The 57,671-nt window shown below is 63.3% G+C and carries 48 protein-coding genes, 3 tRNA genes and 2 pseudogenes (1 of these 53 only partly in view); 28 read left to right on the forward strand and 25 right to left on the reverse strand.

The window, feature by feature from the left end; translation table 11 throughout:
- Positions 1-1,081, forward strand: partial view of an efflux RND transporter permease subunit gene (locus tag ACH5N8_RS08640; RefSeq protein ID WP_483281011.1) — the 3' portion only. The gene continues 2,054 nt to the left of window position 1, outside the view; only the last 1,081 of its 3,135 coding nucleotides appear in the window; the start codon falls outside the window, past its left edge; the stop codon is at positions 1,079-1,081.
- 13 nt (positions 1,082-1,094) lie between these two features.
- Positions 1,095-2,549, forward strand: coding sequence for an efflux transporter outer membrane subunit (locus tag ACH5N8_RS08645; protein WP_483281012.1), 1,455 nt, complete (start codon positions 1,095-1,097; stop codon positions 2,547-2,549).
- A gap of 125 nt (positions 2,550-2,674) precedes the next feature.
- On the opposite strand, the gene ACH5N8_RS08650 is transcribed toward ACH5N8_RS08645, so the two are convergent.
- From ACH5N8_RS08650 to ACH5N8_RS08675, 6 genes are all read right to left on the reverse strand, one after another.
- On the reverse strand, positions 2,675-4,330 hold the full coding sequence (locus tag ACH5N8_RS08650; RefSeq protein WP_483281013.1) for an alginate export family protein: 1,656 nt from the start codon (positions 4,328-4,330) through the stop codon (positions 2,675-2,677).
- 196 nt (positions 4,331-4,526) lie between these two features.
- Complete coding sequence (locus ACH5N8_RS08655; RefSeq protein ID WP_483281014.1) at positions 4,527-5,501, reverse strand: AI-2E family transporter; 975 nt, start codon at positions 5,499-5,501, stop codon at positions 4,527-4,529.
- Between the two features lie 162 nt (positions 5,502-5,663).
- On the reverse strand, positions 5,664-7,013 hold the full coding sequence (locus ACH5N8_RS08660; protein WP_483281015.1) for a carbohydrate porin: 1,350 nt from the start codon (positions 7,011-7,013) through the stop codon (positions 5,664-5,666).
- Positions 7,014-7,126: 113 nt separating this feature from the next.
- Positions 7,127-7,957 (reverse strand): porin family protein, encoded by an 831-nt coding sequence (locus ACH5N8_RS08665; protein ID WP_483281016.1) that lies wholly within the window; start codon positions 7,955-7,957, stop codon positions 7,127-7,129.
- Positions 7,958-8,032: 75 nt separating this feature from the next.
- Complete coding sequence (locus tag ACH5N8_RS08670; RefSeq protein ID WP_483281017.1) at positions 8,033-9,580, reverse strand: coniferyl aldehyde dehydrogenase; 1,548 nt, start codon at positions 9,578-9,580, stop codon at positions 8,033-8,035.
- A complete protein-coding gene (locus ACH5N8_RS08675; protein ID WP_483281018.1) occupies positions 9,541-10,698 on the reverse strand; it encodes an iron-containing alcohol dehydrogenase in 1,158 nt (385 codons plus the stop codon). The genes ACH5N8_RS08670 and ACH5N8_RS08675 overlap by 40 nt, the downstream gene beginning before the upstream one ends.
- Positions 10,699-11,746: 1,048 nt before the next feature.
- On the opposite strand from ACH5N8_RS08675, the gene ACH5N8_RS08680 reads away from it, so the two are divergent.
- The 9 genes from ACH5N8_RS08680 to ACH5N8_RS08720 all read left to right on the forward strand — a co-directional run bounded on the left by ACH5N8_RS08680 (position 11,747) and on the right by ACH5N8_RS08720 (position 20,493).
- Positions 11,747-13,345, forward strand: coding sequence for an arylsulfatase (locus ACH5N8_RS08680; protein WP_483281019.1), 1,599 nt, complete (start codon positions 11,747-11,749; stop codon positions 13,343-13,345).
- A 78-nt stretch (positions 13,346-13,423) separates the two neighbouring features.
- Positions 13,424-13,903, forward strand: a complete 480-nt coding sequence (locus ACH5N8_RS08685) for a YqhA family protein (protein WP_483281020.1) — start codon at positions 13,424-13,426, stop codon at positions 13,901-13,903.
- Positions 13,904-14,003: 100 nt separating this feature from the next.
- Complete coding sequence (locus ACH5N8_RS08690) at positions 14,004-14,966, forward strand: AAA family ATPase (protein ID WP_483281021.1); 963 nt, start codon at positions 14,004-14,006, stop codon at positions 14,964-14,966.
- 17 nt (positions 14,967-14,983) lie between these two features.
- Positions 14,984-15,901 carry a DUF58 domain-containing protein gene (locus tag ACH5N8_RS08695; protein ID WP_483281022.1) on the forward strand — a complete coding sequence of 306 codons (918 nt, stop codon included), beginning with the start codon at positions 14,984-14,986 and terminating at the stop codon, positions 15,899-15,901.
- A gap of 63 nt (positions 15,902-15,964) precedes the next feature.
- Positions 15,965-16,438 carry a DUF4381 domain-containing protein gene (locus tag ACH5N8_RS08700; RefSeq protein WP_483281023.1) on the forward strand — a complete coding sequence of 158 codons (474 nt, stop codon included), beginning with the start codon at positions 15,965-15,967 and terminating at the stop codon, positions 16,436-16,438.
- Between the two features lie 15 nt (positions 16,439-16,453).
- Positions 16,454-17,488, forward strand: a complete 1,035-nt coding sequence (locus tag ACH5N8_RS08705) for a VWA domain-containing protein (RefSeq protein ID WP_483281024.1) — start codon at positions 16,454-16,456, stop codon at positions 17,486-17,488.
- On the forward strand, positions 17,485-18,492 hold the full coding sequence (locus ACH5N8_RS08710; protein ID WP_483281025.1) for a vWA domain-containing protein: 1,008 nt from the start codon (positions 17,485-17,487) through the stop codon (positions 18,490-18,492). The genes ACH5N8_RS08705 and ACH5N8_RS08710 overlap by 4 nt, the downstream gene beginning before the upstream one ends.
- Positions 18,493-18,502: 10 nt before the next feature.
- Positions 18,503-19,096 (forward strand): tetratricopeptide repeat protein, encoded by a 594-nt coding sequence (locus tag ACH5N8_RS08715; RefSeq protein WP_483281026.1) that lies wholly within the window; start codon positions 18,503-18,505, stop codon positions 19,094-19,096.
- A 104-nt stretch (positions 19,097-19,200) separates the two neighbouring features.
- On the forward strand, positions 19,201-20,493 hold the full coding sequence (locus ACH5N8_RS08720) for a BatD family protein (RefSeq protein WP_483281027.1): 1,293 nt from the start codon (positions 19,201-19,203) through the stop codon (positions 20,491-20,493).
- A 274-nt stretch (positions 20,494-20,767) separates the two neighbouring features.
- On the opposite strand, the gene ACH5N8_RS08725 is transcribed toward ACH5N8_RS08720, so the two are convergent.
- Together ACH5N8_RS08725 and ACH5N8_RS08730 are read right to left on the reverse strand one after the other, a co-directional pair.
- On the reverse strand, positions 20,768-21,454 hold the full coding sequence (locus ACH5N8_RS08725; RefSeq protein WP_483281028.1) for a DUF1214 domain-containing protein: 687 nt from the start codon (positions 21,452-21,454) through the stop codon (positions 20,768-20,770).
- Between the two features lie 42 nt (positions 21,455-21,496).
- Positions 21,497-21,826, reverse strand: coding sequence for a hypothetical protein (locus ACH5N8_RS08730; protein ID WP_483281029.1), 330 nt, complete (start codon positions 21,824-21,826; stop codon positions 21,497-21,499).
- A gap of 358 nt (positions 21,827-22,184) precedes the next feature.
- Here ACH5N8_RS08730 and ACH5N8_RS08735 point away from each other — a divergent pair, with 358 nt between their 5' ends.
- The 8 genes from ACH5N8_RS08735 (at position 22,185) to ACH5N8_RS08770 (ending at position 33,535) form a co-directional block, all read left to right on the forward strand.
- Complete coding sequence (locus tag ACH5N8_RS08735; RefSeq protein ID WP_460027844.1) at positions 22,185-22,913, forward strand: DUF3313 domain-containing protein; 729 nt, start codon at positions 22,185-22,187, stop codon at positions 22,911-22,913.
- Between the two features lie 263 nt (positions 22,914-23,176).
- The gene (locus tag ACH5N8_RS08740; protein ID WP_483281030.1) at positions 23,177-23,605 is read left to right on the forward strand and encodes a hypothetical protein; all 429 of its coding nucleotides are present in this window, start codon (positions 23,177-23,179) and stop codon (positions 23,603-23,605) included.
- 180 nt (positions 23,606-23,785) lie between these two features.
- The gene (locus tag ACH5N8_RS08745) at positions 23,786-24,286 is read left to right on the forward strand and encodes a hypothetical protein (protein ID WP_483281031.1); all 501 of its coding nucleotides are present in this window, start codon (positions 23,786-23,788) and stop codon (positions 24,284-24,286) included.
- A gap of 132 nt (positions 24,287-24,418) precedes the next feature.
- On the forward strand, positions 24,419-24,805 hold the full coding sequence (locus ACH5N8_RS08750; RefSeq protein ID WP_483281032.1) for a hypothetical protein: 387 nt from the start codon (positions 24,419-24,421) through the stop codon (positions 24,803-24,805).
- A gap of 45 nt (positions 24,806-24,850) precedes the next feature.
- Positions 24,851-25,345: a hypothetical protein gene (locus tag ACH5N8_RS08755; RefSeq protein WP_483281033.1), complete on the forward strand. Its 495-nt coding sequence runs from the start codon at positions 24,851-24,853 to the stop codon at positions 25,343-25,345.
- 207 nt (positions 25,346-25,552) lie between these two features.
- Positions 25,553-27,790, forward strand: a complete 2,238-nt coding sequence (locus ACH5N8_RS08760) for a tetratricopeptide repeat protein (protein WP_483281034.1) — start codon at positions 25,553-25,555, stop codon at positions 27,788-27,790.
- Positions 27,791-28,082: 292 nt separating this feature from the next.
- Complete coding sequence (locus tag ACH5N8_RS08765; protein ID WP_483281035.1) at positions 28,083-30,971, forward strand: discoidin domain-containing protein; 2,889 nt, start codon at positions 28,083-28,085, stop codon at positions 30,969-30,971.
- A 128-nt stretch (positions 30,972-31,099) separates the two neighbouring features.
- Positions 31,100-33,535, forward strand: coding sequence for a phosphoketolase family protein (locus ACH5N8_RS08770; RefSeq protein ID WP_483281036.1), 2,436 nt, complete (start codon positions 31,100-31,102; stop codon positions 33,533-33,535).
- A gap of 936 nt (positions 33,536-34,471) precedes the next feature.
- On the opposite strand, the gene ACH5N8_RS08775 is transcribed toward ACH5N8_RS08770, so the two are convergent.
- A complete protein-coding gene (locus tag ACH5N8_RS08775) occupies positions 34,472-34,783 on the reverse strand; it encodes a delta-60 repeat domain-containing protein (RefSeq protein WP_483281037.1) in 312 nt (103 codons plus the stop codon).
- A gap of 137 nt (positions 34,784-34,920) precedes the next feature.
- On the opposite strand from ACH5N8_RS08775, the pseudogene ACH5N8_RS08780 reads away from it, so the two are divergent.
- Both ACH5N8_RS08780 and ACH5N8_RS08785 read left to right on the forward strand, forming a co-directional pair.
- A pseudogene (locus tag ACH5N8_RS08780) lies at positions 34,921-35,253 on the forward strand (histidine kinase); the annotation flags it as partial.
- 10 nt (positions 35,254-35,263) lie between these two features.
- Positions 35,264-35,446, forward strand: coding sequence for an ATP-binding protein (locus ACH5N8_RS08785; protein WP_483281038.1), 183 nt, complete (start codon positions 35,264-35,266; stop codon positions 35,444-35,446).
- On the opposite strand, the gene ACH5N8_RS08790 is transcribed toward ACH5N8_RS08785, so the two are convergent.
- The 4 genes from ACH5N8_RS08790 to ACH5N8_RS08805 all read right to left on the reverse strand — a co-directional run bounded on the left by ACH5N8_RS08790 (position 35,421) and on the right by ACH5N8_RS08805 (position 38,331).
- A complete protein-coding gene (locus tag ACH5N8_RS08790; RefSeq protein WP_483281039.1) occupies positions 35,421-35,588 on the reverse strand; it encodes a hypothetical protein in 168 nt (55 codons plus the stop codon). The genes ACH5N8_RS08785 and ACH5N8_RS08790 overlap by 26 nt on opposite strands.
- A gap of 1 nt (position 35,589) precedes the next feature.
- Positions 35,590-36,081, reverse strand: a complete 492-nt coding sequence (locus ACH5N8_RS08795; RefSeq protein ID WP_483281040.1) for a response regulator transcription factor — start codon at positions 36,079-36,081, stop codon at positions 35,590-35,592.
- Between the two features lie 100 nt (positions 36,082-36,181).
- Positions 36,182-37,552 carry an FAD-dependent oxidoreductase gene (locus ACH5N8_RS08800; RefSeq protein ID WP_483281041.1) on the reverse strand — a complete coding sequence of 457 codons (1,371 nt, stop codon included), beginning with the start codon at positions 37,550-37,552 and terminating at the stop codon, positions 36,182-36,184.
- 5 nt (positions 37,553-37,557) lie between these two features.
- A complete protein-coding gene (locus ACH5N8_RS08805; protein WP_460028652.1) occupies positions 37,558-38,331 on the reverse strand; it encodes a c-type cytochrome in 774 nt (257 codons plus the stop codon).
- Positions 38,332-38,572: 241 nt separating this feature from the next.
- Between ACH5N8_RS08805 and ACH5N8_RS08810 the strand changes: the two genes are divergently transcribed.
- On the forward strand, positions 38,573-39,637 hold the full coding sequence (locus ACH5N8_RS08810) for an AI-2E family transporter (RefSeq protein ID WP_483281042.1): 1,065 nt from the start codon (positions 38,573-38,575) through the stop codon (positions 39,635-39,637).
- Between the two features lie 54 nt (positions 39,638-39,691).
- Here ACH5N8_RS08810 and ACH5N8_RS08815 read toward each other — a convergent pair whose 3' ends face one another.
- The 9 genes from ACH5N8_RS08815 to ACH5N8_RS08855 all read right to left on the reverse strand — a co-directional run bounded on the left by ACH5N8_RS08815 (position 39,692) and on the right by ACH5N8_RS08855 (position 48,458).
- Entirely contained in the window at positions 39,692-41,566 is a 1,875-nt protein-coding gene (locus ACH5N8_RS08815) for a SurA N-terminal domain-containing protein (protein ID WP_483281043.1), read from the reverse strand.
- A 110-nt stretch (positions 41,567-41,676) separates the two neighbouring features.
- A tRNA-Asp gene (locus ACH5N8_RS08820) sits at positions 41,677-41,753 on the reverse strand.
- A gap of 4 nt (positions 41,754-41,757) precedes the next feature.
- Positions 41,758-41,833: transfer RNA gene (locus ACH5N8_RS08825), tRNA-Val, on the reverse strand.
- An 11-nt stretch (positions 41,834-41,844) separates the two neighbouring features.
- Positions 41,845-42,117 (reverse strand): HU family DNA-binding protein, encoded by a 273-nt coding sequence (locus ACH5N8_RS08830; RefSeq protein ID WP_460028655.1) that lies wholly within the window; start codon positions 42,115-42,117, stop codon positions 41,845-41,847.
- Between the two features lie 225 nt (positions 42,118-42,342).
- On the reverse strand, positions 42,343-44,763 hold the full coding sequence (lon, locus tag ACH5N8_RS08835) for an endopeptidase La (protein WP_483281044.1): 2,421 nt from the start codon (positions 44,761-44,763) through the stop codon (positions 42,343-42,345).
- Positions 44,764-44,903: 140 nt separating this feature from the next.
- Positions 44,904-46,184 (reverse strand): ATP-dependent Clp protease ATP-binding subunit ClpX, encoded by a 1,281-nt coding sequence (clpX, locus tag ACH5N8_RS08840; RefSeq protein ID WP_483281045.1) that lies wholly within the window; start codon positions 46,182-46,184, stop codon positions 44,904-44,906.
- A gap of 69 nt (positions 46,185-46,253) precedes the next feature.
- The gene (gene clpP / locus ACH5N8_RS08845) at positions 46,254-46,883 is read right to left on the reverse strand and encodes an ATP-dependent Clp endopeptidase proteolytic subunit ClpP (RefSeq protein ID WP_460028658.1); all 630 of its coding nucleotides are present in this window, start codon (positions 46,881-46,883) and stop codon (positions 46,254-46,256) included.
- 27 nt (positions 46,884-46,910) lie between these two features.
- The gene (tig, locus tag ACH5N8_RS08850; RefSeq protein ID WP_483281046.1) at positions 46,911-48,239 is read right to left on the reverse strand and encodes a trigger factor; all 1,329 of its coding nucleotides are present in this window, start codon (positions 48,237-48,239) and stop codon (positions 46,911-46,913) included.
- 134 nt (positions 48,240-48,373) lie between these two features.
- A tRNA-Leu gene (locus tag ACH5N8_RS08855) sits at positions 48,374-48,458 on the reverse strand.
- A gap of 218 nt (positions 48,459-48,676) precedes the next feature.
- Here ACH5N8_RS08855 and ACH5N8_RS08860 point away from each other — a divergent pair.
- From ACH5N8_RS08860 to ACH5N8_RS08870, 3 genes are all read left to right on the forward strand, one after another.
- Positions 48,677-49,291, forward strand: a complete 615-nt coding sequence (locus ACH5N8_RS08860) for a class II aldolase/adducin family protein (protein ID WP_483281047.1) — start codon at positions 48,677-48,679, stop codon at positions 49,289-49,291.
- A gap of 82 nt (positions 49,292-49,373) precedes the next feature.
- Entirely contained in the window at positions 49,374-49,571 is a 198-nt protein-coding gene (locus ACH5N8_RS08865; RefSeq protein WP_483281048.1) for a hypothetical protein, read from the forward strand.
- Between the two features lie 61 nt (positions 49,572-49,632).
- On the forward strand, positions 49,633-50,067 hold the full coding sequence (locus ACH5N8_RS08870) for an RDD family protein (protein ID WP_483281049.1): 435 nt from the start codon (positions 49,633-49,635) through the stop codon (positions 50,065-50,067).
- 32 nt (positions 50,068-50,099) lie between these two features.
- Here the strand turns inward: ACH5N8_RS08870 and ACH5N8_RS08875 are convergent, their stop codons facing one another.
- Positions 50,100-50,462, reverse strand: coding sequence for an HPF/RaiA family ribosome-associated protein (locus tag ACH5N8_RS08875; RefSeq protein ID WP_460028663.1), 363 nt, complete (start codon positions 50,460-50,462; stop codon positions 50,100-50,102).
- Positions 50,463-50,832: 370 nt separating this feature from the next.
- Between ACH5N8_RS08875 and ACH5N8_RS08880 the strand changes: the two genes are divergently transcribed.
- Positions 50,833-51,210, forward strand: a complete 378-nt coding sequence (locus ACH5N8_RS08880; RefSeq protein ID WP_483281050.1) for a 4a-hydroxytetrahydrobiopterin dehydratase — start codon at positions 50,833-50,835, stop codon at positions 51,208-51,210.
- Positions 51,211-51,367: 157 nt separating this feature from the next.
- Here ACH5N8_RS08880 and ACH5N8_RS08885 read toward each other — a convergent pair whose 3' ends face one another.
- Positions 51,368-53,293, reverse strand: coding sequence for a methyl-accepting chemotaxis protein (locus ACH5N8_RS08885; RefSeq protein ID WP_483281051.1), 1,926 nt, complete (start codon positions 53,291-53,293; stop codon positions 51,368-51,370).
- Between the two features lie 280 nt (positions 53,294-53,573).
- On the opposite strand from ACH5N8_RS08885, the gene ACH5N8_RS08890 reads away from it, so the two are divergent.
- Both ACH5N8_RS08890 and ACH5N8_RS08895 read left to right on the forward strand, forming a co-directional pair.
- Positions 53,574-54,428 (forward strand): phosphodiester glycosidase family protein, encoded by an 855-nt coding sequence (locus tag ACH5N8_RS08890; protein ID WP_483281052.1) that lies wholly within the window; start codon positions 53,574-53,576, stop codon positions 54,426-54,428.
- Positions 54,429-54,674: 246 nt separating this feature from the next.
- A pseudogene (locus tag ACH5N8_RS08895) lies at positions 54,675-55,694 on the forward strand (IS30 family transposase).
- Positions 55,695-55,979: 285 nt separating this feature from the next.
- On the opposite strand, the gene ACH5N8_RS08900 reads toward ACH5N8_RS08895, so the two are convergent.
- Positions 55,980-57,296 (reverse strand): multicopper oxidase family protein, encoded by a 1,317-nt coding sequence (locus ACH5N8_RS08900; protein ID WP_483281053.1) that lies wholly within the window; start codon positions 57,294-57,296, stop codon positions 55,980-55,982.
- Between the last annotated feature and the right edge of the window lie 375 nt (positions 57,297-57,671).

Raw genomic sequence — 57,671 nt, forward strand, 5'->3', positions numbered from 1 at the left:
CGGCCGCGATCTCGCCTTTCTGGCCGGGAACGTGCGCAAGTTCATCCAGGCGGCCCAGGCGCGCCCCGAGCTGGCCTCGGTCAGCACGACCTTCCTGCCGACCGTGCCGCAGGTCTATGTCGATGTCGACCGGGACAAGGTGCTCAAGCAGGGCATCAACCTTGCCGATGTCTACACCACCCTGCAAAGTTTCATGGGCTCGGGTTTCATAAACTATTTCAACCGCTTCGGCCGCCAGTGGCAGCTGTATGTCCAGGCCGAGGGGGAATACCGCAAGGACGACCGCCAGCTGAACCAGTTCTATGTGCGCAACAAGGACGGCCTGATGGTGCCGCTGGATGCCCTGACCCGCGTCGATACCACGCTGGGGCCCGAATTCACCCTGCGCTACAACCTCTACCGCAGCGCCCAGGTCAACGCCAGCGCCAGCCCGGGCTACAGTTCGGCGCAGGCCATGCGGGCCCTGGAAGAGGTTTTCGCCGACACCATGCCGCGCGAGATGGGCTTCGACTACATCGGCATGAGCTTCCAGGAACAGCAGGCGCAGCAGGGCGTGTCGGCCAGCCTCATCTTCGGCTTCGCGATCCTCTGCGTGTTCCTGATCCTGGCAGCGCAGTACGAAAGCTGGAGCCTGCCGTTCAGCGTGCTGCTGGGGACGCCCATCGCCATCTTTGGCGCCTTCGTCGGGCTCTGGATCGGCCACTACGAGAACAACCTCTACGCCCAGATCGGCCTGGTCATGCTGATCGGCCTGGCCGCCAAGAACGCGATCCTGATCGTCGAGTTCGCCAAAGCCGGCGTCGAGCAGGGCAAGACCACCCTCGATGCGGCCCTGGACGCGGCGCGGCTGCGGCTGCGGCCAATCCTGATGACGGCGCTCTCGTTCCTGCTCGGCTGCGTTCCGCTGGCCACCGCCAGCGGCGCCGGCGGCCTGTCCCGCCAGGTCATGGGCTACGCCGTGATTGGCGGCATGACGGCGGCGACGCTGATCGCCATCTTCCTGATTCCGGTGACCTTCTATGTCGTCGAACGGATCGCCGGGCGCCGGCAGACCGATGCCGGGGAGACGCCGAGTGGCTGAGCGCAGTGGCGGCATGCCTTCACGATTGGCCGGCAGCTTGCTGGCCGTCCTTGTCCTGGGGCTCGGCGGCTGCTGGAAGGTCGGGCCGGATTACCAGCGGCCCGAGTTCCCGACGCCCAAGCACTGGCGGTTCGCCGCCCAGGGCGCTCGCGACGTCACCAACCTGGAGTGGTGGCGGCTGCTGAACGATCCAGCGCTGAACCGCCTGATCGACGAGGCGGTGCGGAACAATCTCGACCTGAAGATCGCCGTCGCCAACGTCGAGCAGTTCATGGGTCGCTACGGATCCACCCGGGCCAACCTGTTCCCGCAGATTTTCGGCAACGCCCTGTACGAGCGACGGCTGATCAGCGGCGCCGAGTCGGGCACCATCAACGATCTGCCCTTCGTCGACCGCGACCACGCCATTCTCGGTGGCCAGCTGACCTGGGAGCTGGATGTCTGGGGCCAGCTGCGCCGGGCCAAGGAAGCCGCCAGCGCCGACCTGTTCGCCCAGGTGGCCGCGCGTGACGCGGTGGTGCTGACGGTGGCCGCGCTGCTGGCGCAGACCTACATCAACCTGCGCGCCGTCGATCTGACCCTGGAGGCGACACGCGGCATCATCGACACCCTGAACGAGGAGTCCCGCATCGCCAGGACCCGGCTGGAAATCGGCTACACATCCGAACTGGAATACACCCAGGTGCTCTCGGAACTGGAACGGCGCAAGGCGCTGGTGCCGGTCTTCGAGCAGCAGATCGCCGAGGCCGAGCACGCCATCAGCCTGCTGCTGGGCAGGAATCCCGGCCCGGTGGCGCGCGGCCGGTCGCTGGACGAGCTGGCGCTGCCGGCGGTGCCCGAGGGATTGCCTTCCGACCTGCTCCGCCGCCGGCCGGATATCCAGCTGGCGGAGCAGAACCTGGCCGCCGCCACGGCGCGCATCGGCGTGGCGCGGGGCGAATACTTCCCCAAGGTGCGGCTGACCAGCATGGGCGGGCAGGCGGCACAGGATCTCGACCAGATGTTCCTGCCGGGCGCGAGCTTCTGGTCCGTGGGCCTGCAGCTGGTCGGGCCGATCATCACGGCCGGCAAGATCGAAGGTCAGGTCCAGGCGGCCGAGGCGATCCAGCGGGCGGCCCTGGCCAGCTATCAGCGCGCCATCATCAGCGCCTTCCGCGATTTCGAGAACGCCCTGGTGGCGCGGAAAAAATCCCTGGAACGGCAGCAGGCGCAGCAGGCGCGCGTCGACGCGGTCAACAGCTACGCGCGACTGTCGCGACGGCAATTCGACGAGGGCTATACGCCCTACATCGTCGTGCTGGATTCGCTGCGGCAGCTCTACGATGCCGAGATCGACCGGATCCTGGCCCGCAACGACAGCTTCGTCGCGGCCATCCAGCTGTACCGCGCCATGGGCGGCGGCTGGGTCGTGAACGCGCAGCGCAGGGCCGAAACGCCGCAGCCACGCGAGGCGAGCATCTTCCCGTAGGACGGAGCGGCGCGCACCCCGCGCGACGGCCCCATGGCCGTCAACGGCAGCAATCGTCGCGCGCAGCCACGGGTGAGCCCGATCACTGCCGGCCATGGTGCCGGGAGGCGCGCGGGAACATCCGGCTAGAACCGGACTTCCGTCTGCACATAAAAGTAGTTGACATTGTCATGATCCGCCGGGGCCTCGGGTGCGTTCCGGGCGAAACCGCCCTTGATCAGGTAATTCCATCCCAGCTCCAGGCTGAGGTTGTAGCGCGGGTCCCAGCGCACGGAGAGTTCCACCGTATGCCCCATGAAATCTCCGGCGTGACCGGTGGGATCGATCAGACCGGCGGGTTGCCAGAGCGCCTTGGCATCCGCCATCCACCACGCCCGGTAGGCCACGAAGCTCGTCAAATTCCGATGCGGAATCAGCAGGAGCCGCATGCCGGGGGCGTTGATGTTGTTGCGATTGAAGGGTCCCCAAATACCGGTTGGACCGTACTCGAAGCGCCGCGCGCCATAGAGGGAATCGAATGAACGGGTCGTGGTGCCGTCGTCACCCAGGCCACCCGAGGCGTAGTCGTACTGGGCTATCAGGCGGGGCTGCCAGGGCAGGTTAAAGGTATAACCCACTTGGAGATGCTGCATGAAAGCCTCGTGGGAGAGCACGCTGGACCAGGGCGTTTCCCGCGAGGTGCCGGTCTGGGCCACGCTTTCAACCTCGAAATCCCACTCACCCTTTCTGGCGGGCCAGAACACCCGGAATCCGGGCGTGAAAAGACGGCGCCGGCCGAGCCTGGACTGATCGAAATCCTCGTACACATAACCGGGCACTTCGTTGAGATAGTAGAAGTACAACTCGCCGTTGAGATCCCAGGGCAGGGCACGCGTTTCGAGGAAGAGACCAGCGAACAGCATGTCCTGTTCCTCTTCGTTCCACGCCCAATCGTTGTGGAGCAGTTGCTCCTTCTGGTCCGGCAGGCGGAGCACCGGCTGGGCGGCGAAGGCATGCACCTGCCAGTCCCCCTGCCCCTCCCGCAAGCGCATCATCAGACCGGTGAACGAGTTGACGGTGTTGCGATAGGCATTCCGCGCGACGAGTCGCCGGCTGCCCAGTTCCAGGGTCTGCCGGCCGACCTTGGCCTCGAAACCCAGGCCCGAATCCAGCAGATTCCGGGTGCTCCAGGCCCCGTACAGCTGGGTGAAGTTGGCGACGTTGACCATCGTGTTGTTGAGCGTGTCGTCGGGTTTGGCGCCATACTGCCGCGCATCCCAGAGTTCGAAGCCGGCCCGATACCCGTCCTGATGCGCCTCGAGCCACAACACCGTCTGCAGCGGAACCTGGTCCTGGCCGCCGGTTTGCCCACGCCGCCAGGGCCCGTCAAAGCTTTCGTAGCGCGTCCGGTGTTCCAGCATGCCGTTGAGCCACCGGGGCATGCCGAATATCTTCCGCGCGTTGAAATGCTCGTTCAGATACCAGCGGTTCTTGCCCGTCAGCCAGTCCTTCCGCTGACTGCCGCCCGCTGTCAGGCTCCACCGGTCGGGGCGTTTGTATTCGGGCGTCATGGCGCCCTTCTGGTCCTTTTCCGGGGTGGGCCCGACCCCCGGGTCCACTTCGGTTTCATCCCCTTCCGCGCTGGCGGCGGCAGGCGTTGCCGGCGTCTGCGGATCGCGCGGGGCGGTCGCCTCGGGCCGGGCCGTCCCGTCGCCCCCGGCCCACGCCGTGGCCGAAAGCCAGCCCCAGCAGACCAGGCCGGTCAGGGAGCGCCAGCAGAGACCATGCCTCGGTTTCGTCACGGCCCAGGGTATCGTGATATTGATCTCGCTCCCTTTGCGATCGAAGCGGTTCGCGCGGGTTACGCGGCCGGATCATGCCGGGGACTCCAAGCCGACAGCGAGTGGCGCCATGTCGGGCCGACGCGCGGAACGCCCGGCGGAATCCCGCCGGGCGCGTCGGCGTCTTCCATCCCGTCATGCCCCTGACGAGTCGGGGTCAAGGCTCCCCTTCCGGATGGGAGCCGAGCAGGATGGCCAAGGGCCGCGTGTACGGGCTGGCCTCGAGCGCGATCAGCAGCGCGGTGGTCAGCGGCACCGCGAGGAACATGCCAATGATGCCGAACAGCCATCCCCAGAACAGCACGGCGATCAAGATCGTCAGCGCCGAGATTCCGAGGCCCTTGCCCATGATCCTGGGTTCCAGGATCTCGCCGATGACGATGTGCAACACCAGGTATCCGCCCGCCACCAGCAAGGTCGTCTGCGGGTCGGTCTGGACCAGCGCCATCAGGACCGGCGGAACCATCATGACGATGGCGCCGACGACGGGAATGAAGTTCAGCAGGAAGGTCAGGATCGCCCACAGGACGGCAAAGTCGATCCCGAGCACCCGCAGCAGCAGCCACGCGCCCGCCGCCATCAAGAGGCTCATGCCGCATTTGATCCGCATGTAGTGATTGACCGCGCCCAGAACCCGCTGCAACCGCGCCACGCCGTCGCCGCCCAGGGCAAACGCCGCCGCAAGCTTCGCCGGGAAGGCCGATGCTTCGAGCAGGATGAAGACGACGATGAGAATGACGAGGAACCCCTCGGCAAACAGGCTGCTTGCGCCCGACAGCAGCAGCCGCACCGCGGCCGACACCCTGGCGGGGTCGATGAGATCCGGAACGGCCTCGGTGGACCCGCCGATGCCGATGCCCTCGGCCCAACGCCCGAACTGCTCGCTCAAGGCCGCGAAGCGTTCCTGATAGCCCGGGAAGCTTTCGCGAAACCCTTCCACCGCACCGGTCGTCATCAGCGCGAACAAACTGCCGGCATCCAGCAGCACGAAGGTGATCAGCGCCAGCGCGCCCCATTTCGGCACGCCATGACGCCGCATCCATTGCAGCATCGGGGTCGCGACGATGGCGATGAAAGCGGCCAGCAGGATCGGTTCGAGCACCGGCGCGGCCACTTTCAGCAAACCGATCACCAGTGCGCAGGCACCCGCAACCATGGCCCCCCTGGCCGGGGGACTGAAATCACCGACTACGCTCATTGGACCTCCAGCCACGGCCATCGAGGACATCGCATTGCTGTTGACTCATCGAGGGATTGACCACGCCACCACCCAGCATCGCCAGTCGTCAGGGGCCTAAAGCCGGGTATTCAGACGCAGCCCGTAAACGAAGGAATCGGTGGCGATGGCGCCCGCGCCCGGTGAGATGTACTGGATATCCGGGGTGATATTGAGCCAGGGCGCCACCTGAAAATTGTAGAAAACCTCCAGACCGTTACCATTCTGCGGCCCAAACAAGGCGCGTGGCAAAGGACCAAACTCACGACTGGCGCCGGCAAAATACCAGCCGATGCCAAAGCGGTCGCCCTTGTTCCAGCCAAAGGGATTCTTGCCGCCTATCCCGAGTTGCAAGAAATACCGAATCGGCGTCGGATTGCCGTCGCTCAGGGAGGCGCGGCCGAAAATACCCCAGCCGTCCGCAGGATCCAGCGGACTTTGGATGAAAAACTGATCAAATCCATGGTAGACCGTCCATGAGCTCGGCAGGGTGGGAAATCCGGGAACAGTCGGTTCGGGATATTCGCCTGGGGGCGGTTCGGCGAACTTGAGATTGGTCAGCGGGTGATTTTTCCACAAACCGCCGACATGCTGCTCGCCGGACAGGCCAAAGAAACTCGTCTTGAGTTTGACCTCACTGCCCACGATGATGCCTTGCTCGAACAGATCATCGAAACGAAAAAATTCTGCGGTGCGATCCTTGGGATCATAGACGTAGGCTCTGACCGCACCCCAGGACTGCCGAAACAATGCACCGGCGGTGAAAGATGTATACGGCAAACCCAGTAGAAATGCCGGGTTGGCAATGAAGGCCTGATTGACGAATTGATCGGTGCCATCACCACCGGCGAAGGTGTCCTGATCGACCGCACCCAGTACATCCTTCTTGCCGGCAAACACGATCAGGGATTCCGACAGTGGCTGGGTATACATGAAGTTGGTCATGTACAACATCCCCGGGTCGTCGGGACGCGGCGGCAGGGCGGCCGGGAATACGGCAGGTGCGTATGATCCCGTGCGCGAACTAATGTTGCCATAGCTGCCGAACCATTGTTCTCCTCTCACCAGCAACTGGCCATAGGGCAGGCCAATCAGCTTATCCAGGTCGAACAACAGGTCGTATTCGCCGCGGCCGGTATATTTGAACGCATCCCCCCGCCCCAGTTCGGGGACTGTGGGTCGATAGATGCCTCCGGCCACGCCGAAGGCATAGTGCGTCATGCGGCCAGCGAAGGTGACGCCATGATCCTGAAGATACGGCCGTATGCCGCCCCAGTCGCCGGTCAAGGTCGAGCGATTCCAGAAATCGCAGCGGGGATCGGTGTTCCGGAAGGCGTTGCAAACCGGTGCGGGTGCGGGCGGACAATCGCTGCCGCAGCCGCTGTCAGCGTTGGTGAATGGGCTGATCGGCATACCGATGGCCAACACGAAGAGTCCGCTCAGAACGCATCTCGCCTCGCGTCGCCGTGCCTGTCGGCCACGCTCCATCTGATCAGAGCGCTCTTGGAGGAGGCTTGGTGGCGGTCGTCATGGCTGACCGCTCACCAGTATCCGGTCAAGCCCAGGAACGGCCCATTCAGCGTGGCACTGGTCTGGATGGGACCGCCCTTGTCGACGTCATAACGCACGACCTTGTAACCCGCCTGGAGGGACAACGGTATGTCGAGGTCCATCAGCCGGTACCCTACCAATCCCGCCACGCCACCGGTAAAGTCGACACTCCCCACGCCAAACCCGCCGCCATTGGCGTCGACGAGCATGAAGATTTCCGGTGTGAAATCCACCATGAAACGACCGCCAAGGATGGGACTGGTGAACGCATGGCTCACGGACACATTGGCCCGCCGCCCGGTGAACGGTGCGGTCAAGCTGGTGCTGTTGTCCAGCCAGAGGGTCCGTCCGGCGACATACACCTCCAGCATGTTGGGCCGTCTCTGGCCCTTGTAGGCAGGCGTATCCGCGGCGATGGCGCCGAAAATCCGATATTTCGCACCGTAATCCAGGATGCCGACGGCACTATCGATGCCGCTCCCGACATTGCCAAGAATGGGTTTCATGGCAATATCCATATAGTTACCGTCGAGGAAAATCCCGAAGCGGTCGTAGTGCCCCTCCAAGCGACCCATGAAGCCCAATGGGAAACGCCGCGACTTGTTATTGATATCAATGAAACTGGAATCGATCGAACGGTTGAAGGGCCCTGCCGTTAAATTGCCTTTGATACCAGATGTCCACAGATAAGCCGTCAAATTGAAACCCCAGGGACTATTGGTAGTGGGCGCAGATGGATCGGCTGTTTGGTCCACTGAGCGCGCGGGTTCCTCCGCATGGCTGACCGACGTCAGGACAAGCAGTGTCAACACGGCCGGCATGAGGCGTTTTATCAATAGGGCCCATGATTTCATTCGCTGACCTCCATATGGATTACTTATTGCCTTGCGCCAGCTTTACCGGAGGAGCCATCTTAACAGCCATTGGGGAATGGCGCGACTATAGGGAGGATAAATAAACCGCATGCCGTTCAATCGACTTTTTATCAGCACCGGCTTTGCCTTCGACATCGTCAGAAAACCTTCATGCGCGTGGTAATGCCCCATGCCCGAGGGACCAATGCCGCCAAAGGGGAGGTCATCGATACCCACCTGCAATACTGCCTCGTTGATGGCCATGGAACCGGCGTGGGTCCGGGTCATCACCCGTTCCTGCAAAGCCCGATCGTAAGTGAAGAGATAGAGAGCCAGCGGACGCGGGCGGTGGCTGACGAAGTCCAGCGCGTCGTCGAGGGCATCGTAAGGAATGACCGGCAGGATCGGGCCGAACAGTTCCTCCTGCATGATCGTCATGGTGTCCGTCACGTTCGTGACCAGATGCGGCGCCATGCGCCAGGTGCCATCGTCGATCACCTCGTCGCTGACCGGCTCGATGTGCGCACCCTGCTCTTCCGCATCCCGCAACCAGTCCTGCAGGCGCTGATAGTTGCGTTGATTGACGATGCTGGTGTAGTCGGGGTTTCCGCTCACCGTCGGATACAGCCGCCGGAAGGTCGTTTTGTAGGCTTCAAGAAAGGGACCGACCTTGGCGCGCGGCAGCAGGACATAGTCCGGCGCCACGCAGGTTTGCCCGGCGTTGAGCGACTTGGCGAAAACGATCCGGTCGATGATGTCGTCCAGCGGAATATCGTCGGCAATGATGGCGGGCGATTTCCCCCCCAGCTCCAAGGTGACGGGTGTGAGATTGTTCGCGGCGGCACGCATGACATGCCTGCCCACCGGAATGGATCCGGTAAACAGCAGATGGTCGAACGGCAATGCCGAAAACGCCTGCGCGATGTCCGCCTCGCCGGTCACGACCGCCACCCGGTCCTCGTCGAAGCCCTGCCGGAGCATCTCACCGAGCACGGCGGCGATGTGCGGGGTGAACTCCGACATCTTGATCATCACCCGGTTGCCCGCCGCCAGCGCCGCGATCAGTGGCTCGACCGCCAGATTCAGCGGGTAGTTGAACGGCACCATGATGCCGACCACCCCCAGTGGCTGATACACCACCCGGGCCCGCGCCGGCTGGAACTGGAGGCTGACATGGCGGCGGCTGGGCCGCATCCAGCGGCTCAGGCGCTTCAACACATAATCCACCTGCTCGATGCAGGGGATGATCTCGGCCAGCAGGGTTTCGGCAGTCGAACGAGCGGTAAAGTCGACGTTGATCGCCTGGGCGATGCGGTCCCGGTGCTCCAGCAGCAAGGCCTTGAGGGTCCGCAAATGCTGGCGACGCGACGCCAGCGGGGGCATCGGCTCCCCCGCGAAAGCCTGCTGTTGAGCCTTGAAGAGACGATGGAGTCGGGCAAGCGCTGCGTCGGTATCCGGGTTCTGGCAGGGCTCGGTCGATGAGACGGTCATCAGGGCTCCTTGAGTGGATATGGCGGAAGAGCGGTTGCAATGGATCAGCAGCGGAACTGTCACGCGCTCGGCAGAACCTCGCGGATCAGGTCCTCGCATTGCCGCTGCGTCATGTAGCGCGGTACCGGGTAGCCAGTGTGGGCCTCGCGCAGCGCGGCAGCGGCCAGGTCGGGAATATCCGCTTCCCGCAGCGCATCCAGTGTGATGGGGATATCGAGGTCGGCGATGAGCCGCTCGACCGCGCCGATGAACCTGCCAGCCAGTTCCTGCGGGTCTTCATTTGCGCTGCCGACGTTGGCGCATACGGCCAGCTGGGCCAGGCGTTCAGTGACGGCCGGCAGTGAATGGCGCAGGACATGCGGCAGCATGATGGCGTTGGCCAGACCGTGCGGCGTGTGGTACCTGCCACCGAACTGGTGGGCAATGGCATGCACATAGCCCACGTTGGCGCGGGTAAAGGCGATGCCCGCCTGGGTCGCGGCCAGCGCCATCTGCTCGCGCGCCGCGAGGTTGCCGCCATCCCGGTAGGCCGTGCGCAGGTTGTCGAAGATCAGACCCACCGCCGACAGCGCCATGCGATCCGATTGCGGGGTCTTCCAGTTGCCGATGAAGGCCTCCACCGCGTGAGTGAGCGCGTCAATGCCGGTCGTGGCGGTGACCTGGGGCGGCAATCCCGTCATCAGGTCCGGGTCCAGCGCCGCCATCTTCGGGACCATGCGAAAGTCCACCAGCACCAGCTTGCATGCGCTGGCCGGGTCGGCGATGACCGCCGCCACGGTCGCTTCCGAACCGGTACCGGCAGTGGTGGGCACGGCATAGAGCGTGATGGGCCTGCGCCAGCCCCTGAAGTAACCGGCCAGCTGGCGCAGGGACTTGCCCGGGTTCGCCACGGCCAGGGCGATCGCCTTGGCCGCATCCATCGGCGAGCCGCCGCCAAACGCCACGATGGCATCGCAGGCATTGGACCTGAATACCTCGATGCCCTTTTCGATCAAGGGCAGCGGGGCATCCGGGGTGATGTCGTTGAACACCACATAGCGGGCGCCGCCGCTGTCGAGCGCATCGGTCAGGGGCTTGAGCAGCCCCATCCTGGAGATGTTGCCCCCCGTGACGATCAGGATCCTGGCATGGCCCACGGCGGCGATGGCCTCTCCCAGGCGACGGCTGGAGCCGGGGCCGACCAGCAACTCAGGTTGGGGAATCGGAATGAAACGCATGATTTTTCCAATACCCTTCATGACGGCGCCAAGACCAGCCAAAAGCAGTGGCTCTTTAATTGATGTGATAAGCAATTCAATACCCCTCGCTGGCTTCAAGCCATTGCAATACGCAGCCAACCCTCGACATTCAGCCAAAACCGCCTATCCATGTGAAGCAGAATTTTCCTCTGTGACGCAGGGTACATCTGATGCCCCAGCTTGAACAAATCGGCCAGACTTTTTGCAGAGCCCTCTTCCATTCAGGATTGAGATGGGTTTAGCCTAATGGAAGACTGCCCAGACCGCAATCATTATTGAATGCGATTTCACACCAGATAGAATGGCTGAAATGAAAATCGGGTGATACCGAAGATATCAAAAGAATGATGAGATGCAACGAGAGAAACGCATGGGGCTGTAATTAGATAATCAATACGCGTTGACCGACCGGCGGCACGCAACGAGCCATGCTGCATGTTCTGCATGTCAAACCGGTTCGGCAGGCTGTAACCGATTTCAGGGATCGCCACCCTTGCCAAGGGCGTCCTGGCAAAGCAGGCATCCTCTCACGTTTATAAATAAGGCCCGGCAATCTGATGCCTTCCGCAAGCCCGGATGCACGGCAAACCCTCGTCCAATCAACTGCGGGCGGCACGCAATCTCGCCTGCCGAGTTCGACGCGATGCCCACCGCGCCACGCGCCCTCATCCAGCCTCATCATTATATTGATTCACCATTTCCCGCTGCTTGAATTGAGGCATCCATTTATCAACAAATAGATTCCAATAATAATGGCGGGCATGGCGAACAAAAGAAAGCCAGGCTCTCACCGTATTATTTGTATGCCAGCCAATATGGGTTAACCTAGTTCCTGTCGCGCTCGCCATGCGCGATGGCCAGTCAGTGATCCAGCGATCGTGGGAGTTCGGTGCGGCCCCGTTCCTTGACCGGAATCGGGGACATGGCCTTCATTTTCACGGCCTTCGAGGGTATGGTGAGGGAGGGGACACAAGCGTGGTTCCCCATATGTGTTCGTTTATGCTTTCAGAACAGACCAGGAGGATGAATGCTAGACCCATCTACCAGACGCTTGTTACTCATCGCGGCATTGGCCTTTCTGGGCTTGCAGAGCACCCAAGCAGCCGCTCCGGCAGGTGAAAAAGCGCAAAAAAAGCCCAATATCCTCGTCATCTGGGGCGACGATATCGGTGTGCACAACATCAGCGCCTACAACCACGGCATCATGGGCTACAAAACACCGAACATCGACCAGATCGCCCGGGAGGGCGCGATGTTCACGGACGCCTACGCGCAGCAGAGCTGCACCGCCGGACGGTCCGCGTTCATCCTGGGCGAGCACCCGTTCCGCACCGGCCTGCTGACGATCGGCATGCCGGGCAGCGAACATGGCGCGCCGGACTGGGCGCCGACGATCGCGGATCTGCTGAAGGATCAAGGCTATGCCACCGGGCAATTCGGCAAGAACCACCTCGGCGACCGCGACAAACACCTGCCGACGGCGCACGGATTCGACGAATTCTTCGGCAACCTCTACCACCTGAACGCCGAGGAAGAGCCGGAAACCTATTACTACCCGAAGGACCCGGAGTTCAAGAAGAAGTACGGTCCGCGCGGGGTGATCCATTCCTATGCCGACGGACGCATCCAGGATACCGGCCCCTTGACCCGGCAGCGGATGGAGACGGCGGACGAGGAGTTCGCGTCCGCGGCCCTGGATTTCATCGATCGTGCTCACAAGGCGAACAAGCCGTTCTTCGTGTGGATGAACACGACGCGCATGCATGTCTGGACGCGGCTGAAGAAGGAATCCGAGGGCAAGACCGGCATTGGCCTGTATCCGGACGGCATGGTCGAGCATGACGGCCACGTCGGCAAGTTCCTGAACAAATTGAAGGAACTCGGTATCGACGATAACACCGTTGTGATCTACAGCACGGACAACGGCGCGGAAACCGGGAGCTGGCCCGACGGCGGCATCACCCCCTTCCACGGCGAGAAGGGTACGACCTGGGAAGGCGGCTTCCGCATCCCGCTGGTTGTCCGCTGGCCCGGCGTGATCAAGCCCGGCACGGTCGACAATGGCATCATCTCCCATGAGGACTGGCTGCCCACCCTGCTGCATGCGGCCGGCGTGCCCGATGTGGTCGAAAAGGTGAAGAAGGGCTACAAGGCGAACGGCAAGACCTGGAAAGCCCATCTGGACGGCTACGACTACCTGCCGTATTTCAAGGGCGAAGCCGACAAGGCCCCGCGCGACAGCATCTACTACTTCGGCCAGGGCGGCGAGTTGAACGCCATCCGCTGGAACGACTGGAAGGTGCATTTCGCGATCGTCAAGGGCAATATCGCGACGGGCGAGCGGATCGTCCCCAACTGGCCGCTCATCATCAATTTGCGCGCGGATCCCTACGAGATCATGCACGAGGAGGGCGTGATGGGTTACCTGCGCTGGTTCGCCGACAACATGTGGCTGTTCGTCCCGATCCAGGACAAGCTCAAGAGCTTCTTCGCGACCATCCCGGAGTATCCGTTCCAGGAGGGATCGAGCCTCACGGCGGGCGGGATCAACTACAACTCGCTGAAAGCCATGAAGGCGATGGACATGCTGAAGGCACTGGGAGAACGGTTCCCGGCCAATCAGTAATCGCCGGGCCCGCGGCGGGCGTCGTCCCCCGGACGGCGCCCGACCGGTCCCTTTTCCGCAGGCCTTCACGGGGTTCACATGCTGTCAAAACTCCTGGAAATCAGCCGTTTCCTGCTCGTGCTACCGGTCATCGGCTCCTTGTTGCTCACGGTCAGCGTGGTGGTCACGGGACTGGGGATGCTCCTGATCGAGGAGTGGAACCTGGTGCAGCAGGGCGAGTTTTCCGCCAGGACCGCCAAGCAATTGACGGTCACCGTCATCCAGACCATCGACATGTTCCTGCTGGGGGCGATCAGCTACATCGTGGCCGCCGGCATCTACAAATTGTTCATCAGCCAGGAAGAACTCCAACTGCTCCGGCGGATCAAGATCGAAAAGCTCGAGGATCTCGAGAAAAAGATCATTGGCGTCGTGGCCGTGGCCCTGGCCGTGAGTTTTCTCGGCAAGGCCGAGGGCGCGGCCGACACGCTGTCCTTGCTGCAGGGCGCGGCGGCCGTCGCCCTGGTGATTGTCGCCCTGTGCCTGTTCCTGCGGTTTTCCGCAGCGGGAAAGGAATGACATCCTTCAGGCGCGAGGCCGAGCCTCTGGATCGACCGCCAACCGGCTTGGCCCATGACGCTCCACCGGGCATGACCCCGACCACCCTGCTCAGCACATCATGACGACCCCTCGCGAATCCATTCTCAGCGTTTCCCGGGCCCTGAACGCCGCGGTGCTTGGCCAGGAGACAGTGGTCGAGCGGCTGCTGATCGCGCTCCTGGCCAATGGCAACGTGCTGATGGAAGGGCTGCCCGGCACGGCCAAGACCCGTTCCATCAAGACCCTGTCCCGGCTGATCGAGAGCCGGTTCAGCCGCGTCCAGTTCACGCCCGACCTGCTGCCCTCCGACGTGACCGGCTCCGAAATCTATCGCGAGCAGACCGCGACGTTCGAGTTCCAGCCCGGCCCGCTGTTCGGCAATCTGGTGCTGGCCGACGAGATCAATCGCGCGCCCGCCAAGGTGCAGGCGGCGCTGCTGGAAGCGATGGAAGAGCGGCAGGTGACGGTTGCCGGCAAGACCCACAGGTTGCCTGACCTGTTTCTCGTCCTTGCCACGCAGAATCCCATCGAGCAGGAAGGCACCTATCCGCTGCCCGAGGCGCAGATGGACCGCTTCCTGGTCTATGTCCGCGTCCCCTACCCCGCCTCGACCCACGAATTGTCCATACTGCGGCTGGTCCGCGCCGAGCGTACCGGCGGCGATGCCCCGCCGCCCGAACCCATCACGCAGGATGCGATCTTCGCGGCGCGGCGGGAGGTCGGGGCGGTGCATGTCGCCGAATCGGTCGAGCGCTACATGGTCGATCTGGTCATGGCGTCGCGGGAACCGGCACGGTACGGCGCGGATCTGGCGAAATGGATCCAGCTGGGGGCCAGCCCCCGCGCCACGCTCGCGCTGGATGCCGCCGCGCGGGCCCGCGCCTGGCTGGGGGGCCACGATTTCGTGACGCCGGAGGACGTTCAGGCGGTTGCGCCGGCCTGCCTGGCCCACCGCATCCACCTCTCCTACGAGGCCGAAGCGGATGGCAAGTCACGCGAGGACGTGGTCGATGCCATCCTGCAATGCGTTGCCGCCGTATAGGGCAGGCTGGCGCGACCATGGCCGCCTGCACCCATCCGACCCTGGAACAGCTGGTCCGCCTGCAGTTCGACACGCGCGGCTTCTCCCTGCTGCCGCGCCAGCCGGTGCACAGTCTGCTGAGCGGCCGTCACGCCTCACGCCTGCGCGGACGCGGGCTGATTTTCGAGGAACTGCGCGATTATCGTCCGGGCGACGATATTCGCTCGATCGACTGGCGTGCCACTGCGCGCCTGCAGAGAGCCCACGTCCGTGTCTATTCCGAGGAGCGCGAGCGGCCCGTGCTGCTGGTCGTCGATCAGCGCGCGTCGATGTTCTTCGGCAGCGCGCGCACGACCAAGGCGACCGCCGCCGCGGAGCTTGCGGCGCTGGCGGCCTGGCGCACGCTGGCGGTGGGCGATCGTATCGGCGCCATCATCTTCGGCGACGACGAGACGGTGGAAATCAGGCCGCATCGCAGCCGTGCCAATGTGCTGCACATCTGCCATGAACTGGTGCGCATGAATGGCCGCCTGTCCGCCGCGTCCGCCCCCGCGAGCCGCGCCACGTTCAATCATGCCCTGCGCTGCGCGACCAATCTGGCCCGGCACGATCACCTGATCGTGCTGGTGACCGATTACGAAGGCGACGATGAGACCACCCGGGCGCTGGCAACCCGGCTGGCCGCCCACAACGACGTGCTGGCGATGCTGGTCTACGATCCGGCCGGAATCCGTTTTCCTGTCGGCGGCCTCATGGAAGTGACGGACGGTCGGCAACGATCGGCCATCCCGGAGGACGGCCCGTTTGCCCAGGCCTTTGAAACCGAATTCCGCAAACGCTGCGCACAATTGCGCGAGCGCTTGCGTGCGCTGCGTATCCCGATTCTGCCGATCTGCACGCACGACCCGATTCCGGAGCAAGTGCTGGCCGCTCTGGGTGGGCGCCCGGGCGTCTGAACCGATGCTCGTGATCGACCGGCAGCAAGTCCCGAACCATCCCCAAGGCCAGAGGCGTCAAGCATGCATCCCGATTCGGCCAGTCTGGCGAACCTGCGCGATATCGTGACACCGCCACCGGTGCCGTGGTGGCCGCCGGCGCCCGGCTGGTGGCTGGTGCTGATGCTGCTGGCGCTGTTTGCCGCCCTGATGGCGTTACGGGGCTGGCGCCGCTGGCGGGCGAATGCCTATCGTCGCATCGCCTTGCGGGCCCTGCGCCAGGCCGACAGCGTCGCCTCCGTGGCCGAGATTCTGAAACGCGCCGCCCTCATGGCGGCGCCGCGGACCCGGGTCGCCGCACTCAGCGGCTCCGCCTGGGTCAAGTGGCTGACCAGGACTGGCCGACGTACCGTTCCCCCGGCCGTGCGCCAGATTCTGACCACCGGCATCTACCGCGCGGCCGGACCCGCCAGCGCCGGTGAATTGGCTGCCTTTGCCGCCCAATGGGTCCGCGGCCACAGGCTGGATGATCGTGATCGCGGCCAAGCCGATGGGTAAACGCGTTTCCGCTCCATGCTGACCTTCGCTCACCTCTGGGCCTTCTGGCTGGCACCGCTGCCGCTCCTCGTCCGGTGGTGGGTTCCGCCCCGCATCCCGGTCCGTCCTGCGGCCCGGATCCCGTTCCTGTCACGCGTTCTCGCGGCGGGCGGCAAGACCGGCCGTCGTCCGGGAGAGGACAGCCTGCCGACCGCGCTGCACGGGGTGGTGTGGTTGCTGGTCCTGACGGCGTTGGCCCGTCCCCAGTGGCTGGAGCCCCCGATCGAAAGGTCGATACCCACGCGCGATCTGCTGCTGCTGGTGGATTTGTCCGGCTCCATGGAACAGAAGGATTTCACCAGCGCGAGCGGCCAGTCGGTCGACCGGTTGACGGCCGTGAAGGAGGTGCTGGGCGAATTTCTGGATCGGCGCCAGGGGGACCGTGTCGGCCTGGTCGTGTTCGGTACGGCGGCATTCCTGCAGGTGCCGTTCACGACCGATCTGAACTTGTGTCGCCATTTGCTGGACGAGACGTCGGTGCGGATGGCAGGACCGCGCACGGCGCTGGGCGATGCCATCGGACTGGGCATCAAACTGTTCGAGAACAGCGAGGCGCCGACGAAGACGATCATTGCTCTCACTGATGGCAACGATACCGGCAGCGCGCTCCCGCCCGCCGAAGCCGCGAAAGTGGCCCGGGACCGTGGCATCACGATACACACGGTCGCGATCGGAGACCCGACCACCGTGGGCGAGGAAGCCCTGGACGAGGAGGCCTTGAAGGCCGTGGCGCAAATTACGCACGGTGACAGTTTCCTGGCCATCAATCGGGAACAACTGGCCGGGGTTTACCAGCGGCTGGACCAGATCGAAACGCGGGACGTCAAGACCGTCAGCCATCGCCCCCGGCGCGATCTGTTCTTCTGGCCGCTGGCCGCCGCGTTGTTCCTCACGCTGGCGGCTCAGGCCGTGAAGCTCTTCATGGGAAGGCCACGCGATAACAGCCCGGCAACCCCGGTCCGACTGCGGGTCAATCCGCGGACGTTCGAACTGGAGACGACCGAACGATGATCGGTCTTGAACATTTTCATTTCCTGCGCCCGCCCTGGTTGCTCCTGCTGCCGGTCATCGGGTGGCTGTGGTGGCGGGTTCGCCGGCAACAAGACCCCTTGCGCGGCTGGCGGGGCTGGATGGACGGCGATCTGCTGGCGGCCATGACCGTGGGAGGGCAGTGCCGTCAGGGTGATCCGGTCGGCCAGACCGGTCAGGGGCTCGGTACAGGCGGTTTCGGTCTGCTTGCCGCCTGGCTCACGGCCGTGGTGGCGATTGCCGGCCCGACCTGGCGCCCGGAGCCTTCGCCGTTTGCGGATGACCCCGTTCCCGTGATGCTGGTGCTGCATGCCGGTGAGAGCATGAATCAGTCCGACCTCGCCCCCAGCCGCATGGAACGCGCCCGGTTGAAGATTGCCGATTTCGCGGCGGAGCGCCGGGGGCAGCCCCTGGGACTGGTCGCCTACGCCGGTTCCGCCCATCTGGTGCTGCCGCCCACGCGGGATACCGCCGTCGTCTCGGCGATGGCAGCGGAACTCGGGCCCGCGATCATGCCCCTTGCAGGCAATGATCTGGCCGCCGCGCTGCGGCTGGCCGCGCGCGCCATCGGCGAGGCCGGCGGCTCGATCGTGGTGCTGACGGATACCGCGCCGACGGAAAACGAATCGGCCTGGCGGGCCTATCGCGGAGAATACGATTGGCCGGTTCACCTCCTGGCTGTGGCCCGGCCGGATACGCCGGAGTGGGATGGCCTGAGCAGCGCGGCAGCCGCGCTGGGGGCGAGCCTCACCCGGCTGACGCCCGACTCGACGGATGTGCTGAGCCTGGTGCGGCGCACGGCGGAGACGCCGGTGGCGGTCACGGCGGCGGGTGAGGACACGCGCTGGGAGGAAGCCGGCTGGTGGCTGGTGCCCGTGCTGGCCGTGTTTGCCCTGCTCCCCTTCCGGCGCGTGCTCGACGCCGAGACACGCAACGATGCCTCGTCCGGGACGCCCTCGGACGGCCCGGCGCGGGAAGAGACCTGAGGAGCGGGATGTGAAGCTTTCCTGGCTGCTGGCGACGATCACCGGATTCAGCTGGACCAGTCTGTGGTACACGCCGGACCAGGCGGGACAGCAGCGCCTGCAGCAGGGCGACTTCCAGGCCGCCGCCGAGACATTCCGTGATCCGATGCGGCAGGGCGTCGCCTGGTTTCGCGGCGGCGAATTCGCGAAGGCCGAACAGGCCTTTGCCCATGTGGCCACACCCGAGGCCGAGTTCAACCGTGGCAGTTGCCTGGTCATGCTGGGCCAGTACGAGGCGGCCGTCGCGCGCTACGACCGCGCGCTCGAGCTACGGGCGGATTGGGACGACGCACGCATCAATCGCGACATCGCGGTGGCCCGAGCCAGGCTGGTCGAACGCAAGGGCGCGGACATGGGTGACCAGAAGCTGGGCGCCGACGACATCACGTTCGAGAAAGGCCACAAGAGCGGCGGCCAGGACACCCAGGTCGAAGCTCCGGCGCTTTCCGGTGCGGAAATGCAGGCGCTGTGGCTGCGCCGCGTGCAGACGAAGCCGGCCGATTTCCTGAGAGCGAAATTCGCCCATCAGCTCGCGACCGGGAAGACTGGGGAAGATCACCCATGAGGGCATGGGCAAACCGCGCCATCCCGGGGGCGCCGGGCGCAGGCTGGCCTACTGTCGGCCGTGCGCGCCGCCCGGGCTGGCCACCTGCCCTGTTGCCATTCGGCTTGCTGATCGCGTTGTGGCATCCGGCGGACGCCTTCGGCATGGACCGCGTCCGGGCGCAACTCGGGCAAGACACGGCGTGGACCGGCGAAGCCGTATCCTTGATCATCACCCTCTATTCGTCCGGCCCGTTCAGTGGCACCGCCGCTTTCGACTTGCCCGAGTTGCCGGCATTGGCATTCGTGCGTGCGGGGAATCCGCTGGTCGGCAGTGAATCGATCGACGGCAACACTTACCTGACCCAGCGGCATGAATTCGCGATTTACACCCAGCGTGCCGGAGACGTGGTTGTGCCCGCGTTCCGGGTACGCTTTGCCGGCAAACGGACGTTTACGTCCCCGGCCGAACCGATGGCAGGATTCACGCCGGCATTGCGATTCCGATCGGTACGCCCTTCGGGAACCGAGCAACTGGGCGTCGTGGTCACCGCCGGCAGCATGAAGGCAAGCCAGACCTGGCAGCCCGATTCGCTCGGCAGCGTGAAGGCCGGTGATGTGATCACCCGCGACATCGTCCGCCGTGCCGCCGGCACCACGGCCATGATGCTGCCCCCGGTCAGCATCGAGACGCCCCCGGGTGTCCGGCACTATGTCACCGATCCGACCGTGCAGGATTTCACCGAGCGCGGCGCTTCCCTGGCGGTACGGAGCGAAACGATCAAATACCAGTTCGAACGCCCCGGCACATTCCAGTTGCCGGATGTAGCCGTGACCTGGTGGGATCCCGCCGCCCGGGCCTTGCAGCGGGTGACCCTGCCCGGCAGGGTGGTGAACGTCGCTGTTGCAGGCAGGGTCGAGGAACCGGAGGAACCGCCTGCCGCCGCCTCCGGGTCTCGCTGGCGTCTGGCCGTCTCGCTGCTTTTGCTCGGCATCGCCGCCGGCATGTGTCGCAAGTCGGTCCTGGGCTGGCTGGCTGCGCGGCGGCTGCGGCATGACGATCCCGCCTCGGTGGCGGCAAGGAGGCTGCTGGCGGCTTGCCGGAGCAACGCCGCGACCGAAGCCTACGTTGCAGGGTCGCAATGGAAACGGGCGGTGGGCCTGCAAGGAGAGGACCTGGCTGAGCAGCGGCTGCCGCCTGGCGTGGCCGCCGACTTCGAGCGCGAGTGGCATCTCCTGTCCCGGCATGTCTATGGCGCCGGCGAGACGAGCTCTCCCTGCGCCGGCGAGCGGCTCGCCGGGGTTTTCGCCGACCTTCGCCGCGCACTGGGTCGGACATCCCGCGCGGGGGATATGGCTGGCGAATTGCCCGCCTTGAATCCGGTGCCTTCCCGGGCGCGCAGATCGCTTCGACCGTGAGCCTTTGCGGCATCCCACGCGGTAGCGTGGTGATTCCGACACCGGGTTCGGCGGTGGACTCGCGCTTGGCGTAGCGGGCGCGTCCCGCCTTCGTGCCCAGCGGCGACGCCATTTACCTCCCCGGGTCGGCCGGTGCCGCCCAGCTCGGGGGCGCAAGGGGAAGCCTTCGTCCAGGGTGCGGCGGCGCGCCGCGCGGCCTCTTTCCCGCCCCCGCCGCGCCGACGATCCCCACGCCGGAACGCCCGGCGGCAGCGGGTTCTCGCCTCGCGAACCGTCACTTGATATTGATAACGTCCCCTGGTTTCCAATTCCCGGCAAGCGCCGGTCCGGTCGGCCCGTAGAGGCGCAGAATGGCGAAGTAGCCTTTTCCGAGCACCGTGGCGAGCCAGTTCTTCTCCTTGCCCTGCGGGGCTTTCGGCCCCAGGTAGAGGTCGGTGCTGCCGTCGGCGTTCTGGACCGGCTGGTCACGTGATCCCAGCGAGGGGAACGGCTGGCCGTTGGCAAGGCCGGCTGCATTCTCGGCTTCGTACAGCGTCACCGACCAGAAGTTCGCGGCCGGCACGTCCTTCGGCAGGTTCACTTTGTAGTGGGTCCCGCCGCTCAGCGCCACGCCATCGCTGTCGGTGAAGGCGATCACGTAGAAGGCGCCCTTGCCGGGAATCTGCGACAGCATGCCGGGGCTGACCGCGTAGTAGTTGGAGAAGAACCAGGGGCGCAAATCGACGTCGAGCGCCCCGCCGCGATCCACGCGGCGCCAGCTCAGGTCGAGCTTGCCGCTCGGCTTCTCCGCCGTCGCGTCAGCCATGGGGTTCACCCAGTGGCGATCGGGGTAGACGCGAATTGATCGCCCGGACACGCGTTCGTCGAAGGCCATCACCGGGTTCGTGAGTCGGACATTACCGCCCTGCGCACCGGCAGGCAACGGTTTATCAGCCAATATAGAATCCTGCTGAATGTCCATTAGCAAGCAATATGAATATATAGCGATACCAATAGGATCGGATCAGTGGTGTGACTTGCATGCGTAAGCCTTGCCGTCGAGCACACCGTTGAATGCACCAATGGCCTTGGCATTGTGCCAAACGACATGAGTTGCACCCAATTTCTTGCCCTTCACCAGGGCCCGATGTTTGGCAATACTCTTCCAGCCATGGCCATGGTGTCGGCCATGGCCCGAGGAACCGTGAACCTTGCCGAGGAATCGGCAATGTTCCACATCATGGTGATGGACCACCTTGGGCAGCGCCATCGCAGCGCTGCTGAAGAAAAAAGCCAGAACGACCAGAAGGGACGCGCAGCAGCCTGGAGTTATTCGCATCATAATTCGCATCATGGATTAATATTCATGGATTATTGATATCAGACCAGCCTGTTGCATGGCGTGGAAAATGGTGCCATTCATGACCATCAACAAGCAGTATTATCACTTGCCTGATGACTTGATCCGGCATCAGGCATACCTAGAACATTCTGCCACATATTCAAACATCTGAACGCCGAATGGCAGTCATGCTGCGACAAAACCGGGAGGTTTTTGCTTGCTCCCAATCGAAGCCATGGCCGGCCGGGTTGCCTGTGGATAGCCTGCCAAAACGCCGTTAGGCCTGCATTTTTGAAAGTCTCGCTTCAGAAGTCTTTCTGGTTTAGCCTATTTACCGTTTGGCCTACTTTTTTACCCTCTGGAGCATGTCATGACTATCAATGGTTTGAAGCGCGCCGAAGCTGTCGGCAAAAGCATCGCGCTTCTGTTAATGGGCGGCGTCACGCTGTCCCTGCTGGCGTGTTCGGCGACGCAGAAAGCCACGATCGCCAAGACCGAGGCGCACTGCGGGCTGCTCGGCCGGTTCTGTGACCGGCTGACTCCCGGCACGGAGAACCAACTGGGTCTGCGCTACGTAAGACCGGGTGTTGATTGGCGCCCGTACAAGGCTGTCATCATCGAGCCGGTAACCTTCTGGGGTGATGAGGAGGGTGAGATTTCGGCGGAAGTTCGCCAGAATCTGGTCAACGAGTTCGAAACCGTCCTGAAACAGGAATTCGGCAAGCAGTTCCAGGTTGTCACGCGCCCCGGACCGGGCGTCATGACACTTTCGGTAGGGTTGACAAAAACGGAATCGGCAACTCCCGTCCTGCGTTCGATCTCGATGATCGTACCCCAGGCGCGCGCCCTGTCCACCGGCGCCTACCTGATCAGCGGGCAATTCCCGTTCGTAGGCAGCGCCCAGGTCGAGGGCAAGGTGGAGGATTCGGTCAGCGGCCAGGTGCTGGCCGCCATAGTCGATAAACGCCTGGGCGGTGGTTCGCCGACCGCCGGCTTCCAGTGGCAATGGGGCGATGTCGAGAATGCCATGCAACACTGGTCGGAGACGTCCGCGAATCGGCTGGCCGGCTGGACGTCGGGTCAGGAAAAGGCCCAATGATGCGCTGGGCGTCAGCCGTTTCCCGGTTTGACCGAAAGCCTTGTCGTACCGGGATGTGGCTGCAGGAGTGTGCCCTGACGCGGAGACCGGAAACACGCCTTCTCGCCCGGACGCGAAGGAACTTGATTCCGCTGTCGGCAGCGGGTCATGCTGTCGCCAAACGAGAAGGGCTGGCCGGGCACAGGGCTGTTGCTGAGTGATCCAGGGCCTGCAAGCCAGCCCCCATTGGGAACCCGATTTTTTTCAACACCGGAGCAAGCGATATGCAGGACATGACGTGGGACCGGGTGGAGCGACTCAAGGCGTTGCTGATCGCGGCGACCGTCGCCTTTTCAGTCAGCGCTTGTACGACCACCAACCCGGTAACCGGGCAGCAGCAGGTTGACTATGGCGCCACGGCCGGAGTGGCGGGAGCGGCGATGGGCACGGCCGCGCTGGGCGTCGCCTTGAGCAACAACAATAATGACCGGGTGGTGTATGGCGGGCCTGGCTGGGGCGGCAACCGGGTTACCAGAGTCAATAACGTGAACGTGAACCGCTCCGTCAATAATCGCGTCACCCGCGTGAACCACAATGCCAATCTGAATCAGCCTCATGGCCGGCATGTGCATCAGGGAAATCTTGCCAGAGGCGGCAATCGCAACCTCAACCGCGCCGGTAATCGGGGCAGGGGCAACCGCAGATCAAGGTAGGGCAAATGGCGCCACCAAGGGCACGCATGCCAGCAGGGGTCACCCTCTGCCGATGTACCCGCCCCATGCCAGGCCATTCCGGTGTTGGCTGGTATCTGGACACCCGATCATGAAGGGCCAGGCCTGACTGGCTTTCCTTACCCTGGCGACTCGCATCAACCCATACAGAGGCCGATTATTATGTGGAAATTTATTGTGGTTCTTCTCCTGGCCATGGCTCCGGCACAGGCCAAATCCGTCGATGGCAGCCAGGCCAGGACGCTACCCGAGCCTGAATTCAAGTATCAAGCCGCCTTGCAACGGGTTGATCAGAAGGTCGCCAAGCTGATCGGCGAAGAGAAGCAAAGGACGCTGCGTGAATTGGCGATCGCGGCGGTTCTTTCCGACTATTGCGCGGCCGTCGATCTGGACAAGAACAAATTCACCAGCACTTTCGATGCCCTGGCTGCAACCGATCTCAAGCGGCCGACCGCCGAGCAGCGCACTCTCGAAAACAACCTGATGACCTACTTCGGCGTATACGTGGGCCTCCTGATCGCGGAAAGCACGGACCGCGAGCATGAATTCTGTTCGGTAGCCGAAACCATCAAGCGTGAAAAAAGGCCACTCAGCCGCTTCTGGCTGACGCCATCGCCAGTAACATCCGCGCCTGTCCAATCGTCGACCACCGCCAGGAAATGACCACTTCATCCGCCTGCGGCAATGGGGGCTACAGGCGCTGACGCTCGCCAAGCGAACGCCCATCAGTTCGAGCGATCGCCTCCGAACGCGGCCGGATTCCATCCGCGGAACAGGCTGGTTAGCCGAATAACGATGAAAAACAGCATGAAAAACCTTGTACTAGCCGGTGCTCTCCTGTTGCATGCCCTGTCAATCAGCGGTTGCGGCACGCTGTACATGAATGCCCCTCCCGGCGCTGACATCAAACTGCTGAGCCGGGATGCCCCGGCCACGGTAAAAATCGAAAAGCACATCTGGTTCAAGTGGTGGGGAGGCCAGCCGCTGCATCCGGAAGAGGCGCATGCCGCCAGTATCATCAAGGACGCCGGTCTCAGGGAAGCGCGCATCCGGATGACCAATACGCTGGCTGACGGCCTGTATTCCATCATACCGGGCGTTTTCGGGTTTCCCAGACGCACGCTGATCGTGGAAGGCAACCGCGACATAACGCCTGCCCCCCGGACCCTGTCCAGACCTTGAATACCGATTTTGGCAGCCTGACTTTCCCGCCGGAGAAACGCCAAGATGCTCCGCTCCTGTCTGATATGTCTCAGCGCCCTTTTGCTCACCGCCTGTTTCACCACCCGCCTGGAAGCGCCACAAGGCAAGGGGGTGCGGATCATGGCGGCGGGTGAGCCCGCCAGCTTTCACAAGGAATACAAGGACTGGTACCTACTGTCCGGCCTGCTGCCCATCTGGAGAACCGACATGGCCGAGTTGATTGCCAAGGAACAGTTGGTGGAGGTCCGTGTGCAGACAGAAGACCGCGTCGCGGATGGCGTTATCACGCTCATCACCGAGGAACTGCTGCTCGGGGTCTTTCCGCAAAGCATCGTTCTCGAAGGCAATACGGCGGCAACCCGCAGCAGAGCAACCAGGAACACAAGCGATCAGCCCACCCTGCCCCGTCACGACGGAGCCGACCCCCGTCGCGCGCAAGCTTCCCAACACCCCGCGGAACAGGCCATCAATCAACAACCTGACACGCGCTCAACCGGAACCGGCGGTCCGGCGCCGTGATCGTTATGGCATCGGCGCGGGGCAGCGCCGAGGGCCAAGCATCGACCGGCACGATACCGCGCAGCCGCCGCCTGCGGGCCGTGATGGCCACAGTTTGTAGCCCATGCCAGCAGCCCGGGGTCCGCGCGGCCAAGCCAGTCGAAGGATTGGCCAATCAGCGCGAGGCATCGATTACACCAAGCATCGCCACGTTTTCAGGACATCAGCATGAAGTTTAGCCGTCAGCAAGTCCTCGGGATTGCGCTGTCACTGGTGGTGGGTATCGCCCTGGTCATGGTGCTTGGGTGGCCGGGACGCGGGAAAGCTCCGCCGCCGGCGGAAGTGGCTGACAACCCCCTGCCTCCGGCGCATTTTGTGGGTCGTGCCGCCTGCGCCGGCTGTCATGCCGAGCAGGAGCGCCTGTGGCAGGGCTCGCATCACGACCTCGCCATGCAGGAGGCCACTCCGCAAACGGTGCTGGGAGATTTCAACCATGCCGAATTCAGCAAGGACGGCGTTGTCTCCCGTTTCTTCCGGCGTGAGGGCCGCTACTGGGTCCATACCGATGGGCCGGATGGCCAGATGACCGACTTTGAAATTCTCTACACCTTCGGCGTGACTCCGCTCCAGCAGTATCTGGTGGCCCTGCCCGGTGGCCGTTTGCAGGCACTGTCGATTAGCTGGGACAGCCGGCCCCAGGCGCAAGGTGGTCAGCGCTGGTTTCATCTCTACCCGGACGAAAGGATCGATCACCGCGACGAGTTGCACTGGACCAAGCTGTCGCAGAACTGGAACTTCATGTGCGCGGAATGCCATTCCACGGATTTACGCAAGAACTACGATCAGGCCAGCCATGGCTACCGGACCACCTGGGCCGAGCTCGACGTGAGCTGCGAAGCCTGCCACGGCCCGGGTTCCCAGCATGTCGTCTTCGCGGAAAAGCAGCCCGGCCATGACCGGATCGCCCCGGAGACGCTGGGCCTGACCCACCGCCTGGACGAGCGCCGGGGTGTCAGCTGGCCCATTCAGGCCGCCTCGGGCAATGCCACCCGCAGCAGCCCCCGCACCACGACCCGGGAAATCGAGACCTGTGCCCGCTGCCACGCGCGGCGCGGTCAGTGGTTCGGGGATTACGAACCAGGCCAGCCGCTGATGAACACCCACCTGCCGGCATTGCTGAGGGCCGGGCTCTATCATGCCGACGGCCAGATCGACGGGGAGGTCTATGAATATGGTTCCTTCCTGCAAAGCCGCATGTTCCAGGCCGGGGTCACCTGCAGCGATTGCCATGAGCCGCATAGCCTGAAGCTGCGCGCCGAGGGCAACGGCGTGTGCCTGCAATGCCATGGGGCGCAGCAATATGCCAACGAACAGCACCACTTCCATCCGGCCAGTTCGGCGGGCGCGCAGTGCGTCGCGTGCCACATGCCGGCCAAGAACTACATGGTCGTCGACCCGCGCCGGGATCATGGCTTCCGGATTCCGCGCCCCGATCTCACGGTAAAAATCGGCACGCCGAATGCGTGCACCGGCTGCCATGCCGACCGGTCGCCCGCTTGGGCCGCGACGGCCTTACGCCGGAAGCTGGGCCGCGAACCCCGGGGTTTCCAGAACTATGCGGAAACCCTTCATGCCGCCCGGAGCGGGGCTGCGGACGCCGAAAGCCGCTTGACGGCGTTGTTACAGGACGACGCCCAGCCCGCCATCGCCCGCGCCACGGCAGCGGCCGAACTGGGCCGACGCTTGAGCCCCAATTCCCTGGCCCCGCTGGTGCAATCGCTCTACGATGACCATGCACTGGTGCGCGCGGCGGCACTGGAAGCGCTCGACCCCATCGCGCCCCAGCAACGCTGGCAGGCCGCGCATCGCCTCTTGACCGACCCTGTGCGCGTCGTTCGGGCGCTGGCCGGGGCAACGCTGAGCGGCGTTCGCTCGGAGGCCATGCCGGCCGCAGAACTGGCGGCTTTCCAGAAGGCCAGTGGCGAATATCTCGCCGCCCAGCAGTTCAATGCGGACGAACCCGGTTCCCAGGTCAACCAGGGGAATTTCCACACGGTGCGGGGCGACCTCGCCGAGGCCGAAAGCGCCTACCGCGAAGCCCTCGCGCTCGATCCCGGCTGGGTGCCGGCCTATGTCAATCTCGGCGATCTTTACCGGCGTGAGCATCGGGATACCGAGGGTGAAGCCCTCTTGCGAGAGGGCCTGGCCAGGCAACCCAAGTCGGCCGCCCTGCAGCACAGCCTGGGGTTGCTCCTGGTGCGGCAGAACAAACTTTCGGAAGCGCTACCGGCACTCCAGAGGGCGCTCGACCTGGCACCCGGCGATACGCGCTTTCGCTATGTCTACGCCGTTGCCCTGCATTCGGCGGGCAAGACCCGCGAAGCCCGCAGGGTCGTGCAGGCTGGACTGAAAGGAACGCCCGGTGACCCGGGTTTGCGTGAATTGGCCGCGGCATTGGGCCGTTAGGCAACGCCAATAAATGGCGCACCGTCGAGCTGACCCTGGAGACCACCCGCGGCATCATCGACAGCCTCGGCGAGGCGTGCCGCATCACCGGAACCTGGCTGGAAATCGGCTACACTTTTGAATCGCTCCGCCGGCGGCCGGACATGCAGCAGGCCGAACAGAGCCTGGTCGCCACCATCCAGCGCTACCGGACCAGGCGGCGGCCGGGTCGTCAATGCGCGGCGCAAGGCCGAATCGCCGCGGCCGCGCGAGGCGAGCGTCTTCCCCTGATTCACCTTTGGCGAGGCAATCCATGCGCATCCCGGCAAAAACCCGATGGCGGATCACGGCCAGCAGCGGCGATGCCCGCCCGGCGATCGACGATCTCTATGCGACCGCCTGGGTCTCCGACCCCGCGACGACGGCCTGGCTATGCATCGACCTGGGCGAAACGGTCACCCTGGGCGGCATCGAGGTGTACTGGGGACGGCACTGGGCGGATGTCTACGGCTTCGAGACCTCCCTGGACGGTGAGGAGTGGACGCCGCTCTGCAGCACCGCCCATGGCGAGGGTGGGCAGAACGTGTTCGCCTTCACGCCGGTGGAAACCCGTCACCTGCGCTGGTCGGACGCCAGCGCGATGCCGGCGCAGGCACTGGAAATCGTCGAGATCAACCTCTACGCGCCCGGGGACGCCATGTCGGTGCGGGAACCGGGCTGTCTCTCCGCCCTCGGGCAGGCGCCGGTGACGCTGGCGGCCGGCGACAGCATCACCGTCGATTTCGGCTATCCGCGCCTGCCGCTGGGCGCGCTGATCGACTGGGGCGACAGCTGGGGGACGGTATTCTCGGTGCACCTGTCCGACGACGGCGAGACGTTTCGTGAAGTCGGCCGCATCACCACCAGCCACGGGGATTACGACAATTTCTACTGGCGCTCGACCGTCGCCCGCTACTTCCGGCTGACGGTCCACGCGGCAAGCACACCGGCCGGCGCCATCATCGACGAACTCAAGCTGCGCCTGCTCGACAAGGACCGCATGCCGATCGGGCAGCTGGAGCGGGCCGCCGCCGCGGGTCGCGGCGAGCTGTATCCGCAGGCCTTGCTGGGCCGGCAGGTGTACTGGACGGTGCTGGGTGAGCCCGGCACGGATGCCGAAGCCCTGTTCGACGAGTATGGCAACCTCGAACCACGGCTCAAGGCTGGGCAGCTGACGCCACTGCTGCGGCTGGAGGGACAGCTGCATGGTGCCCCCGCCGCCGGCAACCTGCGCCATTCCCTGGCCGAGGGTGCATGGCCGGTCCCGAGCGTCGCCTGGACCTGCGGCGACATCGATGTCGAGGCCAGCGCCCTGGCAGAGGACGGATCGGCCCTCGTGCGCTACCGGCTGCGCAACACCGGCTCCTGCCAGCGGCGGGGGGCGCTGGTGCTGGCGGTCCGGCCGGTGCAGATCAACCCCTACTGGCAACACGGCGGTCATGCCGTCATCCATGCCGTCGCCCACGAGGAACGGACGGTCCGCGTCAACGAGCAGCTCTACGCGGTCTTTTCGCGCGCTCCCGACGCCGCGACGCTGGCCGACTTCGATCATGGCGATGTCGTCCGCCTCATCGGGACAGCGGCCCAGCCATCCCGCAATCCGCTCATCTCCGGCTCGGGCCTGGTGAGTGGCGCCTTCGAGTTCGCCTTCGAGCTGGCGCCGGGTGCCAGCACCGAGGTCGTCGTCGCCCTGCCCATGGGCGAGAAGCTCGCCGCCGTGCCGATCGACGACTTCGATGCGCGGCGGGCAGCGGTCATCGGCGCCTGGCGCGCAAAACTCGGGCCGCGCCGCATCACGGTGGGCGACCGGGATGTCAGCGAGACGGCCGAGGCGCAGATCGCCCTGATCCTCGTCAACGCTACCCGCCATGCCTTCAAGCCCGGCCCGCGCCACTACGATCGCACCTGGATCCGCGACGGCGCCTCGCAGGCGCTGGCGCTGCTGTGGGCTGGCCTGATCGACGAGGCCCAGCGCTATGTGCTGTGGTATGCGGCGCGCATCTACCCGAGCGGTCTGGTACCGCCGATCCTCAACCCGGACGGCAGCGTGAACCGGGGCTATGGCAGCGACATCGAATTCGACGCCCAGGGTGAATTCGTCGGCATCGCCGCCGACACCTACCGGATCGGCCGCGACCGGGATTTCCTCGCCGCCATTTTCGAACCGGTGGTGCGGGCGACACGCTTCCTCGACGAACTCTGCGCCCGCACCAACGCCCTGCACGGTCCCGCCAGCCGGTTCCACGGTCTCCTGGCGCCGTCCATCAGCCATGAGGGCTACAACAAGCCAACCTACAGTTACTGGGACAACTTCTTCGCGCTCAGTGCCTGGCGAAACTGCGCGTTTCTGGCCAGGGAAATGGGCGACAGTGCGATCGCCGCCGAAGCCGCCGCCAAGGGCGAGGCCTTCGCCGCAGGGCTGGGCCGATCGATACGTCTGACCGCCGCAGCCATGCCCAACGACTTCATCCCGGCCTCGGCCGACCGCGAGGATGTGGATCCCACCGCCACCGCCATCGCCTTCGAACCCTGCCGGGTGGCGGATGTGCTGCCGGCCGAGCGCCTGCAGCCGACCTACGACGACTACCGCAGGCATCTGGCCATCATCGCCGAACCCGGCTTCGACGGTGGCTTCACGCCCTACGAGATCCGCAACCTCAACGCCTTCGTGGCGCTGGGGCGCCACGAGGATGCCCGTGCGCTGCTGGAACAGGCGCTGAGCTGGCGCCGACCGCCCGGCTGGCGCGGCTGGGCGGAAGTGGTCTGGGGCAACCCGCGGGCGCCGGAATACATCGGCGACATGCCGCACACCTGGATCGGCGCCGAATTCTTCACCGCGATCCGCCGCATGCTGCTGCGCGAGAACGGTACAACCCTGGAGCTGTTGTGCAGCGTGCCGGACGCCTGGTGGTCCGGCGACGGCATCCGGCTGCACGAGCTGCCGACGTCTTTCGGGCTGGCCACGCTCACCGCCACCCGCGAGCGCTCACAGGCCTGCATCGAGCTGTCGCTGGGCGGCCCGCTCCCGGAACGGATCGTGGTTCGTTTCCCGGGAGCCCGCAGGGCCTGGGCGGATGGAAGACCTTGCGCGATGGATGGCGAGACGATCCTGGCACCTGCCGACCTGCGCCGGCTGGTGATCGACCGGGCGCCACCGCCCTGAACGTCGACGCGCCACCGCCGCCCGAACACGGACCCCGTGGGTGACCCCGGCACGCGGCGCCCTTGTCACATTGCCATGCCAGAATGCCCCCCGACCGATCATCCAGACCACTGCCCGGAGGAACCATCATGTCGGAAACCGCCTTGCCCCATCAGGACAACGACGAGATCAGCAGTTTCGGCCCCGCTCGCAGCACGGTGACGGGCGCTCCGCTGAGCGCCGCGGAACTGGCCCGGACCCATGCCTTCTGGCGCGCCTGCAACTACCTGGCGCTGGGCATGATCTATCTCCAGGACAATCCGCTGCTGCGGGAGCCGCTCAAGCCGGAACACATCAAGAACCGCCTGCTGGGTCACTGGGGCGCCAGCCCGGCCCTGTCCTTCGCCTGGACTCACCTGAACCGGGCGATCCGCCAGTACGATCTCGACGCCATCTTCCTGGCCGGTCCCGGCCATGGCGCGCCGGGCGTGCTGGGGCCGGTGTATCTGGAGGGCAGCTACTCGGAAATCTACCCCGACAAAAGCCTGGACGAAGAGGGTCTGCGCGCCTTCTTCAAGCAGTTTTCCTTCCCCGGCGGCATCGGCAGCCACTGCACGCCGGAGACGCCGGGCTCCATCCACGAAGGCGGGGAGCTGGGCTATGTGCTGTCGCACGCCTGCGGTGCGGCCTTCGACAATCCGGACCTGATCGTCGCGGCCGTGGTGGGCGATGGCGAGGCGGAGACCGGCCCGCTGGCAACATCCTGGCACATCAACAAGTTCCTCAATCCCATCCGCGACGGTGCGGTACTGCCGATCCTCAATCTGAACGGCTACAAGATCAACAATCCCACCCTGCTGGCCCGTATCGGCCATGAGGAACTGAACAGGCTGCTGGAAGGCTATGGCTGGACGCCGCTGTTCGTCGAGGGTTCGGAGCCGGACAGCCTGCACCAGGCCATGGCCGCCACCCTGGACCACGCCATCGGGCGCATCCGCGCCATCCGGTCGGAAGCCCGGGGCGCGGACACGGTACAGCGTCCACGCTGGCCGATGATCGTGCTGCGCACGCCCAAAGGCTGGACCGCGCCGGCGACGATCGACGGCCACAAGATTGAGGGTTACTGGCGCGCGCACCAGGTGCCGATGGCCGATGTCAAGCGCAATTCCGAGCACCTTGCCCTGCTGGAAGCCTGGCTGAGAAGCTACCGGCCGGAGGAACTGTTCGACGCCGATGGAGCACCGGTGGCCGCCATCCGCGCGTATGCGCCAAGCGGCACGCGCCGCATGGGCGCCAACCCGCACGCCAACGGCGGCCATCTGAAGAAGGCGCTACGGCTGCCCGATTTCCGCGATTACGGCATCGAGGTGCCCGAGCCAGGCCGGATCGAGGCGGAGAACACCCGGCCGCTGGGCGTGTTCCTGCGCGATGTCATGAAGGCGAACGGGCACAATTTCCGCGTGTTCGGCCCCGACGAGAACACCTCGAACAAGCTGAACGCCATCTACGAGGTCTCGAAGAAATTCTGGATCGAAGCGTCGCTGCCCGAGGACGCGGATGGCGGCGAGCTGGCCCGCAATGGCCGGGTGATCGAGATGCTCAGCGAGCATACCCTGGAGGGCATGCTGGAAGGCTACCTGCTGACGGGGCGGCATGGCTTCTTCTCCACCTACGAAGCCTTCGTGCATGTCATCGATTCGATGTTCAACCAGCACGCCAAGTGGCTGTCGATCTGCAACCAGCTGTCCTGGCGCGAGGAGATCGCCTCGCTCAACCTGCTGATCACCTCCACGGTGTGGCGCCAGGATCACAATGGCTTCACCCATCAGGACCCGGGATTCCTCGATCTGGTGGTCAACAAGAGCGCCGAGGTCACCCGCATCTACCTGCCGCCGGATGTGAACTGCCTGCTGTCGGTGGCCGACCATTGCCTGCGCAGCGAGAACTACGTCAACGTCATCGTCTCGGACAAGCAGAACCACCTGCAATACCTGAGCGTGGAAGACGCCATCATCCACTGTACCAAGGGCATCGGCATCTGGGACTGGGCCAGCAACGATGCCGGCGTGGAACCCGACGTGGTCATGGCCTCGGCCGGCGATATCCCCACCAAGGAGGCGCTGGCAGCCACCGCAATGCTGCGCGAGGCGTTCCCCGAGCTGCGCATCCGCTTTGTCAACGTGGTCAACCTGTTCAAGCTGCAACCGGCCTCGGAGCATCCGCACGGCCTCAGCGACCGCGATTTCGACAGCCTGTTCACCGTGGATAAGCCCATCATCTTCAATTTCCACGGCTATCCTTGGCTGATCCACCGCCTTGCCTACCGGCGCACCAACCATCGCAACCTGCACGTGCGCGGCTACAAGGAAAAAGGCAACATCAATACGCCGCTGGAACTGGCCATCAACAACCAGATCGATCGCTTCAGCCTGGCCATCGACGTGATCGACCGGGTGGAGAAAATCCGCGTGGCCGGGGCGCATGCCAAGGAGAAGTTCCGCAACCAGCAGCTGGCCTGCCGTCACCATGCCCACGAGCACGGCATCGACCTGCCGGAAGCGGCCGGTTGGCGCTGGCCGGGCTGACATAACATCCTGCGGGCGGGCATATATTCCCGAACTCCACGACGACGGGCATGCGATTTCGGTGCTGTGGGCCGAACCGATCATGCCCGTCTGCGCTCGCCTTCCCCGGGCGAGGCGGGTGCCGGACTTTCCCGGCCTGTGTTACCATTCAGCGTTTTATGTCTTTCATTGGCAGGTCGGAAGGCATGATCGGGCGCCCGGCATACCTTCATCAGCGCTCAGGATTCTTGCCATGCCCGCCTGACCGAATGCGGGGGGAACAGATCCGGAGCGATGACCAATCCCGCCACCCGACGCCGCCCTCCCCTGTGCCCGCCAGCAGGCCGAGCCTGTCCAGCCCCGATGGCGAAACCGGTAGACGCAAGGGACTTAAAAAATCCGTCTTGTCAAGTCTTTTCTGCTTGCACCACTGCCCTGGAAGGCCAATAGTGACAACGGCTTGCGAGCACCGCCTGGTGGTCAGGGGCCAACTTGGGAGTCAGTCGAGAGAGGTAGGAGTTTTCAGCGCATCGCGCTACGCCCGAGTGGTGAAATCGGTAGACACAAGGGACTTGAACAATTTGAGCCCTCCGGGGGAAACCCCAGAGGTGAAGCCCGTCAAAGTCGGCGAACGCCCTGGATGCCTTGGCATCCGAGCCAACGCCGAGCCAAGCCCAAGCCGTCCAGCTGGGAAGGTGTAGAGAGCAGACGGCGGGCACCTACGGCCGCAAGGCTATGGTGAAGGCGTGCTCCAGACCACGAACAGCGCACGCGCTGGCGGCGAAAGCCGAAGTGGTAAGAAAATCCCTCGCCGAAAGGCGTGCCGGTTCGATTCCGGCCTCGGGCACCAATCGAAAGTCCTAGGGCATCCTGGGCAATCCATGAAACCCGCGAGTTGCGAGGCTTCGCGGGTTTTTTGTGTCCACCGTGTTCGGGTAGTACCCGATTATAAGGCCTCTATCCGATGCGAGTTCCTACGCTTCTGCTGGGCATTGAGGCCAGCACGGTCAGGTCGCGGGTTTTCTTGACGGTGTGATCACCGCCGATGACGATCTTGCCGTCCCCCTGGATGGCCACGGCATTGCCAAAGTCCTTGCCCTCGCCCAGCGAAATGCTGACGATGCCATGGGGGGTACCGTCGTCATTGCCGGCGCCGAAGCTTGGGTCCAGGCTACCGTCGCTGTTCAGACAGAGGGCGGTAACATCATAGGTGTTGCCAACCGTGTGGTCGCCGATCACGATGATCTTGCCATCGGCCTGCAGGGTCACATCTAACGCCATTGATGTGATTGCCCAGAATTTGCAGTTGGATGGCGAGCAGACGACGTATCGGAAGCGGCAAGAGCACTACGAGAAATTGCAAAGGGCCAGCGACCGCTTGACCAGTCTTTTGGATACCTACCTGGATGAGGATCGTTTCAGTCTGCTGCACGAAGGACCACACACGCTATCGACGCTGCTATCCCGGTGAGTTGCTGGAAGACGCTGCCCGGGCGGGACAGATTCTGGCCCGGGGGCATACGATCACGGTCAGTCACGAAAACCTGCCAAGGCATTTCACCTGCGATCCCGACCTGGTACGCCTGACCTTGCGAGTTTTGGTGGACAACGCCCTCAAATCCACCGAACCCGGAACCCGCGTGCAGTTATGCGGGGGCAGTGACGCGCGGGGAGTTTGGCTGGAAGTCGCGGACCACGGCAGGGGCTTGGTGCCAGGTGAGGAGGAACGATTTTTCGAACCCCATTTTCGTGGCCCGAGGGCAAGCCGGCACGGGGCTGGGACTGTCGCTTGCCCGGCGCATCACCGAACTGCAGGGCGGCACGCTGACCGGGAATGCCCGCCCCGATCATGGCTGCGTGTTCCGCTTATGGTTGCCGATGCGGTCCGTCAGAGCATCAGACCGACCTAGGTCAGCCGCAGTGGCTCGCTGAAGCTGTAGCCGCGCCGATGCTGGGTCTTCAAGGGCAGATCGGTGCCGCATGCTTTCCGCCAGCGCTGCCGCAGACGGCTGATAGCGAGATCCAGCCGGCGCAGGCCGAAATCCAGCCAGTCATAACCCCAGGCTTCGATCAATTCATGCTTGTTTACCTACTGGGCCGAACTCGCGGCGAGCAAGCGGAACAGAACTGGTTTCGAACGGATTCAGCAGCAAGCTATGAGCCCCCGGATCGCTTAGCACATGCGTTTTGGGGTTGATCTGCCAACCGACCCTGACACGACGCAGCAATGCCAGAATGATGGCTTCCAGTTCCAGCAGCCTGAAGGGTTTGACAAGGTAGTGATCGGCGCCGCCGCCAAGACCGGTCAGCTTGTCCTGCAAGGTACCCCTCGCCGTTAGAAGGACAATGCCGGTGGCCGGATCGGATGCCCTGAGCCGCGAGACCGCCAGGAATCCCTCGCCATCCGGAAGGTTGACGTCGATGATGGCGACATCGGCCCAGCCGACAACCGGCCAGAACTCCCTCAGGCTGCCCGCTTCGGCTACCGCATGCGAGCGACCGCGGAGGAAATCCGAGAGCTCCTGACGGTAATCGACCTCGTCTTCCAGCAATACGATAGTGGCCATCTCGAGGTGGGGGGAACCTTGGGAACATCCTGAACGGTCCGGTCTCTTCCTGCCGGCCTAATCGCCTTGACACAGGGAGCCCCCGGAAACAGCTTGTATTCTAGGCAAACGTATCCGCCATGAGTGTGTTGAACCAGACCTGCATGTCCTTGTAGCTCCCTGTGGTGGCCGAGGTCGCGGCGATCGGCGTGCCATTGTTGTGGAAAGCCGGGACGACCATCGTTCCGCTCTTGGGCTCATACTGGTAGACGGCCGACAGCCAAGTGGCCCGGTCGGCCGTAATCGGCGTATAGCAGGCCGAGTTGGTGACCGGTGACGGATTCAGCGGTTTGTTCTGCAGGATACGCAAGATCGCATCGGCGCAGGTCTTGCCCTGCTGGTTGCCGATGTGTCCGGCCTTGGGCTGGGTGGTTGAACTGGCGTCGCCAATGACATGAATGCCCGCGCCGGGTTTCCGGGTTGCCTCGTAGCTGAGCATGTTGACCGGAACGGTGCGTTCATTGCTGGGAGGTGTGGAATCGTACAAGCCCGCCGTTTCCAGCATGGCGGGAGCGCGTTGCGGCGGAATGGGGTTGAGCACGCCGGCCATGATAGCGGCCTGCGCGATTCCGCCCTGTCTGAAGTCTACCTTGCGGGAATAGCTGTCGATGCCGGTGATCTCGCAGTTTGACCGGTAATCGACGACGTACCCATAGGCACCACCGAAGGCCGCCAGGAAGTTGTTCTTCTCGACCAGTAGGTCGGGGTTGGCATCGAGCACCACGACCTTGCTGCTGACATGATTGGTGCGGAGCCAGTCGGCGATGACACAGGCCCGTTCATAGGGCCCGGGTGGGCAGCGGAAAGGCGCCTTGGGGATGGTGATGACGACATCGCCCACGCGGGCTCCGGCCTTGAGCTCCAGCAACTGGTTACGCAGCAGCTCGGTTTGCGGACCGGCTTGCCAGGCATGCGGCACCAGCGTGTTGTACTCGTCCTGATCGCTCATGCCCGGCATCACGTCAAACTCCAGTCCCGGCGCCAGCACCAGCCGGTCATAGGAAATATCGCCCCCGTTCTGGCGGCTGACCTGCTTGCCGGCGGTATCGATGGCAATCACCGTATCCTGGATCAGCGAGACACCATAATGATTCACCAGTGTGCTGTAGGCATAGCTGAGCTGGCTCATGGGGAGCTGCCCGGTCAGCACCTTGTTGCTCATGATGTTCGAGGTATAGCGGCTGGCTTTTTCGATCAGCGTGACATTGACCCCGGTGCCACCCCAGAGGCGCAGGTACTTGGCCAGTGTTGCGCCGGCCATGCCGCCGCCGACGATCAGCACCTGGCCGCGGATGCCAGTGTTGGTCGGCACGGGGAACAACCGGGAGCCTTCGCCGAACGCGTTGTCGTCATCGGCCCGCAGCAGACCGGGGACGGTCAGAAGCCCCAGGCCGCCGGCGGCGATGTTTCCAAGAAATGTACGACGATCCATGATGGTTACCTCTGATTGGCCAGATACTTGGCAATGGCCCGCAGTTGCGCCTCGGTGTAGCCCCTAGTATGGGCCGCCATGATGCCGTCGGCATCCTCTTGCCCGCTGGCATACTCGGCGAGCTCATTGAAAATTTCGGCTTCCGTTTCACCGAGCAATGCCTCGAAACCGCCGCTGCCGTTGGTTCCGTGGCACTGGAAGCAGTTGCTCGCCAGCAGTCGGCCCTCAGTGTTGTCGGTCACCCCGCCGCCACCGGCGGCGGTGACGGTCACATTCACCGTGCGATTGGTCTTCGCGTCACGGACGGTGACCTTGGCGCTACCCGCGGCGACGCCCTGGACAAGGACGGCCGTGCCATTCACCGTGGCCCGCGCCACGCTGGCATTGGAACTGGAAGCCTGCACCGTACCGTTCGGGTTGCTCACCGTCACATTCGCCGACTGGCCGGCGACCAGGCTGAGCGATTCCGGCGACACGGCCATGGGTGGTGGATTTACCTTGACCTGCAAGGTTTTCTTGCCGCCAGTGTCTTTGACGGTTACGGTAGTGCTACCAACCGTCAGGGCCGTCACGGTAATCCTGGCGGAAGCCAGCTGAGCCGATGCAATACCCGGCTTTGAGTTCTGAAGCGATAGCGAGCCCCTGATGTTGCTGACGGTTACCGTCGCGACTTGCCCGGGAATCATCGTCAACGATGAAGGCGAGAGGGAAGCGGCCGCGGCCGGCTCCATCAATGGAAGTAGGCTGAGTAGCCCTATCAATTGGTTACGAATGTTCACGTCTGAGTCTCTCTCGATGCCTGATCTACCCGGGGTACCGTTGAGCGGGCCGGTTTACTGGAGCATCAAAATATTAGCAAATAATGAAAATCTGAGACAGGCAGACGCTTTTGCAAAAGGCCTTGCACAAAACCTCCTGCCGTGGATGGATAGGCCTGCACAAAGCCGATCGCTTGCGGGCCAATCCGGCAATCCGGAAGGCAGCAGCCTTCGAACTGAAACTGACCAGCCTTGAGGATTTATGCGACTGAAAAGCCTGTTCACCGGTGGCTTCCTGACCGAACGCGTCGTCCTGCTGGCGCTGGTGGGTGGCCTGGGATACGCCTGCCTGACGATCGTCGCGCCTTTCGTTCCGCCGTTCATCTGGGCGATGATCCTGGCCCTCTCGACCTGGCCTTACTATCAGCGGCTCACGTCCTGGCTGGGAGGACGCCGCAAGCTGGCCGCGCTGCTGCTGACCGGTGTGCAGTTGCTGATCTTTGTCGTGCCGACCATCATGGCGCTGACGGCCCTGACCAATCATGTGCCCAACCCCGAGGCGACCTACGAGGCGGTCGATACCTGGCTGAAAGGGGAACCGCCCGACTGGCTCACCAACCTGCCATGGGTCGGCGAACGTCTGGATGCGGATTGGCGCGAGGGCAAACTGTTCAGCCTGCTGGAGCCTGGCCGGCTGCGTGCGGCGCTGACCACTGCCGGCAAATGGCTGTTGCAGGAGAGCGCGAACCTGGCGCTCAATATCCTGACCGTCGTGCTGGCGGTGGCGATGGCCGGATTGCTCTATTCGAACGGCGAAAAGGGTGCGGTAGTCGCGGAAAAACTGGCTCTGCGCATCGGCGGTGAAGCCGCCGTGCAGGCCTTGCGCACGGCAGCGAATACCGTGCGTGGCGTATCCCTGGGCATCATCGGAACGGCGTTGATCCAGGCGCTGCTCTCCGGCATCGGCTTTGCCCTAGCGGGACTGACGGCCGCCCCGGCGCTGGGCCTCGTCTGTTTTCTGGCAGCACTCCTGCAGATCGGCACCGGTATCGTCTGGATACCCGTGGCGGCCTGGCTGGCCCACATCGATCAGAATGCCTGGGCGGTTTTCACCGTGGTCTGGGGTATCGCAATCAACCTGATGGATAATTTCATCAAGCCCTACTTCATCGGGCTGGCCAGCCCGCTGCCCTTCCTGCTGATCATGGTCGGCGTGGTCGGCGGGTTGCTGGCCTGGGGCTTCGTCGGCATTTTCCTGGGCACCACGCTGTTGGCGGTGGCCTACACGACATTCTTCGGCTGGCTGGAACGACCATCGGATGACTGAGCGGCGGTCAGGCGGGTGGGTCCGGGTGTCGGCCCCACCCTGAAATACGCCGCGTCAGTCCTTCTGCTCAATCTTGACGTCCGCCAGCTCACGCAGGCGTTCGACGAAAGCGCCGAATTCCTGCTGGCCACCACTGCGCAGCAGGAACTGGCCAGCCGACTCCTGCTCTTTCAGGTCGCTTGCCGCTACCGGACCATCCTTCACCGACGAGATGGCGTAGACGAAAATGCTGCCATCGGCGAGTGCGACCTCGCCCGGTGTCACCACGCCGGGCGCGGGGCGTGCCGCCGTGAAGGCCGCCCGCACCAGCTCCGCCGGCAGCTGATCGTTGTCACGACGGATGAAACCGGCGTGGACAGCCGTGAGCCCCGAACTCTTGGCGGCCTCGTCAAGCGACTTGCCCTCGCGCAGTTGCTTGAGAAGCTGCTGCGACTGGGACTGGGCCAGCTTGCGCGCCGCCTCGTCACGCAGCCGGGCCAGAATTTCGTCCCTGACTTCGGCAAGGGGTTTGTCCGCGGCTGCCTGATGCTCCCTCACCCGCAGGACCACGGCCTTCTCGTTGCCCAGTTCCACCGGATCGCTGTTGCGACCGCCAAGCACATCTTCGCTGAAGGCCGCCTTGCGAATGGCCTCCTCGGTTGCCAGCCCCTCGCCCGCATCGCGCGTGAACAGACCGGTCTGCTGAACCTGCAAGCCGAGCTGTTGCGCAGCCTGCTCCAGACTGCCGGGATGCTCGAAGGTAATTTCGGCCAGCTTCTGGCCTTTCTCGTAGAAAGCCGTTTCGGCACGATTGCGCTGGGTCGCCTGCCGCAATTCCTCGCGCACCTCATCGAAAGGCCTGATCCTGGCGGGCACCCATTCGGTCAGCTTGATGAGGTGATAACCGAACGATGTCTTGACCGGCGCCGAAACCTCGCCAGCCTTGAGGGCTTCGGCAGCCTTGGTGAAGGTTTCCTCCTGGGCGCCTGACTCCAGATAGCCGAGATCACCGCCTTTCTTGCCGGAGACGGTATCGCTGGAGAGTTCCTGGGCCAGCTTGGCGAAATCCTCGCCCTGGACCAGCCGCTCGCGGACAGCATTGGCCTTGTCCTGGGCACGCCTGTCGGCAGCCTCGTCCGTCCCGTCCAGCGTGATCAGGATATGGCTGATCTTGCGCCGCTCCGGAGTGCCATAGCCGGCTTTCTGTTCCTCATAGAGTTTCTGCAATTCCTCGTCGCCGACCTGGATATCCTTGGCCAGGTCATTCAGGCCGAGGGCAAGGTACTCGACCGATACACGCTCGGGACTGCGGAATTCCTGCCTGTGACGCTCAAAATAGGCGTTGATCTCCGCATCGGTGAACGTCTGCGCCACTGTGGGCAGCGCGATCTTGGCGTAGTCAAGTTGCCGCTCCTGTCCCTTGAGGCGCATCAAGGTCTCGAGTTCCCCCTTGGTGACGAACGCGCTGTCGGCGATCCCTCGCTGGAACTGCTCCGTGATCAAAGCGCGCCGGATCTGCGCGGCAAACTGTTCGGGACTCACGCCCTGCGCCGCCAGCATGACCTTGTACTTGTCCTTGTCGAACTTGCCGTCGGTGAGAAAGTACGGCAGGCTCTGGATGAAACCCCTGGCCTCGACATCGGAAACGACCAGGGCGCGCTGCTCCGCGCTCTGGGCGATGACTTCCTGGCTGATCAGGCGATCAAGCGCTTCGCGCCGCAGTTGCTTCTCGTCGAAATCGTCGATCCCGACCAGATTATTGAGGCTCTGCTCATAGGCGCGGGTTACCTCGCGGTCGAAGATCTCGCGGTCGCCAACGGTGGCCGCCGGCTTCTCCTTCCCCGTGTCGATGTAGTTCTGGATTCCCCACAGCGCGAAAGGAACGCCGATGACTATCAGTAACACCCAGGCAAAAATACCCTGCGCACGATCACGAATCGCTTGGAGCATATCGGTTAACCTTGCAACGAAATGTTGATGACCTCCTGACCGGGCTGCGAGGACACGGGCAGGATAACGGACAAAAAAAACCCCGCTTGTGAGCGGGGTTTCTGACTTAGTGGCGGAGCGGACGGGGCTCGAACCCGCGACCCCCGGCGTGACAGGCCGGTATTCTGACCAACTGAACTACCGCTCCGAAATGGTGGGTGCTGTAGGGATCGAACCTACGACCCTCGCCTTGTAAGGGCGATGCTCTCCCAGCTGAGCTAAGCACCCTGGAAAGACGCTTAGTTTACAGCATCCTTCAGCGCTTTGCCAGCCTTGAATGAGGGAATTTTTGCAGCGGCGATGGTGATGGTCTCGCCGGACTGCGGATTACGACCCTGGCGGGCAGCGCGCTCCTTGATCTGAAACGAGCCGAAGCCAACCAGCGACACCGTATCGCCCTGCTTCAGGGCCTCGGTGATGGCATGCACCATGCCATCCAAGGCTCGGGTAGCATCCGCCTTGGTCAGGTCAGCCGCATCGGCGATCGCTTCAATCAATTCAGCCTTGTTCATAGTTCCCCCCAGGAGGTTTAAAAAATCGTTCCGGAGCCCCTAAGGCTCCACAAGTATCGAAAACGTTCGCCGTTGTCCGCAATAGCTTCCGCCGACAGCGGCCGGGCAATTTATCAGCCCGGGAAAACCCATGTCAAGGCACGGATGGCGCGGGCTCCGCCGGTTTTCAGGACCGTCCCGAAGCCATGGCGGACCGGCAAAACCATCCGCGCCGCGCGCTCATGCTCAGTGCGCGACCACCGGCGTCTTCAAGCCCGTCGCCTTGCCGACAGCCGTTGCATCGGCAACTGGCGCGATCAGCGGCTCCGGCATGCGCTGCAGGGCGTAGGTCAGCACGTCATCGATCCAGCGTACCGGCACGATATTCAGGTTTTGCTTGATATTCTTGGGAATATCATTGAGGTCTCGCTCGTTTTCCTTGGGAATCAACACCGTGGTGATGCCGCCCCGGTGCGCGGCCAGCAGCTTTTCCTTGAGTCCCCCGATCGGCAGCACCTCGCCCCGCAGGGTGATTTCGCCAGTCATCGCTACGCTTGACCGTACCGGGATACCGGTCAGGGCCGAAACCAGAGCCGTGCACATGCCGATACCCGCGCTCGGCCCATCCTTGGGCGTGGCGCCTTCGGGGACATGGATGTGGACATCCTGCTTCTGGTAGAAGGCGGGATCGATGCCCAGCGATTCGGAACGCGCCCTCGCCACGGTAATGGCAGTCTGGATCGACTCCTGCATGACCTCGCCCAGCTTGCCGGTATAGGTCTGCTTGCCGGTTCCCGGCATGACGACCGCTTCGATGGTCAACAATTCGCCGCCCACTTCGGTCCAGGCGAGCCCCGTGACCTGGCCAACCTGATCGTTCTCCTCGGCCTGGCCATAGCGGAAACGGCGAACACCCAGGTAATCCTCCAGGTTACGCGGGGTGACATTGACGCGCTTGGCGGCCGGCTTCAGCAACAGGCCCTTGACCACCTTGCGGCAAATCTTGGCGATATCGCGTTCCAGGTTGCGGACGCCCGCTTCCCGCGTGTAGTAGCGGATGATGTCGCGCACGGCAGACTCGGTGATCTGGATCTCGCTGTCCTTGAGACCGTTGTTCTTGATCTGCTTGGGAATCAGATAACGCAGGGCGATGTTGATCTTCTCGTCCTCGGTGTAACCGGCCAGGCGGATCACCTCCATGCGGTCCAGCAATGGCGCGGGAATGTCCAGCGTATTGGCTGTCGCCACGAACATCACTTCGGACAGGTCGAAGTCAACCTCCAGATAGTGATCGTTGAAGGCATGGTTCTGCTCGGGATCCAGCACCTCCAGCAAGGCCGAAGCGGGATCGCCACGAAAGTCCATGGCCATCTTGTCGATCTCGTCGAGCATGAACATCGGATTGCGGGTCTTCATCTTGCTGAGGTTCTGCAGCACCTTGCCCGGCATGGAACCGATATAGGTCCGACGATGGCCGCGGATCTCGGCCTCGTCGCGGACACCGCCCAGCGCCATGCGCACATACTTGCGATTGGTGGCACGCGCGATCGACTGCCCGAGGGAGGTCTTGCCGACACCGGGCGGGCCGACCAGACAGAGGATCGGGCCCTTCAGCTTCTTCACCCGCTGCTGGACGGCCAGGTACTCGAGGATGCGCTCCTTCACCTTTTCCAGCCCGTAGTGTTCGGCCTCAAGAATTTTTTCCGCGTGGGCCAGATCATGGTTGACCTTGCTGCGCTTCTTCCATGGCATGCCGACCATCCAGTCGATGTAGTTCCGTACCACGGTGGCCTCGGCCGACATCGGCGACATCTGCCGGAGCTTGTTCAGTTCGGCCTCGGCCTTGGTCCTGGCCGCCTGGGGCATGCCGGCCTTGGCAACCTTGTCCGCCAGCTCGTCGAGCTCGCTCGGTGCATCGTCCATGTCGCCGAGTTCCTTCTGGATCGCCTTCATCTGCTCGTTCAGGTAGTACTCGCGCTGGTTCTTCTCCATCTGCTGCTTCACGCGGCCACGGATGCGCTTTTCCATCTCCAGCAGGTCGACCTCGCCCTCCATCAGGCTCATCAGACGCTCCAACCGCTCGGTGACGCGGGAGGCTTCCAGGATCGACTGCTTGTCCTCGATCTTGATGGTCATGTGTGCGGCGATAGTGTCCGCCAGGCGCACCGGGTCGTCGATGCCGGCCAGGGAATTGAGCACCTCCGGCGGAATACGCTTGTTCAGCTTGACGTACTGGTCGAAGGTACCGATGACGGTGCGCATCATGACGTCCATTTCCTGCTCATCGGTACCAAGCTCGTCGGCCAGGGGCGAGGCCGAGGCCAGCAGGCAATTGTCGACGTCGTGGAAATGCTCGACCCGGCTGCGTTCGGCACCCTCGACCAGCACCTTGACGGTACCGTCGGGCAACTTCAGCAGCTGCAGGATGTTGGACAAGGTGCCCACCCGATAGAGATCATCGAACCCCGGATCGTCGACCTCGGCCTCCTTCTGCGCCACCAGCAGGATCTGCTTGCCGTCGCGCATGGCATTGTCGAGCGCCAGAATCGATTTTTCGCGGCCCACGAAGAGAGGGATGACCATGTGTGGATAGACCACGACATCGCGCAGCGGCAGAACGGGAATCAGTCGTTCCGCCTGGAGGGTTTTGGTCACTTGGTTGTCCATGTGCGTATCCCGGAATCTGGAAATCTGGTTGAGACAGGTTGAGGATATGGTTCGGGAATCGACCAATACAAGGTTTTTTGACACCTTGATGTAAAAAAACCCGCCGCAGCGGGTTTTCTCTCGGACAGATCAATCGGCGCTCAGTCGGCAGCCACCGCGCGCTGCTTGTCCTCGCTCTCGTAGATCAGCAGTGGGGTGGCCTCACCCCGGATCACGTTATCATCGATGACGACCTTGCGAATGCCCTCCGCGGACGGCAATTCGTACATGGTATCGAGCAACGTGTGCTCCAGGATGGTGCGCAGACCGCGGGCTCCCGTCTTGCGTTCCATGGCCTTGCGGGCGATGACATGCAGGGCCTCATCGCGGATATCCAGTTCGCAGCCCTCCATTTCGAACAGCTTCCTGTACTGCTTGACCAGAGCGTTCTTGGGCTCGCTGAGGATGCGAACCAGCGCCTCCTCGTTCAGTTCCTCAAGCGTGGCCACCACGGGCAGACGGCCGACAAACTCCGGAATGAGGCCGTACTTGATCAGGTCCTCGGCCTCGACATCGGCCAGGATCTGACCGACGTTGCGCGACTCATCCTTGCTTTTGACATCGGCTGAAAAACCGATCCCGCCCTTCTCGGAGCGGGCGCGGATCACCTTGTCCAGTCCGGCGAAGGCACCGCCGCAGATGAACAGGATATTGGCGGTATTGACCTGCAGGAATTCCTGCTGCGGATGCTTGCGCCCGCCCTGCGGCGGTACCGAAGCCACCGTGCCCTCGATCAGCTTGAGCAAGGCCTGTTGCACGCCCTCGCCCGACACATCACGAGTAATGGAGGGGTTGTCCGACTTGCGCGAAATCTTGTCGATCTCGTCGATGTAGACGATGCCGGATTCGGCCTTCTCGACGTCGTAATCACACTTCTGCAGGATTTTCTGGATGATGTTCTCGACATCCTCGCCCACGTAACCGGCTTCGGTCAGGGTCGTAGCATCGGCGATGGTGAACGGCACATCGAGCAACCGCGCCAGCGTCTCCGCCATCAGCGTCTTGCCGGAACCGGTCGGGCCGATCAGGAGGATGTTGCTCTTGGCCAGCTCGACGTCGTTCTTGCGGGCATTGCCCTGCACTCGCAGGCGCTTGTAATGGTTGTAGACGGCCACCGACAGGGTACGCTTGGCCTTTTCCTGGCCGATCACGTACTCATCGAGCACCTGTTTGATTTCCTTGGGTTTCGGAAGCTTGTCGGTACCGCTGCTGGCGGTTTCCTGCAACTCCTCGCGGATGATGTCGTTGCAGAGCTCCACGCATTCATCGCAGACGAAAACGGACGGGCCGGCAATCAGCTTGCGAACCTCGTGCTGGCTCTTGCCGCAGAAAGAGCAGTACAACAGCTTGCCGTTGTCCTTGCCTCGCTTGTCATCGCTCATGGAGCACCTCGTTGTGAAACTGGATGATTCCCGTGGGGGGCGGGCTGGCCGCCAGGGGCGGCGGATCGATCAGGCAACCCGGCGCTCCAGCACCTTGTCGATCAGGCCGTAATTCACCGCATCAGGGCCGCTCATGAAATTGTCGCGGTCGGTATCGCCGGCGATCTTCTCGATGGGCTGCCCGGTATGGTGGGCGAGGATGCGATTCAGGCGATCGCGTACGGCGAGAATCTCCCGGGCATGGATGTCGATGTCGCTGGCCTGTCCCTGGAAACCGCCAAGCGGCTGATGAATCATCATCCGCGAGTGCGGCAGGCTGTAGCGCTTGCCGGGCGCGCCGCCGGCCAGCAGCAGCGCCCCCATGCTGGCCGCCTGGCCAATGCACAGGGTGCTGACATCCGGCTTGATGAATTGCATGGTGTCATAGATCGCGAGACCGGAGGTCACCACCCCGCCCGGGGAATTGATGTACAGGTGAATGTCCTTGTCCGGATTTTCCGATTCGAGGAACAACAGCTGGGCGATGACCAGATTGGCCATGTAGTCCTCGACCTGGCCAACCAGAAAGATGACGCGTTCCTTGAGCAGCCGGGAGTAAATGTCGAAGGCGCGTTCGCCCCGCGCCGATTGCTCGATGACGACCGGAACCAGCCCGGTGGCCAGCGTCTCCTCCGCGATCGACTTCTTGTCATGAAACATGCTGCGGTTCCTCTTGTGTATGGCGGATCAGACTTGTCCGGGCGCCAGATTACCACCCGTCGCGGCCAGCATGAGCGCCTGGAAGTCAATGGTCTCTTCCTGGGTCTTGCCCTTTTCCAGCACCAGATCGACGACCTGGTCCTCGACGGCCATGTTCTCGATCTCCCGCAGTCGCGACGGATCGGCGTAGTACCAGCGCACGACCTCGTCGGCATCCTCGTAGCTGGCCGCCAGATCCTCGACCGCGGCGCGTACCCGTGCCGGATCGACCTTGATGCCATGGGCATCGATGATCTTGCCGAGAATCAGGGCCAGCGCAACGCGGCGGCGCGCCAGCGGCTCCAGCTGGGATTTCAGGCCTTCCTCGTCGAGCGCCTGCTTGTGCTTGCGGGCCGACTCCCGATAGGGCTTGATCAGATCGTTCAGTTCATCCTGCACCAGCACCGTGGGCAGCTGAATGGCATTCTTGTCGAACAGCTGGTCCATCACCGAGCCCTTGGTCCGGGATTTCAGTGCCCGGCGCATCTCGCGCTCCATGTTGACGCGGATGTCGGCCTTGAAATCCTCCAGGATGCCGCTTTGGATACCGAAAGACTTGATGAAGTCGGCATCGACCTCCGGCAGTACGGACACCTCGACGCCCTTGACCGTGATCGAGAAATGCCCGGTCTTGCCGGCCAGTTTCTCACCCGGATACTCTGCGGGGAAGTCCAGCTCGAAGGCCAGCTCATCGCCCGCGCGAGTACCGATCAGCCTGTCTTCGAACCCCGGAATCATCTGCCCCGAACCCAGGATGACGGGGAAATCCTCGACCCGGCCATTGGTGAAGGATTCACCCTCGTGCGTGCCGTCGAAAGCAATGATCACCCGGTCGCCGCTGGCGGAGGGACGTTCGGCGGCCTGCCAGGTTTTCCGCTGTTCGCGCAGGCGCTGGATCATGCCGTCGACATCGTCCTCGCCGACACTCGACACAAACCGCCTCGCCTCCAGGGTCTCCAGCGGCATCGGCACAAACTCCGGCAGGATTTCGAAGCTGGCCTCGTACTCCAGCCCCTCGCCCTCGTCGGCCTTGTTGGCCTGGATATGCGGTGCGCCGGCGGGATTCAGCTTTTCGCTGCGGACGGCATCGTAGAAGCTGGATTGGATGAGATCGGAGAGCACTTCCTCGCGGACCTGCTGGCCATAGCGTTTGCGCACCACCGTCGCCGGCACCTTGCCGGGACGGAAGCCGTCGATCTTGACCTTGCTTGAGAGGGACTGCAACCGGGATTCGACTTGCTGCCGGATCTTCTCCTCCGGCACGGTTACGGTCATTTTCCGGCTGAGTTCGGACGTCGCTTCAACAGACACTTGCATGTCGCAGTCACCTCAAGGATTGAAAAAATGGATGGAATATTCGGTACGGACCATCATGCGCCGCGCGACTTGCGCAAGCCCACGCCGCCGGCAGCGGAACACGGGGGTCGACAAGATGGCCTGCTGCGGGGGTCTGGTGCGAATGGGGAGACTCGAACTCCCACGGGTTGCCCCACTGGAACCTAAATCCAGCGCGTCTACCAGTTTCGCCACATTCGCCTGATGCGTCCCGACAGCTCCCCGGATGGGAGCCGTCGGTGGGATGGGATTGGGGTTCTGCCTGAGCGGGCAGGCCGATCGCGGTCCTGCAAAACATCCGGCTATTATAAAGCTAAGGATATTTTTTTCACGCCCTATCTCTCGGCCATCCCCGCCGGCGGACGCGGCCAGGCGACGGGGACTGTTGCCCAGCCGGCCAGCGCCGGGACATCAAGACCATGGAAACCGAAGGCGTCATCCAGTTCGAGCTTGACTTCCGACTCACCGCCCCACCGGCGGCACGGCTGATCAGGGAGCTGGAATCGTGGCGCCGCCTGTTGTTCCGGCTGGGTCTGACCGGACAGGATCCCAGCCGTTATGGTGGACTCGCCTATGGCAACGTGAGTCGGCGGCTGGCCCGGCGGCAATTTCTGGTCAGCGGCACCCAGACCGGCATGCTGGCCCGGCTGGAAACTCGACACTACTGCGTGGTGGAGCGCTGCGAGCCGGCCGACAACCGGATCGTTGCCCATGGCCCCATTCAGCCCTCTTCCGAGGCCATGACCCATGCCGCCGCCTACGCGGCATCGCCGACTATCGGCTGGGTGCTGCACGTACACTCGCCAGAGCTATGGGAACATGCCAACCGGCTGGGTCTCGCCATGACTGGGCCATCGCTGCCCTACGGCACCCCGGGCATGGCGGCAGCCGTAGGCAATCTGCTGGCCGCGAACCCTGCGCAGGTCATCGCGATGGGTGGCCATCGGGACGGACTTATTGCCACCGGCGATACCATCGAGAATGCCGCGCTACCGTTGCTGAAGCTCCTCGCCGCCGCGCTGTACCTGGCGTGATGGCGCCCCGGACAGGCCGCGGCAGCCATCGCATCCTATAATGCGCTGCACCCTCCACCCCCATGCCAAGCGGGAGACACTCATGACATTCAAGGCGAAGCTGGACACGATGCTTTCCTATCCGTTGCAGACCAGCCTGTTCGTAGCCCTGTACTCATTGCTGCTGTTCCTGCCACTGATTCGCCCCCCCATCGTCCTGAGCATCATCCTGGTGACGGCGCTGGTCTATCTGTCGATGTTCTTCGGCGCCCTGTTCTCACGGGATCGCTCTCCCGACTGAAGCGATGGGCAGAAGACGCCACCCGGCCGCGAGAGGCCGCCGTCCGCCTACCGGAGCAACCGTGGCATCGGGTACACCCGCCGGTCTGCTCCGCCGGCTGGCGGCGCTGCTCTATGACTGGATTCTGCTGGTGGCGCTGTTCTTTCTGCTAACGGCAGGGCTGCTGGCCTTTCGGGGGGGCGCCGCCTTCGCCCCGCACGACCCCTTTTATCTGGCCAGCCTGCTGCTGACGGGCATTCTGTTCTTCGGCTGGTTCTGGATGCACGGCGGACAGACCCTCGGAATGCGTGCCTGGCGCCTGCAACTGGTAAGCCAGTCGGGTGACCGCCTGACCTGGTTGCAACTTGTCGCGAGATGCGGAACAGCCATGCTGGCCGCGGGATGCCTGGGCCTCGGCTACCTATGGATGCTGATCGACGGTGAGTCCTGTTGCTGGCAGGACCGGATTTCAGGAACGCGGGTCATCTTCCGGCCCGGCATGGGAAAAGGGGCATGAAGGGACCCGTCATACCCCCGGGGGCACACCAATCAGGCCTCGTCGATGGTGGCCTTGTGGTTCTTCACTTCACCACGCTGGATGCGCACGTATTCCTCCAGCTGGCGGGTGGCGGCGGAAAAGGCATCCCGCAGGGCCACATAAATATCCTCATGAGCCTGCTTGTCATGATGGTCGCGACTGATCACGATATGTTTGTTGGGAACATTGATATCGATCCGCACCTTGTAGAGATTGCCCTGGTGCTGATGATGATGCTCCGATTCGACCGCCACGCGGCAGCTAGTGATGTTGTGGCAGAACTGCTCAAGCTTGGCAGCCTTCTCGCGAATGCGGGTTTCCACCGCATCGGAGTGCGGAATGCCCCGGAATGTGATCTCTAGTGGTGATTGCATAGGTCCTTCCAAGTATGGGATGTGGCCGCCTGCCATGCCGAGTCCGATGTTCGAGGATGAGCTCGCCTGGACACCCCGGCTTGATATGGCTTCCCCGCCTCTTGCATGGCGTGTCCGACAGTCTTGAGTATTGATCGGCGGCACGCAGTCGTAAGGGGTTTGGCTACTCAACGGTTGCCGACGCATGCTTGCACGTCCGCAGACAACCGGAGTGGCGCGCATGATAAACAAGACGCTTGCCACGTGTCGAATCGAATGCGCGTGGCATGCTCGCCGCATGGACATGGCCGATTGCCATGGAACTCGATCCGGTCTGGCGCCATCCATACCGATCCCGGCAACACCGACGCCCCCCCCTGGAGAGACAACCATGACGCAAACCCACAATGACACCCTAGCCCCCGAAATCATCAAGCAACGCCTGCCGGAAGAGCTTCCGCACTGGTATTACGAGGACGGCTGGATCCGGCGGCGCTACCGCACCAGTGGCTGGAAGGGCACCCTGATGGTCGTCAACACCATTGGCCACCTCGCGGAGGCCGCCTGGCACCACCCGGACCTGACCGTCTCCTATGCCTTCGTGATCGTCAAGCTCAAAACCCACTCCGAAAAAGGCGTTACCGAAAAGGACTTCGCCCTGGCACGAAAAATCGAAGAGGTAATACAGTGGCAGGCTGCCCAGACCCACCCGGGCGTGCTGGAGGGCACGCCGGACGATCCCCGCTTCAAATACGTGAAGTACGATTGAGAGGCTTTGCCGGATCGCCCGGGACATCTCGGCGGCTCTGGGGCTTGACGCATGCCGCCAAGCCGGGGTGACACAGCCCCCGCCGCCCCCCGGGCAGGACGGGGCTCGATGTCCTGACCGATTCCGGCATTCCGGCCACCATCCCCGCCCCGCCCCGTCAGCCCTCCCCGCGCAGCCGGAATGCCGAGATCTCGCCACGCAGCTCGTCAATGGCCCCCTCCAGCCGATGGGTGGCCGTGGTGGTCGCCTCCAGCGCCCGTACCGACACCCGCACGCTCTCGGTCAGGCTGACCATGGCGTCGCGTATCTGCCGCGCACCCGCCGACTGCGCCCGCATGCCTTCGTGCACGGCGTCAAACTGCGGCAGCAGCGCCTGCACCTGCTGGATGATCTCGCCGAACCGCTGGCTGATCACACCGGTGTCGGCCACGCTGCGGTTGACCTGTTCGGCAAACTTGTCCATCTCCATCACCCCGCCGGTCACCGAGTCCTGCATTTCCTTGACCATCTGCTCGATGTCGAGGGTGGCTACCGCGGTCTGATCCGCCAGCCGGCGAATCTCCCGTGCCAGCACGGCGAAGCCAAGGCCGTATTCCCCGGCCTTCTCGGCCTCGATCGAGGCGTTCAGCGACAGGAGGTTGGTCTGGTCGGCGATCCGGGTGATGGTGGTGGTGACGCTGCCGATGGTGTTGGCCTTCTCGTTGATCAGGCCCAGCCGCCCGGAGATCGACTGGGTGGCCTCCGCCAGGGCGCGCATCGCCCCTTCCATGTGACCCAGCGAGGCCTGGCCGGCGTTGGCCAGGGCGGTGGTCTGGTCGGCCACCTGGGTCAGGCCGGCCATGGTGCCGAGCAGCTCCTCGGAGGTGGCGGAGATTTCCTGGGTGGCGGCGGCGATCTCGGTGGTGGTGGAGCCGAGGTTGTTGACCTCCTCGCTCTGGGTCTTGGACATGGCGCTGAGGCTGTTGGCGGTCGAGACCAGGTCGATGGTCGAGCGCTGCACCTGGCCGATCAGCGCGTTCAGATAGGCCACCATCCGGCCCAGGGCGTTGATCAGCTTGCCGGTCTCGTCCTCGCGGGTGGTCGACAGGGTGGTGGAGAGATCACCCGCCGCGACCCGCTCGGCCGCCTCGACGGCGGTCTGGATCGGCCGCGAGATCGAGCGCGCCACCGCCAGGGCGATCAGCAGGACAGGCAGCAGAATGACGATCATGAGGCCGGCGTTGTTGCGCATGAGCCGGTCGGCCCTTCCCATCAGGTCGGCATGCAGCATGGAAATGCCGAACACCCAGCCCGGCTGTCCGGGAATGGGGTTGAAGGTCATCAGGAAGCGGGTTCCGTCAGGCCGCAGGTAACTGCCCATGCCCGGCTTTCCCCCCGCCAGCTGGCGGGCGATGACATCCAGCCCCTGGAAGCCCGGTGGCGACTCCAGCAGGTTCAGCTTCATGCGCAGGTTGGGATCAGGATGGGCCACGACCCGGCCGCTGGGGTCCGAAACCCAGCCAAAGCCACGCTCGCCGATGCGAATGGAGCCGGCGATGTCCGACAGCGTATTGAGCAGCACAGTGGCGGCCAGCAGCCCGACGCGCCCCCGTGCCGGGTCATCGACGGCATGCGCCACGACCAGCACCGGCGCGCCGGTGGCCTTGGATATCAGCGGATTGCTGAGCACACCTTGCTTGCCCTGCTCGATGATCGCATGCCAGTAGTCCCGGTCCAGCACGCTGCCGGTGGCATCGGTGCTGGTGAAGAAGCGCCCGTGGGTATCGGCGAAGAAAATCATCTCGAAGTCGGGATTGTAGGTAGGCGCCCGCTGGATCATGTCCCGGCGGATGGCCCCGATATCGCCGGAACGCATCACATCGCGTTCCGCCATGATCCGGACCTCGTTGGCGTATCCGTTCATCAGCCGCCCGAGCTCGGCTGACCGGGCCTTGACAACCTCCATGCCGAATTCGCGGGTCAGCGGGATGAGTGTGTCGCGGATCTGCAGGTAGATCACGATACCGAGCAAGGTCAGCAACACGGTCAGGGTCGTCCCGAATCCGAGCAGCATCCTCGCCTTGATCGATTTCATCCTGAACATGGCTGTATCATCTCGTGCGATGGGGTTTCTGGATCTTGGGCATCATCCGGACACTCGCCGATGCAGCCCACCTCGGCAAGGCGGGGAGATCTCTGGCCATGACGGACCGGTGCTTTTGTGTCCGACGGATATTGGTCACCTCACCTGCATTTATATGGCTCATCGCCGAGCACAAAGCCAGCATGAGCGAGACACACCGGGCTTGAAAACAGGGCACGCGAGAAAACCGATCCGCCAACCCGCCGCACTTGTCTATCTGGCAATGGCCGGGTTCATGGGGATGCTGCCGCCCATCGCCCCGGCGGACTCCCCGCCCACGACAAATCTGTCGGAGGCCATCGTCCCACCGGCCCGGTTGCCGGACTGGCAACCCATCTTTCAGGGCGTAGCCTTGTTGCAGGTTACCGCAACAAGGCCACGTCCGCTTCGCCTGCATGTCGCACGCATCGACTCACAGGCCGCCGGCATCGACTTCCTGGTCACGCCCGCCAACGGCAAGGCACCAAAGGACGTCGGCGCGCGCTCGACATCGGAATTCCTGGCAGAGTTCCACTGCCAGGTAGCCATCAACGGCTCGGTCTTCGATACCTTTGCCGAGCATCGCGGGGACCCGATGGACGTGCTCGGCCTGTCCCTGTCTCGGGGTCACCGCTATTCCAAACCCAACCACTGGGACGCCCTGCTCATTGGTGCCGACCGACGCGCCTGGATAGCCCGCTCGCCAGTGGACAGCCGCAAGGCCTGGAACGGACTCAGTGGCTACCATGCCCTGCTGACAGGCGGAGTCAACCGGGGCGACACGACTGCCCGGCATCCGCGGACGGCGGTCGGCGTCAGCCGGGAGGGACGCTACCTATACCTGCTGGTCGCCGATGGCCGGCAACCCGGCTACAGCGAGGGGTTGAGCACGGCCGAGACGGCGGCCTGGCTGAAACGGCTCGGCGCCCATGATGGCCTGAACCTGGATGGCGGTGGCAGCACCACGCTGGTAATCGCGGGAGCCGGGCAGTTGCCGGTAATCGTCAACCGACCCAGCGGACCGCCGCCGGGAAGCGAGCGGCGGGTGGCCAATCATCTGTGCGTATATGCCCGGCGCCTGCCGGAAAATAGCGGAGCGCAGTCATCTCAACCGTGAAGGACACACGCGCCATCCTTGCCGCTCGGCGTGACATCGAAAAGTCCTTTCTGAGGGCAAGAGCCTTGCATCGGCTCCGGCCATCATGCCAGATGGCAATTCCGACAAATGATCGCTCACCGAATATCTTTGTTCACCCTATCCGTTCGTAGCCCACCTATCGTTATTGAGAGTCCGTGCCGCCGCCAGGAACAGGGGGCGCGCTCAAAAACCAAGTGCAACACCTCGACCGTGTAGGGTGTTGCGATGGGAAAACAGTACGGACAATTGAAGCCTGAAGAACGGGCGACAGTGATGCTGATGGACCGTGAGGGTTCGAGTGTCCGAGCGATGTCCAGAGCCTTGAATCGATCCCCGAGCACGATCAGCCGTGAAATGATCAGGCACCGTGTTGAGGGTCAATCCTACGATGCCACGCTGGCGGGAAATCGGGCACGGGCCAGGCGCTTTCAGCGTCGCAAGGCGCCCAAGCTGGGTCAGGAGACAGTTCTCTTTGGCGTGGTTGAGCACTTCCTGCGGGAGGATTGGTCGCCCGAACAGATTGCCGGCACGATGAAAAGCCTTTATCCACAGCAACCGGAGCAGCGGGTGTCTCACGAGACGATCGACAACGCGCTCTACGTGATGCCCAAAGGCGAATTGCGTACCGACTTGCTGGCCTGTCTGCGTCAGGGGCGACGGGTTCGGCGGCCACGAGCCCGAGGCGAGGATCGGCGGGGTCGAATTCAGGACATGACGTCCTTGCATGTGCGCCCGCCTGAGGTGGAGGACCGTCTGATTCCGGGACATTGGGAGGGCGACTTGATCAAGGGGGCCTTCAACCGATCGGCGGTGGGCACCCTGGTGGAGCGGACCCGTCGCCTGGTGATGTTGGTGTGGGTCGAGAATGCGCCCGCCCTGGCGGCCCTTGAAGGCTTCAGTCGCGTGCTCAACGGCATCCCTTAACCGATGCGCAAGACCTTGACCTATGACCAAGGCAAGGAGATGAGTGAGCATAAGCGCTTGACCGACATGACCGGTGTTTCTGTTTTCTTTGCCGACCCGCACAGCCCCTGGCAGCGCGGCAGCAACGAGAACACCAATGGACGCTTGCGGGAGTACCTGCCCAAAGGCACGGACTTGTCCGGGTACAGTCAGGACGACCTCAACGCCATTGCCTGGAAGCTCAACAACCGACCGCGTAAGATTCATGGCTTCCGGACGCCTTTGCAGGTCTACAACGAGATGCTTCAAATGGCTCAGAAGTCAGAGAGCGCAGTTCATTAACCCTTGTTGCACTTGGTCCTTGAAACCGCCGGGGGAAATCGACACGGCAGGACGAAACCCGAGGCTTGCTGACCCGCCGTCACCGCTTCGCCTGCCGAAAACCCCGGCAGCCGTGGGATTCGGAAAAAAGCTAGCCTGAGAGCAGGCTGACTTTCTGTTCTCGGCTGTACAGCCGGCTCTTCAGCGACAAGACATTTTCCCAGAGATTGGTCGATCCTGGGCAAGGGCCAAGGCATCTGTCCCTGGCACCTTTCCAGCGATGGTCTGCCCCTGCTGACCTGCCCTCTACTCCGAGTCCGGGCTCGTCACATTGATGACCGTCATCATGCCGTTGTCCTCATGGGCCAGTATATGACAGTGGAAGACATAGGGACCGATGAATTGGCGGAACCTTAACCGCATGACAACCTCACCGGGCACAGATATGCCAGAGGTATTCTGCGTGGCATATGGTATCGGCATCGTATCCAGCCACGAATTGTCCTGTTGAGGAACACCATTGACGCTCATGACTTGCGCATCATTCACATGGACATGAATCGGGTGCAGTTCCTGTGAGCGATTCCTGAATACCCATTCTTCAACGGTGCCGATAACGGGAGTGGCGTCTACGTGGTTAGGATCAAATTCCTTTTCGTTGATAAAGAATTGTCCCGTGGTGGTGTTCTCACTAAGCTCAAAGACCCGCCGACGACTGACGATGGCATCAGCAAGATCGTCCAACGGCTGAATTTGTTCTGGTAAGGCGACCGGTGCGACGGGAGCACCCCTCACAGTCAGGGTTGCCATCAAGGTCCGAGGATAGGTGTCTCCATCTGGCCCCGTCGTCATCTCGCGGGTAATCAGTTGATAGATTCCCGCGTGCCTTGCCTGGACGAGAACATCAAACCGCCTGGCGGGTGGCATCAACAGAGTCGTGGCTTCCTGAACCTTGTCAACCGGGTTACCATCGACGGCGATCACACTGAACGTCAATCCCGGCATTTCCAGATCGTACCAGATATCAGCGCTCAAATTGCCGAAGTGCCACAGCTGTGTTTCACCTGGTCGCATTGTCATCACCGGCTGCACAAGGCCATTGATGGTTCGATGGGTGGGGCTGTCCGAGTTGATGTTTTCTGAAGGAATGGAATTCGAGCGATTGACTTGGAAGTCCTTGAGGCCCAGGAACTGCTGGGTCACTCGGCGAAGATCGGGCGGCAGCAGCGCCTCAAGACCTCGAATATAGATGAATCCAGACAGCCCTCCAAACACCTGCTCCTCGACCAGGGGATGATAGTGAGGGTGATACCAGTATGAGCCGGGCGATAGACCTTGCGGCAGATAGTAGTTGTAGAGGATTGACTTCCCTGAAATCAGGTCGACAAAAATATTGTCCTGGTTACCGCTGGGCGAAATGAAAAAACCATGCGTATGCAGATTGGTCGGCTCACCAAGCCGGTTGGCCAGGTTGATCCTCAGGTTGTCGCCCGGATCCAGAACAAGCGTTGGCGGCATGAACGCATAGGGGTAATCCTTGCCATGCGCCGAGGCGGCATAGACACGGGCATTGACCTTTTTTCCACTGATCCTGACAGGCTTCGCGCCGGCGTTGAGGCGCATCTCCAGGACTCCCCGCCGGCTGGATATCATGGGTGGATTCTTGAATGGCAAGCCAGTCCTGATGTGGCCGGACTCATCGTCGGGGATCGGCTTTGGGGGAGGCGCCGTCGCGACCCGGGAGTTGATCGCATGTAGGTGGACGGGAAGCTGACCGGAGGCCATCCTTGATGAATCTGAGTAGGCCACCAAAGAAGCACCACCGAGCTAGAGGGCAAGGATGACTGCCGGAAGCCTGACTCGACTTGCACATTGATCGTTTAGAGACATCGTGACTCTCCTTGCTTAGGGCTGGCCAACAAGTTTTATCAAAAACATAGACAAACCGGAGAGTTCACCGGCTTCGGCCGCGCATCCTGCTTGTCCAATCACCGTTCG

The organism is Methyloparacoccus sp. NF-16 (assembly GCF_056880625.1).

Excerpts from the sequence above, each read along its gene's own strand:
- ACH5N8_RS08645 (WP_483281012.1), top strand. The coding sequence starts at position 1,095 with ATGCCTTCACGATTGGCCGGCAGCTTGCTGGCCGTCCTTGTCCTGGGG.
- ACH5N8_RS08665 (WP_483281016.1), bottom strand. The coding sequence starts at position 7,957 with ATGCCGGCCGTGTTGACACTGCTTGTCCTGACGTCGGTCAGCCATGCG.
- ACH5N8_RS08670 (WP_483281017.1), bottom strand. The coding sequence starts at position 9,580 with ATGCGAGGACCTGATCCGCGAGGTTCTGCCGAGCGCGTGACAGTTCCG.
- ACH5N8_RS08675 (WP_483281018.1), bottom strand. The coding sequence starts at position 10,698 with ATGCGTTTCATTCCGATTCCCCAACCTGAGTTGCTGGTCGGCCCCGGC.
- ACH5N8_RS08680 (WP_483281019.1), top strand. The coding sequence starts at position 11,747 with ATGCTAGACCCATCTACCAGACGCTTGTTACTCATCGCGGCATTGGCC.
- ACH5N8_RS08685 (WP_483281020.1), top strand. The coding sequence starts at position 13,424 with ATGCTGTCAAAACTCCTGGAAATCAGCCGTTTCCTGCTCGTGCTACCG.
- ACH5N8_RS08690 (WP_483281021.1), top strand. The coding sequence starts at position 14,004 with ATGACGACCCCTCGCGAATCCATTCTCAGCGTTTCCCGGGCCCTGAAC.
- ACH5N8_RS08695 (WP_483281022.1), top strand. The coding sequence starts at position 14,984 with ATGGCCGCCTGCACCCATCCGACCCTGGAACAGCTGGTCCGCCTGCAG.
- ACH5N8_RS08700 (WP_483281023.1), top strand. The coding sequence starts at position 15,965 with ATGCATCCCGATTCGGCCAGTCTGGCGAACCTGCGCGATATCGTGACA.
- ACH5N8_RS08705 (WP_483281024.1), top strand. The coding sequence starts at position 16,454 with ATGCTGACCTTCGCTCACCTCTGGGCCTTCTGGCTGGCACCGCTGCCG.
- ACH5N8_RS08710 (WP_483281025.1), top strand. The coding sequence starts at position 17,485 with ATGATCGGTCTTGAACATTTTCATTTCCTGCGCCCGCCCTGGTTGCTC.
- ACH5N8_RS08725 (WP_483281028.1), bottom strand. The coding sequence starts at position 21,454 with ATGGACATTCAGCAGGATTCTATATTGGCTGATAAACCGTTGCCTGCC.
- ACH5N8_RS08730 (WP_483281029.1), bottom strand. The coding sequence starts at position 21,826 with ATGATGCGAATTATGATGCGAATAACTCCAGGCTGCTGCGCGTCCCTT.
- ACH5N8_RS08735 (WP_460027844.1), top strand. The coding sequence starts at position 22,185 with ATGACTATCAATGGTTTGAAGCGCGCCGAAGCTGTCGGCAAAAGCATC.
- ACH5N8_RS08740 (WP_483281030.1), top strand. The coding sequence starts at position 23,177 with ATGCAGGACATGACGTGGGACCGGGTGGAGCGACTCAAGGCGTTGCTG.
- ACH5N8_RS08745 (WP_483281031.1), top strand. The coding sequence starts at position 23,786 with ATGTGGAAATTTATTGTGGTTCTTCTCCTGGCCATGGCTCCGGCACAG.
- ACH5N8_RS08750 (WP_483281032.1), top strand. The coding sequence starts at position 24,419 with ATGAAAAACAGCATGAAAAACCTTGTACTAGCCGGTGCTCTCCTGTTG.
- ACH5N8_RS08755 (WP_483281033.1), top strand. The coding sequence starts at position 24,851 with ATGCTCCGCTCCTGTCTGATATGTCTCAGCGCCCTTTTGCTCACCGCC.
- ACH5N8_RS08760 (WP_483281034.1), top strand. The coding sequence starts at position 25,553 with ATGAAGTTTAGCCGTCAGCAAGTCCTCGGGATTGCGCTGTCACTGGTG.
- ACH5N8_RS08765 (WP_483281035.1), top strand. The coding sequence starts at position 28,083 with ATGCGCATCCCGGCAAAAACCCGATGGCGGATCACGGCCAGCAGCGGC.
- ACH5N8_RS08770 (WP_483281036.1), top strand. The coding sequence starts at position 31,100 with ATGTCGGAAACCGCCTTGCCCCATCAGGACAACGACGAGATCAGCAGT.
- ACH5N8_RS08795 (WP_483281040.1), bottom strand. The coding sequence starts at position 36,081 with ATGGCCACTATCGTATTGCTGGAAGACGAGGTCGATTACCGTCAGGAG.
- ACH5N8_RS08800 (WP_483281041.1), bottom strand. The coding sequence starts at position 37,552 with ATGGATCGTCGTACATTTCTTGGAAACATCGCCGCCGGCGGCCTGGGG.
- ACH5N8_RS08810 (WP_483281042.1), top strand. The coding sequence starts at position 38,573 with ATGCGACTGAAAAGCCTGTTCACCGGTGGCTTCCTGACCGAACGCGTC.
- ACH5N8_RS08815 (WP_483281043.1), bottom strand. The coding sequence starts at position 41,566 with ATGCTCCAAGCGATTCGTGATCGTGCGCAGGGTATTTTTGCCTGGGTG.
- ACH5N8_RS08830 (WP_460028655.1), bottom strand. The coding sequence starts at position 42,117 with ATGAACAAGGCTGAATTGATTGAAGCGATCGCCGATGCGGCTGACCTG.
- lon (WP_483281044.1), bottom strand. The coding sequence starts at position 44,763 with ATGGACAACCAAGTGACCAAAACCCTCCAGGCGGAACGACTGATTCCC.
- clpX (WP_483281045.1), bottom strand. The coding sequence starts at position 46,184 with ATGAGCGATGACAAGCGAGGCAAGGACAACGGCAAGCTGTTGTACTGC.
- clpP (WP_460028658.1), bottom strand. The coding sequence starts at position 46,883 with ATGTTTCATGACAAGAAGTCGATCGCGGAGGAGACGCTGGCCACCGGG.
- tig (WP_483281046.1), bottom strand. The coding sequence starts at position 48,239 with ATGCAAGTGTCTGTTGAAGCGACGTCCGAACTCAGCCGGAAAATGACC.
- ACH5N8_RS08860 (WP_483281047.1), top strand. The coding sequence starts at position 48,677 with ATGGAAACCGAAGGCGTCATCCAGTTCGAGCTTGACTTCCGACTCACC.
- ACH5N8_RS08865 (WP_483281048.1), top strand. The coding sequence starts at position 49,374 with ATGACATTCAAGGCGAAGCTGGACACGATGCTTTCCTATCCGTTGCAG.
- ACH5N8_RS08875 (WP_460028663.1), bottom strand. The coding sequence starts at position 50,462 with ATGCAATCACCACTAGAGATCACATTCCGGGGCATTCCGCACTCCGAT.
- ACH5N8_RS08880 (WP_483281050.1), top strand. The coding sequence starts at position 50,833 with ATGACGCAAACCCACAATGACACCCTAGCCCCCGAAATCATCAAGCAA.
- ACH5N8_RS08885 (WP_483281051.1), bottom strand. The coding sequence starts at position 53,293 with ATGTTCAGGATGAAATCGATCAAGGCGAGGATGCTGCTCGGATTCGGG.
- ACH5N8_RS08890 (WP_483281052.1), top strand. The coding sequence starts at position 53,574 with ATGCTGCCGCCCATCGCCCCGGCGGACTCCCCGCCCACGACAAATCTG.
- ACH5N8_RS08900 (WP_483281053.1), bottom strand. The coding sequence starts at position 57,296 with ATGCGCCTCAACGCCGGCGCGAAGCCTGTCAGGATCAGTGGAAAAAAG.